This window comes from Ruegeria sp. YTSA219 (genome assembly GCF_059609985.1).
Genome location: NZ_JBXWMT010000006.1, coordinates 1 through 54,751, shown reverse-complemented (window position 1 = coordinate 54,751; position 54,751 = coordinate 1). Strand labels below are relative to the sequence as shown.

General features: G+C 57.5%; 58 protein-coding genes and 3 tRNA genes (1 of these 61 cut by a window edge). 37 read left to right on the top strand and 24 right to left on the bottom strand.

Annotated features, from left to right (window positions below):
- Window positions 1-365 carry the 5' end (the start) of a LysR family transcriptional regulator ArgP gene (locus AC2FFB_RS10385; RefSeq protein ID WP_496677723.1) on the bottom strand. 520 nt of this gene lie to the left of the window's left edge, so the window shows 365 of its 885 coding nt (coding positions 1-365); the start codon lies at window positions 363-365; its stop codon lies beyond the left edge, outside the window.
- A gap of 86 nt (window positions 366-451) precedes the next feature.
- On the opposite strand from AC2FFB_RS10385, the gene AC2FFB_RS10380 reads away from it, so the two are divergent.
- From AC2FFB_RS10380 to AC2FFB_RS10355, 6 genes are all read left to right on the top strand, one after another.
- Window positions 452-1,051 carry a LysE/ArgO family amino acid transporter gene (locus tag AC2FFB_RS10380; RefSeq protein WP_271949439.1) on the top strand — a complete coding sequence of 200 codons (600 nt, stop codon included), beginning with the start codon at window positions 452-454 and terminating at the stop codon, window positions 1,049-1,051.
- 40 nt (window positions 1,052-1,091) lie between these two features.
- Entirely contained in the window at window positions 1,092-2,000 is a 909-nt protein-coding gene (locus tag AC2FFB_RS10375; protein WP_496874885.1) for a DMT family transporter, read from the top strand.
- 87 nt (window positions 2,001-2,087) lie between these two features.
- Window positions 2,088-2,660: a choline-binding transcriptional repressor BetI gene (gene betI, locus AC2FFB_RS10370; RefSeq protein ID WP_271949443.1), complete on the top strand. Its 573-nt coding sequence runs from the start codon at window positions 2,088-2,090 to the stop codon at window positions 2,658-2,660.
- Window positions 2,657-4,165 (top strand): choline-sulfatase, encoded by a 1,509-nt coding sequence (gene betC / locus AC2FFB_RS10365; protein WP_142636786.1) that lies wholly within the window; start codon window positions 2,657-2,659, stop codon window positions 4,163-4,165. Before betI ends, betC begins: the two co-directional genes overlap by 4 nt.
- Window positions 4,166-4,251: 86 nt before the next feature.
- Window positions 4,252-5,910, top strand: coding sequence for a choline dehydrogenase (gene betA / locus AC2FFB_RS10360; RefSeq protein WP_496702021.1), 1,659 nt, complete (start codon window positions 4,252-4,254; stop codon window positions 5,908-5,910).
- Window positions 5,911-5,988: 78 nt separating this feature from the next.
- Window positions 5,989-6,228 carry an HP1242/YdcH family protein gene (locus AC2FFB_RS10355; RefSeq protein WP_142636790.1) on the top strand — a complete coding sequence of 80 codons (240 nt, stop codon included), beginning with the start codon at window positions 5,989-5,991 and terminating at the stop codon, window positions 6,226-6,228.
- A gap of 59 nt (window positions 6,229-6,287) precedes the next feature.
- Here the strand turns inward: AC2FFB_RS10355 and AC2FFB_RS10350 are convergent, their stop codons facing one another.
- Window positions 6,288-7,688: a helix-turn-helix domain-containing protein gene (locus AC2FFB_RS10350; RefSeq protein WP_271949447.1), complete on the bottom strand. Its 1,401-nt coding sequence runs from the start codon at window positions 7,686-7,688 to the stop codon at window positions 6,288-6,290.
- Window positions 7,689-7,753: 65 nt separating this feature from the next.
- The gene (locus AC2FFB_RS10345; RefSeq protein ID WP_142636794.1) at window positions 7,754-8,959 is read right to left on the bottom strand and encodes a multidrug effflux MFS transporter; all 1,206 of its coding nucleotides are present in this window, start codon (window positions 8,957-8,959) and stop codon (window positions 7,754-7,756) included.
- A 183-nt stretch (window positions 8,960-9,142) separates the two neighbouring features.
- On the opposite strand from AC2FFB_RS10345, the gene AC2FFB_RS10340 reads away from it, so the two are divergent.
- The 5 genes from AC2FFB_RS10340 to AC2FFB_RS10320 all read left to right on the top strand — a co-directional run bounded on the left by AC2FFB_RS10340 (window position 9,143) and on the right by AC2FFB_RS10320 (window position 14,755).
- Window positions 9,143-10,675: an acyl-CoA carboxylase subunit beta gene (locus AC2FFB_RS10340; protein WP_142636795.1), complete on the top strand. Its 1,533-nt coding sequence runs from the start codon at window positions 9,143-9,145 to the stop codon at window positions 10,673-10,675.
- Window positions 10,676-10,931: 256 nt separating this feature from the next.
- A complete protein-coding gene (locus AC2FFB_RS10335) occupies window positions 10,932-11,258 on the top strand; it encodes a DUF6497 family protein (RefSeq protein WP_496689677.1) in 327 nt (108 codons plus the stop codon).
- 73 nt (window positions 11,259-11,331) lie between these two features.
- Entirely contained in the window at window positions 11,332-11,685 is a 354-nt protein-coding gene (locus AC2FFB_RS10330; protein WP_142636799.1) for a hypothetical protein, read from the top strand.
- Between the two features lie 706 nt (window positions 11,686-12,391).
- Window positions 12,392-12,595 carry a hypothetical protein gene (locus AC2FFB_RS10325; RefSeq protein ID WP_142636801.1) on the top strand — a complete coding sequence of 68 codons (204 nt, stop codon included), beginning with the start codon at window positions 12,392-12,394 and terminating at the stop codon, window positions 12,593-12,595.
- A gap of 114 nt (window positions 12,596-12,709) precedes the next feature.
- A complete protein-coding gene (locus tag AC2FFB_RS10320; protein WP_496874884.1) occupies window positions 12,710-14,755 on the top strand; it encodes an ATP-binding protein in 2,046 nt (681 codons plus the stop codon).
- 76 nt (window positions 14,756-14,831) lie between these two features.
- On the opposite strand, the gene AC2FFB_RS10315 is transcribed toward AC2FFB_RS10320, so the two are convergent.
- Window positions 14,832-15,278, bottom strand: a complete 447-nt coding sequence (locus AC2FFB_RS10315; protein ID WP_271949456.1) for a DUF4174 domain-containing protein — start codon at window positions 15,276-15,278, stop codon at window positions 14,832-14,834.
- 168 nt (window positions 15,279-15,446) lie between these two features.
- Here AC2FFB_RS10315 and scpA point away from each other — a divergent pair, with 168 nt between their 5' ends.
- The 6 genes from scpA to AC2FFB_RS10285 all read left to right on the top strand — a co-directional run bounded on the left by scpA (window position 15,447) and on the right by AC2FFB_RS10285 (window position 20,913).
- Window positions 15,447-17,573, top strand: a complete 2,127-nt coding sequence (gene scpA / locus AC2FFB_RS10310; protein ID WP_496874883.1) for a methylmalonyl-CoA mutase — start codon at window positions 15,447-15,449, stop codon at window positions 17,571-17,573.
- 108 nt (window positions 17,574-17,681) lie between these two features.
- A complete protein-coding gene (locus AC2FFB_RS10305; RefSeq protein WP_281972738.1) occupies window positions 17,682-18,284 on the top strand; it encodes a VOC family protein in 603 nt (200 codons plus the stop codon).
- Window positions 18,281-18,769 carry a GNAT family N-acetyltransferase gene (locus AC2FFB_RS10300; protein WP_496874882.1) on the top strand — a complete coding sequence of 163 codons (489 nt, stop codon included), beginning with the start codon at window positions 18,281-18,283 and terminating at the stop codon, window positions 18,767-18,769. Before AC2FFB_RS10305 ends, AC2FFB_RS10300 begins: the two co-directional genes overlap by 4 nt.
- A gap of 45 nt (window positions 18,770-18,814) precedes the next feature.
- Window positions 18,815-19,495, top strand: a complete 681-nt coding sequence (locus AC2FFB_RS10295) for a molecular chaperone DjiA (RefSeq protein ID WP_142636813.1) — start codon at window positions 18,815-18,817, stop codon at window positions 19,493-19,495.
- Between the two features lie 4 nt (window positions 19,496-19,499).
- On the top strand, window positions 19,500-20,504 hold the full coding sequence (locus tag AC2FFB_RS10290; protein ID WP_496874881.1) for an endonuclease/exonuclease/phosphatase family protein: 1,005 nt from the start codon (window positions 19,500-19,502) through the stop codon (window positions 20,502-20,504).
- A 37-nt stretch (window positions 20,505-20,541) separates the two neighbouring features.
- Window positions 20,542-20,913: a hypothetical protein gene (locus AC2FFB_RS10285; RefSeq protein WP_496693827.1), complete on the top strand. Its 372-nt coding sequence runs from the start codon at window positions 20,542-20,544 to the stop codon at window positions 20,911-20,913.
- 3 nt (window positions 20,914-20,916) lie between these two features.
- Here the strand turns inward: AC2FFB_RS10285 and AC2FFB_RS10280 are convergent, their stop codons facing one another.
- The 5 genes from AC2FFB_RS10280 to AC2FFB_RS10260 all read right to left on the bottom strand — a co-directional run bounded on the left by AC2FFB_RS10280 (window position 20,917) and on the right by AC2FFB_RS10260 (window position 26,704).
- Window positions 20,917-22,461 carry a Ppx/GppA family phosphatase gene (locus AC2FFB_RS10280; protein WP_496874880.1) on the bottom strand — a complete coding sequence of 515 codons (1,545 nt, stop codon included), beginning with the start codon at window positions 22,459-22,461 and terminating at the stop codon, window positions 20,917-20,919.
- A gap of 49 nt (window positions 22,462-22,510) precedes the next feature.
- Window positions 22,511-23,200: a P-loop NTPase family protein gene (locus AC2FFB_RS10275; RefSeq protein WP_271949468.1), complete on the bottom strand. Its 690-nt coding sequence runs from the start codon at window positions 23,198-23,200 to the stop codon at window positions 22,511-22,513.
- On the bottom strand, window positions 23,201-24,274 hold the full coding sequence (locus AC2FFB_RS10270) for an AI-2E family transporter (protein WP_496874879.1): 1,074 nt from the start codon (window positions 24,272-24,274) through the stop codon (window positions 23,201-23,203).
- 91 nt (window positions 24,275-24,365) lie between these two features.
- Complete coding sequence (locus tag AC2FFB_RS10265) at window positions 24,366-25,340, bottom strand: isopenicillin N synthase family dioxygenase (protein WP_496712818.1); 975 nt, start codon at window positions 25,338-25,340, stop codon at window positions 24,366-24,368.
- On the bottom strand, window positions 25,340-26,704 hold the full coding sequence (locus AC2FFB_RS10260) for an FAD-dependent oxidoreductase (protein WP_496874878.1): 1,365 nt from the start codon (window positions 26,702-26,704) through the stop codon (window positions 25,340-25,342). Before AC2FFB_RS10260 ends, AC2FFB_RS10265 begins: the two co-directional genes overlap by 1 nt.
- Window positions 26,705-26,871: 167 nt before the next feature.
- Between AC2FFB_RS10260 and proS the strand changes: the two genes are divergently transcribed.
- Window positions 26,872-28,212, top strand: a complete 1,341-nt coding sequence (proS, locus tag AC2FFB_RS10255; RefSeq protein ID WP_496732007.1) for a proline--tRNA ligase — start codon at window positions 26,872-26,874, stop codon at window positions 28,210-28,212.
- Window positions 28,196-29,086 (top strand): glycosyltransferase family 2 protein, encoded by an 891-nt coding sequence (locus AC2FFB_RS10250; RefSeq protein ID WP_496874877.1) that lies wholly within the window; start codon window positions 28,196-28,198, stop codon window positions 29,084-29,086. The genes proS and AC2FFB_RS10250 overlap by 17 nt, the downstream gene beginning before the upstream one ends.
- Here AC2FFB_RS10250 and AC2FFB_RS10245 read toward each other — a convergent pair.
- A complete protein-coding gene (locus AC2FFB_RS10245) occupies window positions 29,083-29,442 on the bottom strand; it encodes a hypothetical protein (protein WP_281994920.1) in 360 nt (119 codons plus the stop codon). The genes AC2FFB_RS10250 and AC2FFB_RS10245 overlap by 4 nt on opposite strands.
- 247 nt (window positions 29,443-29,689) lie before the next feature.
- On the opposite strand from AC2FFB_RS10245, the gene AC2FFB_RS10240 reads away from it, so the two are divergent.
- From AC2FFB_RS10240 to AC2FFB_RS10230, 3 genes are all read left to right on the top strand, one after another.
- Window positions 29,690-30,772, top strand: coding sequence for a DUF6492 family protein (locus tag AC2FFB_RS10240; RefSeq protein WP_496874876.1), 1,083 nt, complete (start codon window positions 29,690-29,692; stop codon window positions 30,770-30,772).
- A gap of 63 nt (window positions 30,773-30,835) precedes the next feature.
- Window positions 30,836-32,131 carry a lipoprotein-releasing ABC transporter permease subunit gene (locus AC2FFB_RS10235; RefSeq protein ID WP_496874875.1) on the top strand — a complete coding sequence of 432 codons (1,296 nt, stop codon included), beginning with the start codon at window positions 30,836-30,838 and terminating at the stop codon, window positions 32,129-32,131.
- On the top strand, window positions 32,124-32,810 hold the full coding sequence (locus tag AC2FFB_RS10230) for an ABC transporter ATP-binding protein (protein ID WP_496874874.1): 687 nt from the start codon (window positions 32,124-32,126) through the stop codon (window positions 32,808-32,810). The genes AC2FFB_RS10235 and AC2FFB_RS10230 overlap by 8 nt, the downstream gene beginning before the upstream one ends.
- On the opposite strand, the gene AC2FFB_RS10225 is transcribed toward AC2FFB_RS10230, so the two are convergent.
- Window positions 32,794-33,231 carry a DMT family transporter gene (locus tag AC2FFB_RS10225; RefSeq protein ID WP_271949483.1) on the bottom strand — a complete coding sequence of 146 codons (438 nt, stop codon included), beginning with the start codon at window positions 33,229-33,231 and terminating at the stop codon, window positions 32,794-32,796. The two genes, AC2FFB_RS10230 and AC2FFB_RS10225, sit on opposite strands and share 17 nt — an antisense overlap.
- Window positions 33,232-33,322: 91 nt before the next feature.
- Between AC2FFB_RS10225 and AC2FFB_RS10220 the strand changes: the two genes are divergently transcribed.
- On the top strand, window positions 33,323-33,727 hold the full coding sequence (locus AC2FFB_RS10220; protein ID WP_496874873.1) for a c-type cytochrome: 405 nt from the start codon (window positions 33,323-33,325) through the stop codon (window positions 33,725-33,727).
- A gap of 3 nt (window positions 33,728-33,730) precedes the next feature.
- Here the strand turns inward: AC2FFB_RS10220 and AC2FFB_RS10215 are convergent, their stop codons facing one another.
- Window positions 33,731-34,417, bottom strand: a complete 687-nt coding sequence (locus tag AC2FFB_RS10215) for a hypothetical protein (RefSeq protein ID WP_271949488.1) — start codon at window positions 34,415-34,417, stop codon at window positions 33,731-33,733.
- A gap of 44 nt (window positions 34,418-34,461) precedes the next feature.
- The gene (locus AC2FFB_RS10210) at window positions 34,462-35,124 is read right to left on the bottom strand and encodes a DNA-3-methyladenine glycosylase I (RefSeq protein WP_496874872.1); all 663 of its coding nucleotides are present in this window, start codon (window positions 35,122-35,124) and stop codon (window positions 34,462-34,464) included.
- 386 nt (window positions 35,125-35,510) lie between these two features.
- Between AC2FFB_RS10210 and AC2FFB_RS10205 the strand changes: the two genes are divergently transcribed.
- From AC2FFB_RS10205 to AC2FFB_RS10185, 5 genes are all read left to right on the top strand, one after another.
- Window positions 35,511-36,461 (top strand): ABC transporter substrate-binding protein, encoded by a 951-nt coding sequence (locus tag AC2FFB_RS10205; RefSeq protein WP_142636848.1) that lies wholly within the window; start codon window positions 35,511-35,513, stop codon window positions 36,459-36,461.
- Window positions 36,462-36,471: 10 nt separating this feature from the next.
- A complete protein-coding gene (locus AC2FFB_RS10200) occupies window positions 36,472-37,521 on the top strand; it encodes a quaternary amine ABC transporter ATP-binding protein (protein ID WP_496712832.1) in 1,050 nt (349 codons plus the stop codon).
- Window positions 37,518-39,581, top strand: coding sequence for an ABC transporter permease (locus AC2FFB_RS10195; protein ID WP_496874871.1), 2,064 nt, complete (start codon window positions 37,518-37,520; stop codon window positions 39,579-39,581). The genes AC2FFB_RS10200 and AC2FFB_RS10195 overlap by 4 nt, the downstream gene beginning before the upstream one ends.
- 103 nt (window positions 39,582-39,684) lie before the next feature.
- Window positions 39,685-40,350: an NnrU family protein gene (locus AC2FFB_RS10190; protein ID WP_496874870.1), complete on the top strand. Its 666-nt coding sequence runs from the start codon at window positions 39,685-39,687 to the stop codon at window positions 40,348-40,350.
- Between the two features lie 70 nt (window positions 40,351-40,420).
- The gene (locus AC2FFB_RS10185) at window positions 40,421-40,942 is read left to right on the top strand and encodes a DUF2478 domain-containing protein (protein WP_271949499.1); all 522 of its coding nucleotides are present in this window, start codon (window positions 40,421-40,423) and stop codon (window positions 40,940-40,942) included.
- Window positions 40,943-41,052: 110 nt separating this feature from the next.
- On the opposite strand, the gene AC2FFB_RS10180 is transcribed toward AC2FFB_RS10185, so the two are convergent.
- Window positions 41,053-41,136: transfer RNA gene (locus AC2FFB_RS10180), tRNA-Tyr, on the bottom strand.
- 116 nt (window positions 41,137-41,252) lie between these two features.
- On the opposite strand from AC2FFB_RS10180, the gene rlmB reads away from it, so the two are divergent.
- The 4 genes from rlmB to AC2FFB_RS10160 all read left to right on the top strand — a co-directional run bounded on the left by rlmB (window position 41,253) and on the right by AC2FFB_RS10160 (window position 43,546).
- Complete coding sequence (rlmB, locus tag AC2FFB_RS10175; RefSeq protein ID WP_142636858.1) at window positions 41,253-42,026, top strand: 23S rRNA (guanosine(2251)-2'-O)-methyltransferase RlmB; 774 nt, start codon at window positions 41,253-41,255, stop codon at window positions 42,024-42,026.
- A 15-nt stretch (window positions 42,027-42,041) separates the two neighbouring features.
- Complete coding sequence (locus tag AC2FFB_RS10170) at window positions 42,042-42,320, top strand: hypothetical protein (protein ID WP_496689706.1); 279 nt, start codon at window positions 42,042-42,044, stop codon at window positions 42,318-42,320.
- A 108-nt stretch (window positions 42,321-42,428) separates the two neighbouring features.
- A complete protein-coding gene (locus AC2FFB_RS10165; RefSeq protein WP_271949503.1) occupies window positions 42,429-42,875 on the top strand; it encodes a YHS domain-containing (seleno)protein in 447 nt (148 codons plus the stop codon).
- A gap of 200 nt (window positions 42,876-43,075) precedes the next feature.
- Complete coding sequence (locus AC2FFB_RS10160; RefSeq protein ID WP_496693813.1) at window positions 43,076-43,546, top strand: CoA-binding protein; 471 nt, start codon at window positions 43,076-43,078, stop codon at window positions 43,544-43,546.
- A gap of 4 nt (window positions 43,547-43,550) precedes the next feature.
- On the opposite strand, the gene AC2FFB_RS10155 is transcribed toward AC2FFB_RS10160, so the two are convergent.
- From AC2FFB_RS10155 to hisF, 3 genes are all read right to left on the bottom strand, one after another.
- Window positions 43,551-44,117 (bottom strand): hypothetical protein, encoded by a 567-nt coding sequence (locus AC2FFB_RS10155; RefSeq protein WP_142636866.1) that lies wholly within the window; start codon window positions 44,115-44,117, stop codon window positions 43,551-43,553.
- Between the two features lie 61 nt (window positions 44,118-44,178).
- The gene (locus AC2FFB_RS10150; RefSeq protein ID WP_142636868.1) at window positions 44,179-44,496 is read right to left on the bottom strand and encodes a phosphoribosyl-ATP diphosphatase; all 318 of its coding nucleotides are present in this window, start codon (window positions 44,494-44,496) and stop codon (window positions 44,179-44,181) included.
- On the bottom strand, window positions 44,493-45,254 hold the full coding sequence (gene hisF / locus AC2FFB_RS10145) for an imidazole glycerol phosphate synthase subunit HisF (RefSeq protein WP_496702060.1): 762 nt from the start codon (window positions 45,252-45,254) through the stop codon (window positions 44,493-44,495). Before hisF ends, AC2FFB_RS10150 begins: the two co-directional genes overlap by 4 nt.
- 170 nt (window positions 45,255-45,424) lie before the next feature.
- Between hisF and AC2FFB_RS10140 the strand changes: the two genes are divergently transcribed.
- Window positions 45,425-45,817, top strand: coding sequence for a DUF302 domain-containing protein (locus tag AC2FFB_RS10140; protein ID WP_496690916.1), 393 nt, complete (start codon window positions 45,425-45,427; stop codon window positions 45,815-45,817).
- Window position 45,818: 1 nt separating this feature from the next.
- On the opposite strand, the gene hisA is transcribed toward AC2FFB_RS10140, so the two are convergent.
- The gene (gene hisA, locus AC2FFB_RS10135) at window positions 45,819-46,538 is read right to left on the bottom strand and encodes a 1-(5-phosphoribosyl)-5-[(5-phosphoribosylamino)methylideneamino]imidazole-4-carboxamide isomerase (protein WP_496874869.1); all 720 of its coding nucleotides are present in this window, start codon (window positions 46,536-46,538) and stop codon (window positions 45,819-45,821) included.
- Window positions 46,539-46,672: 134 nt separating this feature from the next.
- Here hisA and AC2FFB_RS10130 point away from each other — a divergent pair, with 134 nt between their 5' ends.
- The gene (locus AC2FFB_RS10130) at window positions 46,673-47,080 is read left to right on the top strand and encodes a DUF2147 domain-containing protein (protein ID WP_142636876.1); all 408 of its coding nucleotides are present in this window, start codon (window positions 46,673-46,675) and stop codon (window positions 47,078-47,080) included.
- A gap of 4 nt (window positions 47,081-47,084) precedes the next feature.
- On the opposite strand, the gene hisH is transcribed toward AC2FFB_RS10130, so the two are convergent.
- Both hisH and hisB read right to left on the bottom strand, forming a co-directional pair.
- Window positions 47,085-47,723: an imidazole glycerol phosphate synthase subunit HisH gene (gene hisH / locus AC2FFB_RS10125; protein ID WP_496690913.1), complete on the bottom strand. Its 639-nt coding sequence runs from the start codon at window positions 47,721-47,723 to the stop codon at window positions 47,085-47,087.
- Window positions 47,724-48,311, bottom strand: a complete 588-nt coding sequence (gene hisB / locus AC2FFB_RS10120) for an imidazoleglycerol-phosphate dehydratase HisB (RefSeq protein WP_496793243.1) — start codon at window positions 48,309-48,311, stop codon at window positions 47,724-47,726.
- Window positions 48,312-48,465: 154 nt separating this feature from the next.
- On the opposite strand from hisB, the gene AC2FFB_RS10115 reads away from it, so the two are divergent.
- Window positions 48,466-48,705, top strand: a complete 240-nt coding sequence (locus AC2FFB_RS10115; RefSeq protein WP_142636899.1) for an Lrp/AsnC family transcriptional regulator — start codon at window positions 48,466-48,468, stop codon at window positions 48,703-48,705.
- Here the strand turns inward: AC2FFB_RS10115 and AC2FFB_RS10110 are convergent.
- The 3 genes from AC2FFB_RS10110 to AC2FFB_RS10100 form a co-directional block, all read right to left on the bottom strand.
- A complete protein-coding gene (locus tag AC2FFB_RS10110; protein ID WP_496793241.1) occupies window positions 48,702-48,857 on the bottom strand; it encodes a hypothetical protein in 156 nt (51 codons plus the stop codon). The genes AC2FFB_RS10115 and AC2FFB_RS10110 overlap by 4 nt on opposite strands.
- Before the next feature lie 56 nt (window positions 48,858-48,913).
- A tRNA-Gly gene (locus AC2FFB_RS10105) sits at window positions 48,914-48,988 on the bottom strand.
- A 33-nt stretch (window positions 48,989-49,021) separates the two neighbouring features.
- A tRNA-Gly gene (locus AC2FFB_RS10100) sits at window positions 49,022-49,096 on the bottom strand.
- Window positions 49,097-49,297: 201 nt separating this feature from the next.
- Here AC2FFB_RS10100 and AC2FFB_RS10095 point away from each other — a divergent pair.
- Both AC2FFB_RS10095 and AC2FFB_RS10090 read left to right on the top strand, forming a co-directional pair.
- Entirely contained in the window at window positions 49,298-49,681 is a 384-nt protein-coding gene (locus tag AC2FFB_RS10095; protein ID WP_142636882.1) for an MAPEG family protein, read from the top strand.
- A 134-nt stretch (window positions 49,682-49,815) separates the two neighbouring features.
- Window positions 49,816-50,745, top strand: a complete 930-nt coding sequence (locus AC2FFB_RS10090; RefSeq protein WP_496874868.1) for a hypothetical protein — start codon at window positions 49,816-49,818, stop codon at window positions 50,743-50,745.
- Window positions 50,746-50,798: 53 nt separating this feature from the next.
- On the opposite strand, the gene AC2FFB_RS10085 is transcribed toward AC2FFB_RS10090, so the two are convergent.
- A complete protein-coding gene (locus AC2FFB_RS10085) occupies window positions 50,799-54,236 on the bottom strand; it encodes a pyruvate carboxylase (protein ID WP_142636886.1) in 3,438 nt (1,145 codons plus the stop codon).
- Window positions 54,237-54,751 lie beyond the last annotated feature (515 nt).

The following is a 54,751-nucleotide window of genomic DNA, read 5'->3' as shown; positions in this document are numbered from 1 at the left end:
ACCAGATCGAACAGCAACTCATCTGTTTGGGCCATCGCAGCGATGAACCATGTGGCCAAACTGTCTGCAGGAATTGCAATGCGCACCTGGGTGGGGCCAGAGGTTCCCTCCAACGCAAGTTCACGGGCCAGCTGTGCCTCAAGCAGCCCGATATCCTCGGCGTATCTGGCAATGCGCAAGCCGGCGGGTGTCGCTGTGCAGGGCGCACCACGAGTGATCAGAGCGGCGCCTATCCGATCCTCTAATGACTTGATCCGCTGCGATATCGCCGAAGGCGTCACCGACAGCTCTGTGGCGGCGGCGTCAAAGCTTCCGTGGCGTAGAATGGCCGAAAGTGCGGCAAGGTGATTGGGATCCAGCAACATTAGCAGAGCTTAACCAGGTGTAACTTCTTTAATTTGATAAATCGACTGACTGGCTCTAGTCAATCAAATCGAACACAGGAGGTTTCATGTCCGCATCTCTGATTTCCGGATTCGCTCTAGGCTTTAGTCTGATTTTGGCCATTGGTGCGCAGAACGCCTTTGTCCTGCGTCAAGGGCTGCGCCGCGAACATGTTTTTGCCCTATGCCTGACCTGCGCCGTATCGGATGCCATTCTGATTGCGGCAGGGGTTGCCGGGTTCGGAACGCTTGCTCAGACTGCTCCTTGGTTCGAGCCGGTCATGCGCTATGGCGGGGCTGTGTTTCTGACCTGGTACGGGTTGCGCAGCCTGCTATCGGCCTGGCACGGCGGGTCTTCCATGGATGTCAGTGAAGGGACACGTTCAAGTCTGAGGTCTGTCCTGCTGACCGTGCTGGCATTCACCTGGTTGAATCCGCATGTCTATCTGGACACGGTGGTTCTGATCGGGTCGATATCTGCACAATATGATGACCGGTTGGCCTTTGCTATTGGAGCGATGCTGTCCAGCTTTGTCTTCTTCTTCTCGTTGGGCTACGGGGCAAGGATTCTGTCGCCGGTCTTTGCCCGCCCAAGGGCATGGCAGGTGCTGGATGTTGTTATCGGTTTTGTCATGCTGGCGATTGCGGCCAAGCTGGTGGCGATCTGAGGTCTTGTTCCCGCCTGTGTTTCGGTGTTGAACCGTTAACATGACAACTCAACCTAACACCTATCGGCCATTGGCGGGAATGTTCTGGATGTTTTCCGCCGGTCTGTCCTTTGTTGTCATGACTGCGCTCGTCAAATCTCTGGGCACCTCCATGGACCCGATACAGGCCGCATTTCTGCGCTTTGTCTTTGGGTTGGTGTTCCTACTGCCAGCGTTACAGCTGATCGTTACGACACCTCTGACACGTAGGCATTTGACACTGTTCGGCATCCGCGGGGTGGTTCACGCCATTGCCGTGATGCTGTGGTTCTTTTCCATGACCCGAATTCCGTTGGCCGAAGTCACGGCCATGAACTACATGACGCCGGTCTATGTCACATTGGGTGCTGTGCTGTTTCTAGGCGAGAAGCTAGCCTTCCGCCGGATTGCCGCCATTGGTGTTGCATTGATCGGTGTAGCAATTATTCTCCGACCTGGGTTTCGGGATATCTCGGTTGGTCACGTGACCATGTTGGGCACTTCGTTGACGCTTGGTGCATCCTACCTGCTGGCCAAGATGCTGGTGCGAGATCTGCCGCCCTCGGTCGTGGTTGCACATATGTCCATATGGGTGACGATGGCGCTGATACCTTTCGCCATTGCCGTGTGGTCCCCTCCAAGTCTCCATGATTTGGGTGTGCTGTTTCTGGTTGCCTGTTTTGCCACACTTGGACACTATCTGATGACCTTGGCCCTGCAGGCCGCCCCCGTTGCAGTGACGCAGCCCGTCACATTCTTACAGCTGATCTGGGCCACGCTGGTTGGGGCGTTGGTTTTCCACGAAAGCGTAGATTTGTGGGTGGTCGCGGGGGGCACGCTGATTCTGTTGGCAGTCAGTTTTATTGCCTGGCGCGAGGCCGTGTTGAACCGCAGCAGCCTGACGACCCCCAGTATTGCACCTAAACTTTAGCCGGTTTCTGCCGAAAAAACGTTATTAATTGACGAGTCAATAAAAATCTCCTAGCGTTTTTCTATCAAAAGCAGTTGAGGGGTACGGATGCCGAAACTCGGAATGGAGCCAATCCGCCGTGATGCGATCGTTAAGGCAACGATTGCTGAGCTCGGGTCGAAAAAATCCCTCGATGTAACCGTCAGCCAGATCGCTAAGCGGGCTGGCATGTCCAGCGCGCTGGCACATCACTATTTCGGCGGTAAAGATCAGATTTTTCTGGCAGCGATGCGCCGCATCCTGTCGGATTTCGGGGCAGAGGTCCGGTCAGAACTGAAAGCAGCCACGCCAAGTGGACGCGCGCAGGCGATCATCCGGGCATGCTTTGCCCCATCCTGTTTCACGCCGGATGTGACGGCAGCGTGGATGACATTCTACGTTCTTGCGCAGACCAATGACGACGCCCTGCGATTGTGGCAGATTTATCAGGCCCGTATCCGGTCGAACCTGGTTTATGCGCTTCGCCCGCATTTGGCCGATCCGGTTGAGGCGGCCGGGAACATGATCGCCTTGATCGACGGACTTTATATCCACGCCGCGCTGAGCGCCCCGGAAGAACCGCAACTGGCTGTAAACCACGCGATGCGCGTGCTCAGCACCTTGCTCGAGGCTGAGAAATGACAAAACCTAATATTCTGATCCTGATGGTGGATCAGTTGAACGGGACCCTTTTTCCTGACGGTCCTGTCGATTGGCTGCATGCGCCAAACCTGAAAAAGCTGGCCGAACGATCCACGCGATTTGCGAATGCCTATACGGCGTCGCCCCTGTGCGCGCCGGGTCGGGCCAGTTTTATGTCCGGTCAGTTGCCGTCGCGCACTGGTGTCTATGACAATGCCGCCGAGTTTGGCAGTGATATTCCGACATATGCCCACCATCTGCGCCGTGCAGGGTACTATACCTGTCTGTCGGGCAAGATGCATTTCGTCGGGCCCGATCAGTTGCACGGGTTTGAAGATCGCCTAACCACCGACATCTACCCCGCCGATTTCGGCTGGACCCCGGACTACCGTAAACCAGGCGAGCGGATTGACTGGTGGTATCACAATATGGGTTCGGTCACGGGCGCAGGTGTAGCCGAGATTTCCAACCAAATGGAATATGATGACGAGGTGGCCTATAACGCCAAGTCCAAGCTATACGATCTGGCCCGTGGCAAGGACGACCGTCCATGGTGCCTGACTGTAAGCTTTACCCACCCGCATGATCCCTATGTTGCACGTCGCAAATACTGGGACCTGTACGAAGATTGCGAGCACCTTCTGCCCGAGATTGCCGACCTTGGTTATGATAATCAGGACCCGCATTCGAAACGGATTTTTGACGCCAATGACTGGCGCAGCTTTGACATCACTCAAGAAGATACCCGCAAATCACGCCGCGCCTATTTCGCCAATATCTCTTATCTGGACGACAAGGTCGGAGAAATCCTCGAGGTGTTAGAGACCACGCGGCAAGAGGCGATCATCCTGTTCGTTTCGGATCATGGCGATATGCTTGGTGAACGCGGATTGTGGTTCAAGATGACCTTCTATGAAGGGTCATCCCGCGTCCCGCTGATGATCTGTGCGCCCGATCTGCCAGCGGGCCGGATCGACGCTCCGGTTTCGACCATAGATGTGACGCCGACCTTGGGTGCTCTTGCCGGTGTCGATATGGCAGAGATCGCGCCGTGGACAGATGGCGAAAACCTTGTGCCGCTGGCCATGGGGCACGAGCGCAGTGCGCCGGTCGCGATGGAATATGCAGCCGAGGCCTCTTATGCGCCACTGGTGTCCTTGCGCTATGGCAAATGGAAATACAACCGATGTGCGCTAGACCCTGATCAACTGTTCGACCTCGAGGCGGACCCTTCCGAGTTGGAGAACCTTGCAGACAGGCCAGAGCATGCAGGAACGTTACAGACCTTGCGTGCCAAGTCCGATGCTCGCTGGGATCTGGATCGGTTCGACGCCGAAGTTCGCGCCAGCCAGGCGCGTCGCTGGGTCGTGTACGAGGCGTTGCGCCAGGGCGGGTATTATCCGTGGGACTACCAGCCCCTGCAGAAAGCATCTGAGCGGTACATGCGTAACCACATGGATCTGAATATCGTCGAGGAAAGCCAACGCTTTCCACGCGGAGAGTAACAACCCGAATTAACAAGACCCTCTCCGGTCAGGCAGAGATTTTTCGATGAAAAATCTTGGCTCCGGTTGAGAATGGAGACCCGAAAATGGAAGCAGATTTCGTCATCGTCGGCGCAGGTTCCGCAGGCTGCGCGATGGCATATCGTTTGAGTGAGGCCGGTGCCTCGGTTCTGGTGATCGAGCATGGCGGTACCGACATGGGCCCGTTTATCCAGATGCCCGCCGCGCTAAGCTATCCGATGAACATGTCGCGCTATGACTGGGGCTATCAATCCGAGCCTGAGCCGCATCTGAACAACCGCCGCCTGGCCTGCCCGCGAGGGAAGGTGATCGGCGGATCCTCTTCGATCAACGGAATGGTTTATGTGCGCGGCCACGCCCGGGACTTCGATACCTGGGCCGAGATGGGCGCGGATGGCTGGTCTTATGCGGATGTGCTGCCGTATTACAAACGGATGGAGACCTGGCATGACGGCGGTCATGGTGGTGATTCCGCGTGGCGGGGCACTGACGGGCCGCTGCATGTGTCGCGGGGCCCGCGTGCGAACCCGCTGTTCCAGGCCTTTGTCGATGCGGGCCAGCAAGCCGGGTATGAAATCACGGGCGACTATAACGGTGAAAAGCAAGAAGGCTTCGGCCCGATGGAGCAGACCGTCTGGAAAGGGCGGCGCTGGTCGGCGGCAAATGCTTATCTGCGGCCTGCGCTCAAGCGCGAGAACTGCGATATCGTGCGCGGTCTTGCGACCCGGATTGTTCTGGAAAACGGAAGTGCTGTTGGTGTTGAACTGATCCGTGGCGGCAAGACAGAGGTGATCCGCGCCCGCCGCGAAGTGGTCATCGCAGCCTCGTCCATCAACTCGCCGAAGCTGTTGATGCTGTCTGGAATCGGCCCGGCTGCGCATTTGGCTGAGCAGGGGATCGGAGTTGTTGCAGACCGTCCGGGAGTTGGCGCAAATCTACAGGACCATTTGGAGCTGTATATCCAGCAAGCGTCGCTTCAGCCGATCACGCTCTACAAACACTGGAACCTGGTCAGCAAAGGCCTGATCGGGGCGCAATGGCTGTTCACCAAGACCGGCCTTGGTGCCTCGAACCAGTTCGAAAGCGCGGCCTTCATCCGATCAAGGCCGGGTGTCGAATACCCCGACATCCAGTACCACTTCCTGCCGATGGCGGTGCGCTATGACGGGCAGGCTGCGGCCGAGGGGCACGGGTTCCAAGCACATGTGGGTCCGATGCGATCGGAATCACGGGGTGCTGTGACATTGCGCTCAGCTCGACCCGAGGACGCACCTGTCATCCGGTTCAATTACATGAGCCAGGAAAAAGATTGGGAGGAGTTCCGCACCTGTATCCGCCTGACGCGAGAGATTTTCGGGCAAGAGGCGTTCAGACCCTTTGCCGGGAAAGAGATTCAGCCCGGTGCTGCGGTACAAACAGATGAAGAGTTGAACGCCTTTATCGCTGAGCATGCCGAAAGTGCCTATCATCCCTGCGGCACCTGCAGGATGGGACGGGCGGATGACCAGAACGCGGTTGTCGACTCCGAAGGCCGGGTGATCGGCGTGGATCGGCTGCGTGTGGCGGACAGTTCGATCTTTCCGCAAATCACCAACGGCAACCTTAATGCGCCGTCGATCATGGTGGGCGAGAAAGTCTCGGATCATCTGCTGGGCAAAGATCCGTTGCCCAAAGCCAATGATCAGCCTTGGATTCATCCGCAATGGGCCTCGGCGCAGCGCTGATTTGATCCGCGTCAAAGCGGGGGGAGTGGGACCAATATAGACCTGAATCGCAACGCATTTTCTAAGGAGCGAACAGGAATGTCCCACACCCCGCACGAATTGGCCGAAGAGTTTCCCGACAAGGTCGAATTGATCAGTCAGCTTAAACAGTCCGATGCGCATTTTTCTCGGCTGGCCGAAGAGTATCATGAGGTCAATCGTATCGTGCACCGCGCGGAAACCAACGTCGAGCCGATGGAGGATCTTGCCGAAGGCGAGCTGCGCAAGAAACGCGCCGCACTGAAGGATGAGATCTGGGCGATTTTGTCGAACGCTTAAGGGTTGGGCGGGGGCATTGCCCCCGTTTCGGCTGGCCGCGGTTTTAGGCCGGGTAAAGCTCAGGTGACTTCATAGGGTAAGGTTCCGCGGGTATGAGTGTCGATGGACAGGCGACGTTCCAGCGGAGGAACTGACCGTTGGTGGCAGTTCTGGCGTTCGCAGATCCGGCACGAGATACCTATGGGCTCGTAGGCACTGGCGTTTGAGATATCCAGATTGTCCGCATAAACCAACGCTTCAGCGTGGCGGACCTCGCATCCCAGCGCAATCGCATAGCGCCGGACAGGCGCTCCGTACGAACCGCCCGATTTCGAAACATCCCGCGCCAGCGAGATATAGCGGACCCCGTCCGGGGTTTCGGCAAGCTGCCGCAGGAAGTGACCCGGAGTTTCAAAGGCGCGGTGCACATTCCACAACGGGCACGCACCGCCAAAGCGCGCAAATTGCAGGCGCGTGGCGGAGTGGCGTTTTGTGATCGTTCCAGCCTGATCCACCCGAACAAAGAAGAATGGTATCCCCTTTGCACCGGGGCGTTGCAGCGTAGAAAGCCTGTGGGCCACCTGTTCGATGGATGCTCCAAAACGATTGCTGAGCAATTCCAAATCATGGCGATACAGCTGGGCTGCGCTGAGAAATTCGCCATAGGGCATCAGAGAGGCGCCAGCAAAATAATTCGCCAGGCCGATCTTCGCAATCGCGCGCGCCTCATCACTGTGAAATTTGGCGAAATCCAGTGTCGCTTCAAGCAGCTTGTCCTGATTGATTAGGGATACCTGCAAGAGCAGCTGAAACACTTGTGTTTGCGGTGCAATCCGTGATGACAGCAGCAATGTTTTGCTATCCGCATCGTATTTCCGGGTTTCTTCGATATCCGGGAACTGAACGCGAATACCGTTTTCTCCCAAGCTTTCGATTGCGGCGGCGCGAATTCCGCCTTTGTCCTGGGCGCGGCCTGCAAATCGTTCTGCGGCTCGGTCAACCGCGTCTATGTAGTTGTCGCAATAATGGAAAAAGTCTCGCACTTCTTCCCAGGGGCTGGCCTGAATCTGTGCGTCTTCACGTCCCAGGGCTTCGTCCAGCGAGGCCAGCCTTTCATGCGTCTGGCGATACGTGCGGTGCAGGGCGATAAACGCTCGGGCCATTGCCGGGGCGTTTGAAGCTGTCAGGCGCAGATCAGCGAGCGGTGGCATGGCGTCATCAAACACGGGGTCTGCCAGCGCTTCGCGCAGGTCTGAGACCAGACGTTCGCTGTCACCAGTGCTAAGTTCGGTCACGTCCATGCCGAATTCCTGCGCCAGAGCCAGAACAACCGTGGTCGAGATCGGGCGGTTGTTATTCTCCATCTGGTTCAGATAGGGAAGAGAAACCCCCAGTTTGGCTGCGAATTCCTTTTGTGTCAGCGTCAGGCGCGTGCGCATTTCACGCAGTTTTGCACCAGCATAGAGCTTTTGGGTCGCCATGGCGTGCCTTTGCAACTTTTCTAATCTTGAACGCTAGCTTTGCAAACCGTCCTGCGCAAGGCGTGTTACAGGCCCAAATACCGTTCGCGCCGGATCACGATGGCAATAGCAACGATGGCAAATGTTGCTGAGGCCAACATCAGCCACAGCAGCGGCATCGCGCCTGTTTCATGGGTTAGTATTGCGCCCGTGAGCGCGCTCAGGCCAGCTCCGCCGCCCAGCATGATGGCCCCGCTCAGCCCAGATGCTGTCGCGGCCAGGTGCGGGCGGACGGACAGTGCGCCTGATGTTGCGTTTGGAATGGTCATACCATTGCCCACACCAACAATGGTCATGAACCCAAAGAAGCTGAGAACTGAGCCGAAGCCCGTAAGGAACACGATCGTCGACAGTGCAACGCCGGTTGCGTTCATCCAGCACCCCCAAAGAACCATCCGGTTCACGCCAAAGCGGACAGAGAACCTGCCGCTGAAGAAGTTGCCGAAGAAATAACCCACCGCGGGGGCGCCGAAGTAAATGCCCAGTTCTGACGCTGTTAGGCCGAACAGTTCAGTCCCGACGAAAGGCGCGCCGCCCAGATAGGCGAAAAAAGCGCCCGACGACAGGGCTGAGGCCATGGAATAGCCCCAGAACCGAGGGGATCTGAGCAATTCCGGGTATTCACGAAACTGCTGCAGCAAGGTCAGCCCGCTTTTGCGGGATGTTTCTCCGAAGTCGGAATAGGTCAGCATTAGCGCCAGTAGACCCAGCCCGAAAGGAAGCCAGAAATTTGCCTTCCAGCCAAAGCTCTCTTCCAGAAAGCCGCCGATGGCAGGGCCAATCATTGGAACAATGGCCATTCCCATGGTGACATAGCCGATCATCGAAGCGGCCTGATCTGCTTCGTAAAGGTCTCGCACCGCTGCACGGCTAAGGACCATTCCAACTGCGACGACCGCTTGAAACATCCTGAAGGCCAGAAATACTTCGGCGTTCGGGGAGTAGATGCAACCCAGTGTCGCAATCAGAAACAGAACCAATCCCCAGAGAATAACTGGCCTGCGGCCAACCTTATCTGCGATGGGGCCGATCAGAATTTGGATTACTGCGCTGATCATCAGATACAGAGCGATCGACAGCTGCATGACTTTGTAGTCTGCGTCAAAATACGCGGCCATATTGGGCAGGCTGGGAAGGAAAAGATTCAAGCTCAGCGCTGACAGCCCGGATAGCATCACAAGTGTGGCAATGGTTGGGGGCGAACGACGCGCTGGCGAAGAAGTAAACTGCATGGTTCACATGTATAGTGACGGTTTTTGGGATTGCCATCCGTGACCGTGTCTCAGTGCGAAACTTTGCATGTTTACAATTACCCGAAACTGTATTTTCAAAGATTTGCAAATTTGCCGAATGAGGCTTTGGTCTGAACGAAACTAAGTATAGTGTCGCGCCAAATTTCAAAGGGGATCATCGTTATGAAAGACATCCTTTCCGAGCTTGAAGGCCGCCGCAACGATGCACGGCTGGGAGGTGGGCAAAAACGTATTGATGCGCAGCATGCGCGGGGCAAGCTCACCGCACGCGAACGCATAGAGCTGTTGGTGGATGAAGGCAGTTTCGAAGAATTCGACATGTTTGTCAGCCATCGTTGCACGGATTTCGGGATGGAAAATCAAAAGCCTGCAGGCGATGGTGTCGTCACCGGATGGGGCACAATCAATGGTCGTATGGTCTATGTCTTCAGCCAGGACTTCACCGTTTTCGGCGGGTCTCTGTCGGAAACCCACGCGCAGAAAATCTGCAAGATCATGGACATGGCAATCCAGAATGGTGCTCCGGTGATCGGCATCAACGATTCGGGTGGTGCGCGAATCCAGGAAGGTGTGGCCTCGCTTGCGGGTTATGCCGAGGTGTTCCAGCGTAACATCATGGCCTCGGGCGTGGTTCCGCAGATCAGTGTGATCATGGGGCCCTGCGCCGGTGGCGCCGTCTACAGTCCGGCGATGACCGACTTTATCTTTATGGTCAAAGACACCTCGTACATGTTTGTGACGGGCCCCGATGTCGTCAAGACAGTCACCAATGAGGTTGTAACCGCCGAAGAGCTGGGTGGTGCATCGACCCATACCAAGAAATCTTCGGTTGCCGACGGTGCATTCGAAAATGATGTCGAAGCACTGGCCGAAGTGCGCCGTCTTGTCGATTTCCTACCGTTGAACAACAAGGAAAAACCGCCCGTTCGTCCCTTCTTTGACGAACCGGGCCGGATTGAGGCTTCGCTGGATACGTTGATCCCGGACAACCCGAACACGCCTTATGACATGAAAGAACTCATTGCCAAAGTGGCGGACGAGGGTGATTTTTACGAAATTCAAGAAGATTACGCCAAGAACATCATCACGGGCTTTATCCGTCTGGAAGGTCAGACCGTAGGTGTTGTAGCCAACCAGCCGATGGTGCTGGCCGGCTGTCTGGATATCGACAGCAGCCGCAAAGCCGCGCGCTTCGTCCGGTTCTGTGATTGCTTTGAAATTCCGATTTTGACACTGGTTGATGTGCCGGGCTTTTTGCCGGGAACCTCGCAGGAATATGGCGGCGTGATCAAACATGGCGCAAAACTGCTGTTTGCCTATGGCGAGGCGACCGTTCCGAAGGTCACAGTGATCACCCGAAAGGCCTATGGCGGTGCCTATGACGTGATGGCATCCAAACATCTGCGTGGCGATTTCAACTATGCTTGGCCAACCGCCGAGATCGCGGTGATGGGGGCCAAGGGCGCGACCGAAATCATCCACCGTGCGGATCTGGGCGATGCCGAGAAAATCGCACAGCACGCTCAGGACTATGAGGACCGGTTTGCCAACCCGTTTGTGGCTGCGGAACGTGGATTCATTGATGAGGTGATCATGCCGCATTCGACCCGCCGCCGCGTATCGCGAGCTTTTGCCAGCTTGCGTAACAAGCAACTGAAAAACCCCTGGAAAAAGCACGATAACATTCCGCTGTAAGCTGACGGTCGCGGGGCAGGCGCTCTGGTTTGCCTGCCTCTGGGCACGTTGGTGAAAGACCCCCAAACGGCGAATTTGACTTTGAGAGCAAAGCTGCTAAATGAAATGCCTTATTGGACATAGAAAAGCGCGGGCCAGTAGGCATGCGCGCGCGATCCCGGAGAGAGGAGCTCGCCTTTGGTGGGTCTGGGATCGCGCCTTATGTCTGGCAATTCTCTGTCTTGGTTCGCCTACATTCGCAGAAGCATTGGTGCCGGTGCCCTCTGGGCAGCCTGTACATCTGAACGATGTCCTGCTGGACAACAATCCGGGCGAGTTATGGCTGCGCTTTCGCTTCATCGCGCCAAAGATAGGCTCGGATGTGGGACGCATTGGATATGATGTCGCCACGATCGACATGGAGCACCTGTGTCAGACGCTGGCCGTGGCCTATGTCGCGCACCACAAGCTGGAACCAGCCAGGGTTGTGATTTCCCTTTCGAACAAGCCGATAGATTTTGGCCATACCGCGCCGGATGCCACGCAGTTCTTCGAAGCGTATCTTCTGCAGGATTCCCAATGTATCTGGGACGGAGGGATTTGAGAATGGTTGTCAATTACCACAATTTCTGTGCATTCCCCTTCGCCTCAAAGGACCTTAGCGAAGAGGCGCTGAAATGTTGAAACATCGCGGATTTCCCGGCCGTCTGACCGGGACGGATTATCAATTCACTATCAGACGGGCCAACCCAAAGGGTGTTACCCCACTGACAACGCGTGAACGGTTCCGGGATCGTAAACCTGCTGATCGTCGCGCGGATGCAGCCTTTATCGAGGCCCTGTGGGAGCATTTCGGCGACCAGCCATTCGAACGTGGCAATCTGGATGCCGGTCGCCTGAGCTGGTTTTTCGGGCGTGAGGTCATTCCGGCGGAGGATCCGTTTGACCCCGCCAGCTATGATGCCTTGCTGGTCATTGATCCGAGCGTGGCCAGAGCCTCGTTTCCGGACATTTTCGGCGGGGATAGCTGAAGGTGATCGACGTCGTCGCACATAAACGCCTTGGAAATTCCAACAGGGTTTCTTTGCCCCGGTTGGGTCAAGAAGGATATGTGCGCTGTGCAGATCGGGCGCGTGACAATCGCGCAAAATACCTGAGGGAAAGGGCGCAAACCACTGATTCTATGGCCTGTATAACCCGTGGCTTGGTGGCGGGAAAACCATCAAGGCTTGGGCAGGAAAAAGGCCGGTCGGCGGGGGTTGGCCGCGGCGACTTAGGATCGAATTCTTCAGGTCATGTGATCTCAGGTAGTGTTGATAAAACAATGGTTTGCGTGACTTTCGGGGTGCGAATTTCGCCCTGCCCAACCAAAGTTCACGCAAGCGGAATCGGCGCGTTTCTGCGCGATATTTCGCTGAATGGGCAGATTCTGGCCGGAAATTTCACCACTGGCCAATCCCGGTTTGCAGGTGCAACCGGGCCGTGCATGGTGAGCGGGTCGTGCGGCTCTACTTTGCCTGCGTCGCACGCGCACCTACTATTCCGTACCCCTTCCTTCCGCGGGCAGGCTTGTGGTTTTCACAATGTCCTGCCCGCGTTTTTCTTTGTGCAAACTTCAGTCATTGGATGGCATAAAACTGCGCAAATGGGCATTTCGGTACGCTCGTTATTGAATAACAGTGGCGATTTCCCGCATCTGGCTCTGAAATTGTTAAAAAACCAAAAAGGGCAGACATCATGCGAATCTCGAAAGTCATTCTTGCAATGGCGACCTGTGCAGGGCTCGCGGCGTGCGGAGACTCGACCGGCGAGCAGGCGTTGCTTGGCGGTGGAGCCGGCGCCGTTGGCGCGGCAGTCGTCAGTGCCGACCCGCTGTTGGGTGCCGTGGTCGGCGCGGCAGGCAACGTGCTTTACTGCAAGACCCAGAACAACTGTAGATAACGAAATCTTCGGGGCCCCCGTCGCCCCGACCGTCATCGCGCGACACGCCGTCGTGGGGCCATTGCCCCGCGGCGGCGTTTTGCGTTTCCAGAACTTCAAGACAGAGGACGTTCCATGTTCAACAAGATCCTGATCGCCAACCGGGGCGAGATCGCCTGCCGGGTTATCAAAACCGCCCGCAAGATGGGTATCGGCACGGTCGCCATCTATTCGGACGCGGACAAGAACGCCCTGCATGTGTCGATGGCAGATGAGGCCGTGCATATCGGCCCGCCACCTGCGAACCAGTCCTATATCGTGATCGACAAGGTCATGGATGCGATCCGCCAAAGCGGCGCGCAGGCGGTTCATCCGGGATATGGCTTTCTGTCTGAAAACTCGAAATTCGCCGAGGCGTTGAATGCCGAGGGCGTGGCTTTTGTCGGTCCGCCGGTGGGCGCGATTGAAAGCATGGGCGACAAGATCACCTCGAAAAAGATCGCGCAAGAGGCCGGAGTTTCCACGGTTCCGGGCTATATGGGCCTGATTGAAGACGCGGAAGACGCGGTGAAGATCTCGAATGAGGTTGGCTATCCGGTCATGATCAAAGCCAGCGCCGGTGGCGGTGGTAAAGGCATGCGGATCGCGTGGAATGACGACGAGGCGCGCGAAGGGTTCCAGTCGTCCAAGAACGAGGCCGCGAATTCCTTTGGCGATGACCGGATTTTCATCGAGAAATTCGTGACCCAGCCCCGCCACATCGAGATTCAGGTTCTGTGCGACAGCCACGGCAACGGGGTTTATCTGGGCGAACGCGAATGCTCGATCCAGCGTCGGAACCAGAAGGTGGTCGAAGAGGCACCATCGCCTTTCCTGGATGAGGCGACCCGCAAGGCGATGGGCGAGCAGGCGGTGGCCCTGGCCAAGGCTGTGGATTATGCCAGCGCTGGCACGGTCGAGTTTATCGTTGATGGTGACAAGAACTTCTACTTTCTAGAAATGAACACACGCCTGCAGGTGGAACACCCGGTGACCGAACTGATCACCGGTGTCGATCTGGTCGAACAGATGATCCGCGTCGCGGCTGGTGAGAAACTGTCGATCTCCCAGGACGATGTCACACTGACCGGCTGGGCGATTGAAAACCGTTTGTATGCCGAAGATCCGTATCGTGGCTTCTTGCCGTCCATTGGTCGTTTGACGCGCTACCGCCCGCCTCAGGAAACTGCCGCTGGTCCGCTGTTGGTAAATGACAAATGGCAGGGTGAGGCCCCCAGCGGAGAGGCCGCCGTTCGCAATGATACCGGCGTCTTTGAGGGCGGCGAGATCAGTATGTATTACGATCCGATGATCGCCAAATTGTGCACCTGGGCCCCGACCCGTGATCAAGCGATTGAGACTATGCGAGTGGCGCTGGACAGTTTCGAGGTCGAAGGCATCGGGCACAATCTGCCGTTCCTGTCGGCAGTGATGGATCATCCGATCTTCATCAAGGGCGAGATGACTACCGCGTTCATCGAAGAACAGTACCCCGATGGGTTCCAGGGCGTAGAGCTGCCCGAGGCTGACCTGCGCCAGATCGCAGCTTCCTGCGCCGCCATGCACCGGGTGGCCGAGATTCGCCGCACCCGTGTATCGGGCCGGATGGACAACCATGAACGCAAGGTCGGCAAACGCTGGGTCGTGACTCTGCAGGGCCAGGAATACGCAGTTCAGGTGAATGCCGACAAAGAGGGCGCGACGGTCAAATTCGAAGACGGCGCGACATTGCGCGTGGCCTCGGAGTGGACGCCGGGCGATCAACTGGCGGTGCTGGACGTAGACGGTAGCCCGCTGGTACTGAAGGCCGACAAAATCTCGGGCGGGTTCCGGATCCGCAACCGGGGCGCGGATATGAAGGTGCATGTGCGCCGTCCGCGTCAGGCGGAACTGGCCAAGCTGATGCCCGAGAAACTGCCGCCTGATACCTCGAAGCTGCTGCTCTGCCCGATGCCTGGCCTGATCGTAAAGGTCGATGTCGAAGTGGGCCAAGAAGTGCAGGAAGGTCAGGCGCTGTGCACCATCGAGGCGATGAAGATGGAAAACATCCTGCGCGCCGAGAAAAAAGGCACCGTTGCCAAGATCAACGCAGGCCCCGGCGACAGCCTCGCCGTGGATGATGTGATCATCGAGTTTGAATGATCATGACCGTGCGTTTGTCATATCCTGCAAGGGAACCGGCGGTCGCCGCCGGGGCCGTCGGGTATGGGAAACGCGTTCAGCCGCCCTCGCGCCGTTCACGGATTTCGCGTTGGCGCAGGGGGGTCTTGTCGATGGAGCGACCGATTTCACGCACGCTCCAAGGGGAGGGTTTGCGCAGTTTGACCACGCCGTCCTTGTCGACAAACACCATCTGGAACCCACGCGGGCGCAGTTTTGACCGGATGGGCGAGCGGGCGTCAGGGTCAGTGTCGATCAGAACGACCACATCGCGGTCGCGCATGACGTCCTCCCCTTCCAAAAGCATGTCGACCTGCTGCTGGAATCGCGGGTCAGCAGGTGTATCGGCAAAGACAACAATGGGCCGCTTGATCCACAGATATTCGCTGAGCTCGCTATCCCCCACAGGGCGGACAAATTCATCGTCAACCGGGGCTACCCCGTCAGCTGCAAGGGCCGCCAGTGGAAATAGCGCCGAAAAAACAAAGGCTAGCGTTCGTGTCATTGGGCCTCCTGTTGGATTGAATATAGTCCCTGTGCGCACGAATGCGACCAGCGAAATGCACGCAGCCCATAAAATATTGCGTCCCATCCAATTCGAATGGGCGCAACCACGGATGATAACGCGCGGGCCACGCCCTTGCGCGACCCGAATTGAGAAAAGGATATCGCAATGACCAATAGGAAAGACTGGCAGGCGCTGGCCGAGAAAGAGCTGCGCGGTCGCCCGTTGGACGACCTGACCAAAGAGACGCTGGAAGGCATCGCCGTCAAGCCACTCTATACGCAGGAAGATACGGCTGAACTGCCGCATATGGGCTCCATGCCCGGGTTTGGGCCGTTCACGCGCGGGGTAAAGGCGACAATGTATGCCGGTCGTCCCTGGACGATCCGCCAATATGCGGGGTTTTCCACCGCCGAGGAATCGAATGCCTTCTACCGTCGCAATCTGGCGGCGGGTCAGCAGGGGGTCTCGGTTGCTTTCGATCTGGCCACGCACCGCGGATATGACAGCGACCACCCACGCGTTGTCGGCGATGTGGGCAAGGCCGGTGTGGCCATCGACAGCGTAGAGGACATGAAGATTCTGTTCGACGGCATCCCGTTGGACAAGGTCTCGGTCTCGATGACCATGAACGGTGCCGTGGTTCCTATCCTGGCAAGTTTCATTGTAGCGGGTGAGGAACAGGGCCACGACAAATCCGTCCTGTCCGGCACTATTCAGAATGACATTCTGAAAGAATTCATGGTGCGTAACACCTATATCTACCCGCCTGAGCCTTCGATGAAGATCATCTCGGACATCATCGAATATACGTCGAATGATATGCCCAAATTCAACTCGATCTCAATCTCGGGCTATCACATGCAAGAGGCCGGCGCGAACCTGGTGCAGGAGCTGGCCTATACGCTTGCTGACGGGCGCGAATACGTTCGTGCAGCGACGCAGGCCGGAATGGATGTCGACAAATTCGCTGGTCGCTTGTCGTTCTTTTTTGCCATTGGCATGAATTTCTTCATGGAAATTGCCAAGCTGCGTGCGGCCCGTACCCTTTGGCATCGGGTGATGACCGATTTCGGCGCGAAATCCGAGCGCTCTAAGATGCTGCGGACCCATTGCCAGACCTCAGGCGTGTCGCTGCAAGAACAAGACCCCTATAACAACGTGATCCGCACCGCCTATGAGGCGATGAGCGCGGTTCTGGGCGGCACCCAATCGCTGCATACTAACGCCTTGGACGAGGCGATTGCGCTGCCCACCGATTTCTCTGCTCGCATTGCACGGAACACTCAGTTGGTGCTGCAAGAGGAAACCGGGGTGACCGATGTGGTCGATCCGCTGGCCGGGTCTTACTATATCGAAAGCCTGACCAATGAGCTGGTCGAAAAAGCCTGGGCTCTTATGGAAGAGGTCGAGGAAATGGGCGGCATGACCAAGGCCGTTGCATCCGGCATGCCAAAGCTTCGGATAGAAGAAAGCGCCGCCCGACGGCAGGCGATGATCGACCGGGGTGACGAGGTAATCGTCGGCGTCAACAAGTACCGCAAGGAACGGGAAGACCCGATAGACATTCTGGATGTCGACAACGTGGCTGTCCGCGAGGCGCAGGTGGCACGTCTGGAACGCATCCGTGCCACGCGCGATGAGGCTGCCTGCCAAAAGGCGCTGGACACCCTGACGACCACCGCCCGCGATGGCGGCAACCTGCTGGCCGCTGCTGTCGAAGCCGCCCGTGCCCGCGCATCCGTAGGAGAGATCAGCATGGCAATGGAAAAGGAATTTGGTCGCCACCGCGCCGAGGTCAAAACGCTGGCCGGTGTTTATGGGGCCGCCTATGAGGGCGACGAAGGCTTTGCCGCCATCCAGAAGTCCATTGAGGATTTTGCTGAGGCCGAAGGCCGTCGCCCGCGCCTGCTGGTCGTCAAGATGGGGCAGGACGGGCATGACCGGGGAGCCAAGGTGATCGCCACAGCCTTTGCCGATATCGGCTTTGACGTGGACGTTGGCCCGCTGTTCCAAACGCCGGCCGAGGCAGCACAAGACGCGGTGGACAATGACGTCCATGTCGTCGGCATTTCGTCTCAGGCAGCCGGGCACAAGACGCTGGCCCCGCAGCTGGTCGAAGAACTGAAAAAGGCCGGGGCTGAGGATATCATCGTCATCTGCGGAGGTGTCATCCCACAACAGGATTATAAGTTCCTCTATGATCACGGGGTTAAGGCGATCTTTGGTCCGGGTACGAACATCCCAGAGGCGGCACAAGATATCCTGAGTTTGATCGGCGAAGCCAAAGATTGACCCGGCGCAGAGGTTTTTCGTCGAAAAATCTTGTGATCCAGCGCCTTTGAGGAAAACATACGGCCAGACCCTTGCGGTCTGGCCGTTTGTCATCTGGGGGGCTCATCCGTGTTACTTGATCACTTGGCGGTAGCTGGCGAAACGCTTGAACAGGCTTCGGCTCATGTCGAACAGGCGCTGGGCGTACCCTTGCAGGACGGCGGCAAGCACGAGAAATTCGGAACTCATAACCGGTTGTTGGGCCTGCGGGACGGTTTGTATCTGGAAGCCATCGCGATTGACCCCGATGCACCCAATCCGCAAATAACCCGCTGGTTCGATCTAGATCGGTTTCAGGGCGCTCCCCGCCTGACCAACTGGATTTGCCAGGTTCCGGATATCGAGACCTCACTGATGGTCTTTCCTGACGGAGTCGGCCAACCGATCGACCTAAACCGTGGCGCGCTGCGTTGGCGCATGGCGGTGCCTCCCAATGGGCGCCTGCCGTTTGATAATCTTTTCCCGGCGCTCATCCAGTGGCAGGGTGACCTTCACCCGGCAAACATGCTGAACGACAGTGGCTGCCAGCTGCGCCGCCTAGTCGTCTATCACCCTGATGCGCTGGATCTCGCCAAAGCGGTTGGGCCGTTGGGGCAAGTTGAGTTCGACAGCGGTCCGGCGGCGTTGCGCGCGGAAATTGACACGCCGCACGGGGTGCGGGTGCTGGAATGAATATCCGGCAAGCCAGTTCAGACGACGCGCCCGCCGTTGCGGCGATCTGGAATGCGATCATCCGCGACACGCTGGTGACCTTCACCACCGAATTGCGCAGCGATGACGCCGTTGCATTGGATATCAAATCCAGAGGGGCGGCGTTTCTGGTGGCCAAGCGTGACGGCGTTGTTCTGGGCTTCGCAACCTATGGTGCGTTTCGGTCAGGGCCGGGCTATGCCCATACGCGTGAACATTCGATCCTGTTGGCACCGCAGGCGCGGGGTCAGGGGATAGGCCGCGCATTGTTGCAGGCCTTGGAAGCCCGCGCACAGATGGACAATGTTCATGTTCTGATTGCGGGCATTTCCTCGGCCAATCCTCCGGCCATCGCTTTCCATACAGCTGCCGGATTTACACAAGTGGGCCTGATGCCCGAGGTGGGGTTTAAATGCGGTCAGTGGTTGGATCTTGTGCTGATGCAGAAAATTCTTGCCCCGCAGTGATCTGTCGCACCTGACAGTCGCGAAGGAGCGGGTTAGGGTGCACTCATGTCGATTTGGACCCGTATATCCGATGCGCTAAGCGCGCTTGCACAGGGCGAAAGCCTGACGGCCGTGTTCGAGAAACTGCGCACGCCGCCGGAACGCTCGGTCGCCTTTGCGATTGCGGTCATCGCCCTGGGGGCCAAGATGGCCAAGGCCGACGGGCAGGTCACGCGAGACGAGGTTACTGCCTTTCGGGATGTATTTCAGATCGCACGCGAAGATGAGGCCGGTGCAGCTCGAGTCTTTGACATGGCGCGCACCGATGTCGCCGGGTATCAGGAATATGCCAGCAAAATTGCCTATATGTTCGCAGAAGACAGCACCACCTTGTGCGACCTGATGGAGGGGCTGTTTCATATCGCAATGGCCGACGGGTTTTATCATCCCAACGAAAATAAGTTTCTGGAAGATGTCAGCCGGATATTCGGTCAGACCGATGCTCAGTTTCTGGCCTTACGCGCACGGTTTGTACCGGATGCACCAAAGGATCCTTATACGGTGCTGGGTGTGCCGCGGAATATGCCTCTGCCCGACATTCGTAAGGTCTGGCGGCAACTTGTACGCGACACTCATCCCGACGCCATGATGTCACGAGGCGTTCCGGAAGAGGCCATTCGTCTGGCCGAAAAAAAGATGATCGACATCAATCGCGCCTGGGATGAAATCAAAGGCGCGCAGGCCTGAACCGATGCGATTGGCAACCTACAATATTGAATGGTTCGCCAATCTCTTCGACCGGCAAGACCGTTTGATCGTAGATGACAGCTGGTCCGGCAGATACAATGTCACCAAAGCTGAACAGATCGAGGCCATCGCAAAAGTGCTGACGGCAATCGACGCGGATGCCGTACTGATTGTTGAAGCTCCGAATACTGGTAAGACGCAGAACACCGTGCGTGCGCTGCAAGGGTTTGCCGAAGCGTTCGATCTCCGCATAGGAAACGCGATCATGGGGTTTCCGAACGATACCCATCAGGAACTTGCGTTTCTTTTCGATCCTCAGATCCTGTCATTGCGCCATGATCCCAAAGGAAACAAGGAGGGAAAAGGGGCTGCCCCTCGTTTTGATGGCGTGTTCAAGATCGACCTGGATATAGATGCAACCGAGGATCATGTGCGCTTTTCCAAGCCGCCAATGGAGTTGTCAGCGCAAACGTCAGGCGGGGCGACGTTTCGACTGATCGGAGCGCATCTGAAATCCAAAGCCCCGCATGGGGCAGAAAGCCGCGATGAGGCGATCCGGATATCCATCGCCAATCGACGCAAACAGCTTGCACAGGCTGTCTGGTTGGGGCGGCGAGTACAGGCACATATTGCGGCTGACGAGCATGTCATCCTTTTGGGCGATCTCAACGACGGGCCGGGCTTGGATGAGTTTGAAAACCTGTTCGGACGCTCATCTGTCGAAATCCTGTTGCAGACCGGTCTGTTCGATCCGCATGCGGTGATGGCAAACGAGGCTGAACCCGAAATCTTACCCTCGTCCGCGCGCTTTGTTCGCCGCGACAGTGCTGATCATCTTGAGGCGCTGTTGGACTATGTCATGATCAGCGAAGGGCTGCGTGTTAAGCGCCCGAAATGGCGCATATGGCATCCTTTCCAGGACCCTGCATGCTATGCTTCGCGGGACCTGCACGAGGCGCTGCTGACAGCCTCGGATCATTTCCCTGTCACGCTGGATATTGATCTGTGACCTTTCATCGCCGGCGTGGGCGACTTATATCTGAAGCATGAAAAAGTTCATTTCAATATGCGTGGTCACAGCGGCCATGGGCGTTCCGGCACAGGCAGAGGACGACACAGGCAAATCCTTGATGGAACAAGGGGCTGAGTTGTTCTTTGAAGGGCTGCGTCAGGAAATGGAACCCGCGCTTGAAGATTTGTTGGGGCTGGCAGATCAATTCGGCCCCGCGATGCAGTCGTTTTTTGAGGAAATGGGACCGGCCCTGGCGGAACTGGCCGCCGAAGTACAGGACTGGAGTGTTTATGAGGCTCCGGAATTCCTGCCGAACGGGGATATTATTATCCGCAAAAAGCCGCCCGAGCCCGAGGTTGAGCCGGAAAAACCCGAAAATGAGCCCGAAGGCGAGATTGATATCTGAGGGTCAGCCTTTGATGATCAAGCGGGGTTCGGATTTCAGCGTGCTTGCCAATGAGTTCAGTCGTGCTTCGGCCACTTCGCTAAAGAGAGGGGCTGCGGCTTCTGGCAAAATCAGCTCTAGCTGACGTTTTTTAGGGTACAGCCGAAGCGTGCCCATCGTGGCTTCGTTCTGCATCCACAGCATTGCACCAAAGCGCATGGCTTTGCCCAGAATCTCGGCCTGTTCCTGATCTTTTTCGCCCAACAAGTCATAGAGAGGGGTAAACCGGTTGCCCTCACGCTTGTTGCGATACCTGTGCTGCAGGGCCAGCCCGATATAGACCCGTTCGGAATGCTTTAATCCGCCCAAGTTGGCGCGAGTTACGTAATCAAAGCAGGTTTCAGCCCGGTAATCCGGATGGGCGCGCCAACTGACATCGTGCAAAAGACACGCAGCCTTGATCAGCCTGACCCGCGCGGCCGGCGCGGATTTGAACAGAGGCATGACGAATTCGAACAGATGTTTGCCAAACCCGGGCAGGCGGGCATCTTTGGCTTCGGAAAAATAGCTGGCTTCGATCAGAGGGTCACGATCGCGCAGGATTTGTGGCATCTGTTCGTAAAGCAGGCCTTCGCGGATGCCATAGCTGGAAACGGCAATGTCCTTGGGTTTGAACGTTCGCACCAGTCGCGCAAGCACATCCATCGCATAAGGAATCAGCGCCATCCGAGAACCCGAGACGCCTGCCAGACTGCGCAGTTTTTCCGGGTCACCCTTTTCGATGAATTTGATGGTTTGATGCACCTGCTTCGTCGTCATCCGATATTCATGCAGCACGTTCAGGGGATATCCCCGGCGCAGCATGTCGAGCCTTGCAAAGGCCCGCCAGCTTCCGCCCACCAGAAACAGACGATCGCGCTGAGGGCCCATCTGGTCGCGCAGGTTTTCCATCGTCTCCTTGATTTGCGCCTTGCGCGCGCGACGACCGCCCTTGATATCCCGCAGCTTCAGCGGACCTAGGGCCGACGACAGGCGACGACCAACGTCTCCGCCACCGATCTCGGCCAGCTCCATCGAGGACCCGCCGATATCACAGATCAGACCATATGCACCGGGCCAGCCCAGTAAAACGCCCTGAGCGGACAGGCGTGCCTCTTCCCCGCCGTCGATGACCGAGACCGTCAACCCGGTTAGCGCTTGAACTTCGGCGCAAAAATCCGGGCCATCCTTGGCCTCTCGCACGGCGGCGGTGGCCAAGACGTGCAGCCCCGGCAGACCCAGATCGTCTGACAGCCGGGAAAAACGCTTCAACGCAGCCAGGGCACGTATCCTGCCAAGCGGGTTCAGGCGGCCGGTCTCGGACAGGCCCGCGCCAAGCTCGCACATGACTTTTTCATTGTAGAAATAGGCAGGCGATCGCGCCGCACCATCAAAGATCACCATCCTGACCGAGTTCGACCCTACATCAACAACGCCGACGCGCGACAGGGCGCGGGCCTCGGGGTTGTCAAACAACGGCTTTCCGAAAGGTCCCCAGTCGGGAATGTTGGTATCTACGGCTTGATCCATATCTCTTCCAGATATTCCAGGCTTAAGATGCGAAATCACCGGGGACGGGTCAATCGCTGGTTTCGGCATCTTCCAGTTCCGCACTCAGTACCCGTACGGCCAGAGCCCGCGTGATGTCTCGTTTCTCAGACAGCGCCAGTTGATCCAGCAGCGCCACAGCGCTGGCGGCGGTTTCGAAACGGCGATCCATATGTTTGACGAGGTAAGCGATGACCTCGGGTCCGGGGTTCAGCTGTCGGTCTACGAACAGTTTGGCCAGCACGGCGCCCAGTAGCGCGTCATCGGGCGGGTCCAGCGCAACGTGATGTGCGCCTTCGATCCTGCTTTGCAGGTCAGGCAAGGGCAACTGCCAGAAATTTGGCGCCAGGCGCCCGGTCATCAACAGGGCGTGGCCTTCTGCCAACACAAGATTGTGCAAATGGAATAGGGTTTTCTGCTGGTCGATATCGCCAGCAATCATGGGGACATCTTCCACTGCGATCGGTGTTTGGGCGAGGTCAGGAACCTCGTCGTGCTTAATCTGCGAGGCTTGCACAATGCGACCACCGGTCTCGGCCGCCCACACATGGGCCAGATGTGTCTTGCCCGCGCCTGCAGGACCGCTGAGCACCAGTTTATTCCCCGGCCATGAGGTAGCCGAGATCATGGCCACGGCCAGCGCATTTGCGGGCGAGACGAAAAAATCCTCGCGCCCCAGCGCAGTCTTGGCCGGTAGATCAAAGCTCAGCTGTAGGGCCATTCAATCGTCTTCCTGGTCCAAACCCACAAGGCCAGTATACAGACGGCTATCCAAATAGATCGACGTGGCAAAGCGCGCCAGAACGCCAAGTGCTGCGGCGACCGGGACGGCGATCAGCATCCCGACAAATCCGAACAGGGCGCCAAAGACCGACAATGCCAGCAACAGCCAGACCGGGTGCAACCCGACCGAGCTGCCGACGAGCTTTGGCGTCAGAAAATTGCCCTCGGCCACCTGACCCAATGCAAAGACCGCTGCGACCAGCCCAATTTGCGTCCAGTCTCCCCAGAACTGGAAAAGTGCCAAACCAATGGCCAGTGAGCCCCCGATCAGGGCGCCCAGATAAGGGATAAACGTGACCAAGCCGGCGATGAACCCAACGACCAGCCCGAACTGCAGTCCGACGGCCATCAGCGCGACGGCGTAATAGGTGCCCAGGATCAGGCAGACCGTGCCCATTCCACGTACAAATGAGGCCAGAACGCTGTCAATCTCACCAGCCAGCCGCTTGATGGTGGGGGCGTGGTCGCGGGGCAAAAGCTCTGCGATACGAGCAATCATGCGGTCCCAGTCCAACAGCATGTAGACGGTGACCACTGGGACAATCACCAGCAGAACCACCACGTTGATGGCTGATCCAAGCGACGCAGCGACAGATTGCAGGACATCACCAGTTTTGGACTGAAGCGTCTCTCCCAAGGACACCAGAAACTGGTGCGTGTTGGATTCGCGGTCCAAAAGCGACGGGAATTGCTGTTCGATAAACCCTCTTAGCTGCTTAAGAAGGCTGGGCATAACCTCGACCAGGTCGATCAACTGGGTGATCAGCGCCGGAACGACCATCAGGATAAGCAGTACGAAACCCAAAACGCCGACAACCGTGATTACCCCGGTAGCGGCCATGCGGGACAGGCCCAGCTTTTCAAGCCTATCCGCAACAGGATCAAGGAAATAGGCAATCGCGCCACCGATTACAAAGGGCAGCAATACATCGCCAAGTGCCCACAACAGCAGTACAATAACCACTGAGGCGATGCCCCAGTACCTGAGTTGATCTCTTACCGGCAAAGCCATGGCTGTCCCCTTGTTTCGGCACGTGCAAATGTTCTTGGCGTATGCGGCCCCACGATGCAAGCGCTTCATGACCCGCCAGAATCGCGCGGGGCTAGTCGCTTAACGTGCCCAGTTCAGGGGTGGCGTCATGCGCTGTTTCATCGGGCCAGTTGGTGCGCCAGATTTCAGCCGACCAATGGCCGCAATGCACGGATGGCCTGTCAAAGCCGGGCAGGGGCGGTAAAAGCGGTTCGACAACCACATCATGACGCGGCACCGCGAAATACGGGAAGGAATAGCGTTCTTTTCCCGACCGGTTGACCACCCGGTGCGGCGTGGATTTCAAGCGCCCACCTGACCAAAGCTCCAGCATGTCACCGATATTGACGACGAACCCACCCGGCGGGCAGTCGGGGGTTATCCAGCCTCCGTCACGGGTCTGAACCTCAAGCCCGCCGACCGGGTCCGGGGCGATGATGGTCAGCGCATCCGTGTCTTTATGCGGGTGGATGCCGTACCCGGCCTCGTCCGGGGCCTGAGGGGGGTAGTGCAACAAGGTCATATTGGTCATGGGGTCGCGGAACGCAGCGCGCAGCTGGTTCGCAGGTAGCTTCAATCCCATCTCCAGCGCGCCCAGCAGCATATGCGCGACACCGTCCAGCTTTGACCAGTAATCCAGAATCACTGCCTGTGCCCGTGGAACATGGCGGGGCCAGATATTGGGGCCATAGAGGGCACAATCTCGGCGGATGGGCGCATCCAGGTCCACCTGATAATGCAGCTTGTAGCCTTCGTATTTATCCGCTTTGCCCGACCCGTCATTCGGGGTGAAAAACCCCATCGGGATAAAACCGCGATAATTCTCGCGTGTGATCGCCTGATCCCATTTCGCATCATCGTCGATGTCGAAAATCGCCCGGACGCAAGTGCGCATGTTGTTGACGGTGTCCCGCGAAACGCCGGTGCCGGTAATCGACAGGAACCCAATCCGGGTGCAGGCATCCATGACTGCCTGAACGGTTGCGTTGAAATCGGTGTGGCTGGCATCACCCAGCGGAGCAATGTCGATTGTTGGGATTTGGTCCATCAGCGTATCCTCACGCCTTGCCGTGCCAGTTCTTTATGCACCGGGGCAAGGTTCAATTTATCGAGGTCTTGGTTGCTTTTGAGTGAAAGCGCCGCAGCAATCCCCGCGCCCTGACCCATGACCGCACAGCAAGCCATGTTGCGCGTCGCCGCATGGGCAACCCGGTCCGCCCCATGTGACCGGCCCGCGACCAGCAGGCCCTTGATCCCTTTGGGCAGCATCGACCGATAGGGGATATGCATGTACCGACCAGTCGTGGGCAGGATCAAAATGCCATAGCCGTCGATGAATTCGGGATAGATGCCGATGGTGTCTTCGAACCGGCCCTGATGGCGGGCATCATCCTCGGTCATGTTGTACACCGCGTCGATCTTGCGGGTGTCGCGAATGCCGATGGTCATCCCGAAATTCCGCAGCCGGGCGTTCTCACACCCGGGCATGAACCGGCGCAGCGCCTCGATGGCGAGCATTGACTGACGCCGCCCTTCGATCTCACCGCGGGTCATGCTGTCGGGATCGGTGCCATCGATCCCGGCCAGATGAATCAGGTTCATATAGGTCAGCTCACCGGTGTCATGCATCGCACCCCAAGTGCCCGCGATGGTGTTCAGATGTGCCGGGATCAGCCCCTGATCAATCGCCTGCTGGAACGGTTTGTGCACAAAGGGCGAGTACATGTCGTCCTCTTTACCGCTGGTCTCAATGTTCCATTCGCCGCCACCGCCCCAATCCTTATAGGTCTGGGGGTCGGCCTTTACGCCTTCGATAAAGGCGCGCTTGTCGACGCCCGCCAGATGGAACATGACCGAGGCCGCCATCATGTCTTCTCGTGCGGTCTTGTGCGTGGGCGCACCGGCGCGATGGGCGACATCTGCGTCTCCGGTAGCGTCAATGACAACCTTCGCCAGTATCGCCTCGCGGCCGGCTTTGGATTCGGTGATGATGCCGGTGATCCGGTCGCCGTCCATGATCGGAGCCACGAATTGCCGGTGCAGCATCGGATGCACACCGGCCTCTTCAATCAGTTTGTCGGCGACCAATTTGAACCCTTCGCTGTCCAGCTCATAACTCAGCGACTGGCTTTCTGGCACCGCCGCACCCATTTCTTTGGCGCGGGTTTCGAACTCCATGCCGATGCCGCCAGCCTCGACCGTTTGCTCGTGGCGATACCAGGCAAAGCCTTCAACGCCGACAGCAGTGATATTGCCGCCCATGCAGCCGAAGCGGTCGACCAGAGACACTTCGGCTCCGGCCCGTGCGGCCGCCAGCGCTGCGGCCAGACCTGCAGGCCCGGAGCCAACAACCAGAACGTCCGTGGAATGGACAACGGGGATCTGACGGGCGGGTTCTTGAATGGTCTGCATGGGCGCCTCGGTGACTTTACATTGCCGCCACATTTGACGCAGCTAACTGGCGGGTCAATCAAAAAACCGACAGGCCCGTGGTCGTAAAACCCCAATGCGTGATTGCCCCCGGCGGGGCTTTGGCATAATCACCTTTGAAGTCGAATTTTACCTCTAAAGGTCAAGCCATGCGCCTCAGCCGTTACTTTCTGCCCGTTCTCAAGGAAAACCCCTCCGAGGCTCAGATCGTCAGCCACCGGCTGATGCTGCGCGCGGGCATGATCAAGCAGGCCGCTGCTGGGATCTATTCCTGGCTCCCGCTGGGGTTCAAAGTTCTGCGCAAGCTGGAAAACATCGTGCACGAAGAACAGGCGCGGGCGGGTCACATCGCCATTCAGATGCCTGTCATGCAATCGGCAGATCTGTGGCGCGAATCCGGACGTTATGACGACTACGGCCAGGAAATGTTGCGCATGAAAGACCGGCATGACCGGGACATGCTTTTTACCCCGACTGCCGAGGAACTGGTGACCGACATTTTTCGGGGTCATGTCAGTAGCTACAAGGACCTGCCGCTGACGCTCTATCAGATCCAGTGGAAATTCCGCGATGAAATCCGTCCGCGTTTCGGCGTGATGCGGGGCCGCGAGTTCTATATGAAGGACGGTTATAATTTCGACTTGACCAAAGAGGATGCGCTGCACGCCTATAACCGCCACCTGGTTACATATCTGCGCACCTATGAGCGCATGGGCTTGCAGGCGATCCCGATGCGCGCCGATTCCGGCCCAATCGGTGGCGACGATACGCATGAATTCCTGGTTTTGGCTGAAACCGGCGAGTCTGAGGTATTCTATGACAGCGCCGTCACCGACCTGACTTTTGGCGACCGTCAGATTGACTATGACGACCGTGGTCAATGTCAGTCCATTCTGGAAGAGTTCACTTCAAAATACGCCCGCACCGACGAGACGCATGACGAGGCGCTGTTCAATCAGGTGCCGGAAGATCGGCGCCGTGTGGCGCGCGGGATCGAAGTTGGCCAGATCTTCTATTTCGGCACAAAATATTCCGAACCCCTTGGGGCAACCGTTCAAGGCCCCGATGGCAAACCGGTTCCGGTCCATATGGGTAGCCACGGCATCGGTGTCAGCCGCTTGGTTGGCGCGATCATTGAAGCCAGCCATGACGACAAGGGCATCATCTGGCCCGAGGGCGTGACCCCGTTCCATTGCGGTATCGTGAACCTGAAACAAGGCGATGACGAAGCGGACGCAGCCTGTGAAAAACTCTATGCCGCGCTGACCGTGCTGGGGCTTGATCCGCTCTATGATGACCGCAAGGAACGGGCCGGGGGCAAGTTCGCCACCATGGACCTGATCGGTCTGCCATGGCGCATCACCGTTGGCCCGCGCGGCCTGAAAAACGGCTTGGTCGAACTGACTTGCCGCCGCACAGGCGAAAGCGAAGAGTTGAGCCCCGAAGCCGCCGTCACCAAGATCGCCGAGATCTATGAGCGCATCGCCTGAAACCGTCACGCCGCTGATCTCGGTCATCACGGCGACATATAACCTACTGTCCCAAGGGCGGCAGGACAGTTTCCGCGAAGTCATAGCCTGTATGGCCCGGCAGAGTTGCGACCGGGCCGAACATATCATTCAGGATGGCGCATCGGATGACGGCACGGTGGCGTTTCTGGAAGAGCTGACGGCAGGTGCACCACGAACGCGCGTGATCAGCGCGCCTGATACTGGCCTGTATGATGCCATGAACAAAGGCGCCGAGGCTGCACAGGGTGATTATCTGCTGTTCCTGAACTCGGATGACTCGCTGGCATCGGATGGCATTTTGAACACCCTTGCCGACCGGCTTGCGGAATCTCGACCGGATTTCCTGTATGGCTCGACCCTGCGCAAATACGAGGACGGTTCGGAAAGTCGGGAAAAGCGCATGTCGCTCAAAGCGATCCTGCAGCGGATGCCGTTCTGCCATAATTCGGTGTTGCTGCGGCGGGATGTGTTTCAGGCGCTTGGCGGGCATGACACGCAGTTTCGGGTGGCTGCGGATTATGACCTGATGCTGAGGCTTGTCGCTGCCGGATATCAGGGAGAGCGCACGGATGAGCCTGTTTCCATGTTCTGGGGCAGGGGCGTAACCAGCAACATTGTCAAAACCGCCGAGGATTATGCCCGCGTCTGGGTTCAATTCTATTCAGGTTTCAATGCAGCGCGGACCCTGACCCAACAGGATTTCTTCCGGTTCTACCGCCGCGGACATATGCCCGCCAATCTGATGATCGAATTACTGCGGCGCCCAGATACTCCGGTCGGGATCAAACTGGCGGCACGCCATAGCCTATGGAAAACGGCCCGCCGATCCGTACAGTTTTGGCGGCGCTATTAGTGGCCTGTCGCAGTCGGTCGGACGGATAGCAGATCGCCATCAGCCTCGGATCCGCGTGGAACAACGATCGGACGGCCCAAGCGATTGACCAGGTCCTTAAATTCGAACCCCAGAAAGCGTATTCCGCAAACACGGTCGCCAGTCATGCGATCGGTGATACATAACCGCCCCTGTCGAAACGCCAAATGGTACCCTTTATCTTTCAGGATATCCGTCAGATTGCCCCAGCTTGCGGCACCGGAAAATATCGGGCGTATCGCCGCGCGCAGCAGTGCTGCGGTCTCGCAATCAATTTCTGTAGATAGTTTCCGGGCCGAAATTGCGCCCGGTTGTTCTGTTTCAGTACGAATATTCATGAGCGACCCCCGCTCTGGAAATGAATTCCCCCACAAAGTAGGGTGACAAAGTTTCTTTAAATAATCAAAAAGCGAAATAATATTGCGCCTAAAATGTTGCATTTTGAGTGCAGTTTCACCCTGAATGCTCACATTGACTTCATAGCTGAAACAATGCGGTGCTGTCTGTGAAGGGCTTCACAACCAAGGGTATAATGCGGCATGTGGAAATCATCCGTATTTTGAAAAACCCCGACCTGATTCGCCGATGGTTGAATTTCTTGCGGAATTGGATCACCTGGAATTTGCTGATACACGGGCCGAAAATCACAAAAGGATCCACGGTTTGCTGAGCTTCACAACCGTCGTCTATTCCAAAGACTTCCCCTTGCTTGAATTGCAGGCATTGTCTTTTGCCCGATTTGTTGACCCTGATCAGGTCGGCTCGATCCGGGTGATCATGAACGATGTGGACGAACCGGCACTGCGCGCGATGGTGGAACCGATTTTGGCTTCTTACGGTCCGTTGCGACCCAAAGTTGAAGTCCTGAGCGGCGATGACGTTTTGCTGTCTCCTGGGCAATGCGCGCGCCGGTCGATCTCGGACAGGATATTGATCGAAAACCGATACCGCATTCCGGGCGCGCGCAAGGGTGGATGGCGTGGCAACAACGGATACCGGACACAGCAGGTTTTGAAATTGGGATCTGCTCGGGCTGCCTCGACAGAAAACATTGTAATACTGGACACCAAGAACCTGTTTCTGCGCCCCTTTCAGGAAGCCGAGTTTTTCTCGGACAGTGGTGCGGCGCGGATTCCGTTTATCGGTGTGAACAGCGATTATCACAGACGCTGGCTGGAACAGAGCTTTGATGCGCTGGGCGCGTCGATCCCGGAAACGGACGGTATACAGACAACAAATTTCGCAACGCCTTATCCTGTGCGCCGGTCGCTGATCCTGGATCTGCTACAAGAGATAAATGCGCGCCACGGATCGGTTCAGTCGCTATTTGCCTCTCGCAGGCGCCCGTCTGAGTTTATGTTGTTGAATGCATTTTGTCTGAAATCCGAAGCCGGTTTTGCGCCTTGGTTCGAACCCTCGGGAAACACCAGCATAGGGCTGTGGCCATCCTTCTCGGCGCAGAAACTGACCGATGAGCTTTCCCGGCTGGACGATCCGGAAACTTTGACCCTAGGCTTGCATAACAGAGCGCTTTACAAGCTGCCCGCCGACATTCGAAACCGGGTGTTTCACGAGCTGGAAAGCCGCGGTATCTGCGATCGTTCCATCGCCGAGGCCGCCTTGAACAGAACCGCTGCTTTGACCGGGCAAGTCGAAGTGGGCGGATAACCGGCTTGACCCCCGGTCGAATTGCCGAGAGGGTCGCCACAAAACAAAACCAGCGGAGCAGACATGGCCAAGATACCACCGCCATTTGCGCTTTTTGAGTGGAAAATCGCTTGGCGATACCTGCGTGCGCGCCGTGCTGAAGGTGGCGTCAGCGTGATGACATGGATTTCGCTGATCGGGATTACCCTGGCAGTGTTTGCGCTGATCGCCACATTGGCCGTCAGATCCGGTTTCCGGTCCGAATTTGTCGGAACCATTCTGGGGGCTAACGCCCATGTGACCGTGTATTCATCGGGTGAGTTCACTGCGCAGGGGCAGGTAGATCGCACTATTGCGGATTATACGGACATGGCCGACCGGATCGCTCAGGTTCCAGGCGTTCAGCGTGCAGCACCTTTGGTGAAAGGTCAGGTTCTGATCACCAATCGCGACCGCAGCAGCGGGGTTGAGGTATTTGGCATCCAGCCCGAAGATTTGCTGGAGCTGCCCGGTGTCGCCGAAAGCGAACAGGCGGTTGGTGATCTGTCGATGTTTCAGAACGGCCAGGACGTCATTGCCATAGGTTCAGGCGTCGCGCGCAGAATCGGGGCGACGGTGGGCGATACCATCAAGCTGACCTCGCCCAATGGGGTGAAGACCGCGTTTGGCACCTCTCCCCGAGTGAATGCCTACCAGGTGGTTTATGTGTTTTCTGCTGGGCGTTATGACATCGACCGGACGCGGGTCTATATGCCCTTCGAACAGGCGCAGGGTTTTTTCAACCGCGAGGGCGTGGCTGATGAGATCGAAGTTATGGTTGACCGCCCTGAAGAGCTGACGCCGATCCTGATCCCGATCCTTGAAGCCGCAGGCGAGCGCAGCCAGATCTGGACATGGCAGGATGCCTCGGGCGGGTTCCTCCGCGCGCTTGAAGTGGAAGACAACGTCATGTTCATCATCCTGTCGATCCTGGTTCTGATCGCGGCGATGAACATCGTCTCGGGTCTGATCATGCTGGTGAAAAATAAGGGCCGAGACATCGGCATCTTACGCACCATCGGGCTGAGCGAAGGCTCGATCCTGCGCGTGTTCTTTATCTGCGGGGCATTTACGGGGATCATCGGCACTGCGTTGGGCGTGGTGCTGGGCTGTCTCTTTGCAATCTATATCGACCCAATCTTCAGTTTTGTAAACTTTGTGATGGGGGGCGGGGTTTGGGATCCATCCATCCGCGGCATTTATGCGCTGCCTGCCGAGCTGCATCTTTCGGATGTGCTCAAGGCCGTTGGCCTATCTCTGGGCTTGTCATTCCTGGTCACCTATTTCCCCGCCCGGCGCGCGGCGCGGCTGAACCCTGTTGAGGCGCTGCGCTATGAGTGATGTAATGATGCGATTGGCCGGTCTGACCAAGACTTATCTCAAAGGTAAGCCGGGTGAGGTTCAGGTATTGCGCGGTGTCGATTTGGACCTGCGTGCGGGCGAGGCCGTGGCTCTTGTGGCGCCCTCTGGTGCCGGTAAGTCGACGCTGTTGCATATTGCCGGATTGTTGGACACACCCGACACAGGATCGGTTGAGATTGCAGGCCAGAACGTGACCGGGAAAGGTGATCGCGCGCGAACTGCGTTGCGGCGGCAGGATGTCGGCTTTGTCTACCAGTTTCACCATCTGTTGCCAGAATTCACCGCGTTGGAGAATATTACCCTCCCGCAGCTGGCCAATGGCGTGTCCGAAAGGGCAGCCCAGGAACGGGCGATGTCCCTTCTGGATCATGTCGGCGTCGCCGCGCGCGCCGATCACCGGCCGGCCGCCCTGTCTGGCGGTGAGCAGCAACGCGTGGCCTTCTGCCGCGCATTGGCCAACAAACCTCGGGTTCTTCTTGCGGATGAGCCGACAGGCAATTTGGACCCTGAAACCTCGGATCAGGTTTTTGACGCATTGATGGCTTTGGTGCGGAACGAGGGGCTCTCGGCTCTGATCGCCACACATAACATGCAGCTTGCCGCCCGGATGGACCGAACACTGAGGCTGGACGGAGGCGCGCTTAGGCCAGTTGAGTGATGGCAACGCCTGCAGCCATCACTGCGATACCGCTTGCGCGAACCCATGTCAGCGGGGTGACCTGCGCGCCAAACAAGCCGAAGTGGTCGATGGCTGCAGTGCTTACGAGTTGCCCAAGAAGGACAAAGAACACCGCGTTGCCGACCCCAAAATGTGGCGCAACATGGGTGATTGACAGAACATAAAAGGCGACAAGCACACCGGCCAGAAGCAGGTGCTTGGGGGCATCGGCAATTTTTGAAAGGGCTCCAAAGCCGGGAAAAACCACCATCAACGCTGCACTTGATGCAAAGGCTATCGCAAACAGGACCACAGCCGCTGTTGTTGGCGACCCGATCAATTTGCCCAATGCGGCATTCAACGCGGCAAGGATCGGAACCCCAATTCCAGCCACAAGCATAATAGCAGCATATTGTGTCATTCGGTTTTCCTATTGCCTCGTTGATCTGGATCATTGCGCCAAGCCTAGGCACGGGCAAGCCTGAAAATGTCAAATCTGACAGGAGGATGTGATGATCAGACAGGCAATGGGGGCGCTATCGATAGCGGCGTTTGTGACGGCGTCTCAGGTCAGCGCGCAGGATACAGATACCGGCGCCGAGCTGTACCAGCTTTATTGTGCAACCTGCCACGGGATCGACGCGACGGGATATGGTCCAATGGCAGGCGTCCTTGTTATTCAGCCAACTGACCTGACGCGGCTTGCAAGCAGCGAAGGGGTATTCCCGACCGCTCGTGTTGTGGCGCGCATAGATGGACGAGACCCGCTGGTCAGCCATGGCAGCCCGATGCCAGTCTATGGACCGTATTTCGAAGGGCAGGATACGGCGATGAAAACACCAGATGGGCAGCCGATCCTGACCAGCCAGCCGATCGTGGATCTGGTGGCTTATCTGCAGACGCTGCAGGCCGACTGAACGTCACCGACAGATTCCTTCGATCTCGGCATCGGCCCAGGGGATGACCACTGCGCTTTCACGCTTGTCACCACGTAGCGGAGCCAGATCGAAATGTGCGCCCAGCATCTCGTGCAGACGTCTGGTGCGGGGTGCCGAAGGATCCAGCGCCCGGCAACAAATGTATTCCTCGACAATGGCGCCCTGCTGTTCGAACCCATAGGACAGGAAATCAGGCGAGCTCTCCAGATCGAATTGGTAGGGGTCGCTGTTGCCGCCATGCTCGGCTGCGGCGCGCAGCGGGTGATATCCGGTTTTCTTGCGGTTTTGCCATTGCCAGACATGGGTCAGTTCATGACCCAACAGCATCGCCGCGATCAGGCTCATCCGATCCGGGAATTCGGACATGTAGTCGTCCAGATACCAGTCCCGCGTGAAATAGACTTTGTTGAATAGGGCCACCGCTGCGGGTTTTGCGGTCACGATACCTTCCTGCGGGGCGGGCAAAATGCGTTCGCGGCAAGCAAGGCGTGACCGATCTTTACGATAGAAAGTTATTGGCGCAACTGGTGCGCCTTCGACCAACCGCACTTTGTTGAGTTTCAGCGTATCACCCTGAAGTGTGCGGGTAAAAGCAGCCTCCTGATCAGTCAGGGGGCGACCGCAAGCGGTGAATACCAAAAGGGACGTCATCAAAATGAGGCGCAACATGACAAAAAATCTATTCTGGCAGCACTCGTGTGCAAATGGTTTTTTTATAGGCTCATTGCCAGGACGCGGCTGATTTCCGTCAGAGATCGCCCGGACTGTTCCATCCATGTGTTGAATGCCGCTTGAACCGAGGCTATGGCCTTTTTCGATGTCGGCGGCTTATCGACCACGCCCTCGGCCACCAGCCGTGCGGTCACATCCTGTGACAGGATGAAACTGTCACGCCCCGCAAATCGCATTGCATATTGCGCCGATGCGCCACCCAGACGCGACCCTCGCTTGCTCAGCATGTTCAGCAAACCGACATAGTCATCCGAAGGCCACCCTCCCAGAATCTTTCCGACGCCACCTTCTTGGCGCAGTTCCAGCAAAAAGGCAGCATTGTCGCGGACCGTGGCGATCTTGGTGCCATTGCGCACGATTCGAGTGTCCTGCAGCAGAGCATCGAACTTTTCGTCATCCATAAAGGCGCAGCGTCCAATGTCGAACCCGTCAAAAGCGGTTTCGAACCCGTCCCATTTGTTTTCGATGACCTTCCAGTTAAACCCGGCCTGAAAGATGCATTTCGTGATAATCGACAGCCAGCGATCTTCGGGCATTTCAGCCAGTTCCGCAGGGCTTTTGGGTTTGGAAAGCTTGTTGCTCAGGGCATCTGTCCCGCCGTGACGGCTGGCGGCTATGGCGAAAATCTCGTCGAAATGGCGCATCTGCAGAATCCTCCAAACCTAGCGTCGCGTTTTGCGGTCGGTGTTGCAAGGTGGCCCGGGACACATGCCTGCCAAGGTAAAAAAACATCCCAAGCCCAAAAGAAATGCTCGACAAAGTGGGTGATTCTAGTTTGTGATTGACTCGTCAATCAATATCCGCACCGCAATGCTGGGGAAATGCAGTGGGCGCGGGCGCCTAGCATGATGCTGAAAGAGGGGAAACACTTGGGCAAAGGGGCGAGTTATTCCGTGCCGCGCCGAACTGTCTGCTTCCCTTCTTCGCCAGTTTTTGTGCATGTTGCGACATGGATTTGTCACATGACAAGCCGACTGGCGCGTAACAGCGCGCCGGACCGGGCAAAACGAATATTGCAGGGAGAAAATCAATGAAAAAACTGAGTGTAAGCCTGATGGCGCTGACCGTTGCAGGCTCTGCCTATGCCGCCGAGATGGGGGCCGTGGATCAGCCGATCAAACTGGCGATCAACGAATGGACTGGCCAGCACGTGACCACCCATGTCGCGGGTGAGATGCTGAAAGCTGCCGGATACAATGTGGAATATGTGACCGCAGGCATGATGAATCAGTTCCAGGCGCTGGCCGATGGTGACATCGACGCGACCCTGGAAATCTGGTCGTCCAACGTATCGGATGAATATGCCAAGAAGATTGACGAAGGCACCGTCGTTGAAATCGGCGATCTGGGCCTCGACGCCAAAGAAGGCATCGCCTATCCCGCGCATGTGGCTGATCTGTGTCCCGGCCTGCCCGCATGGGAAGCGCTGAAGGACTGCGCGCAGGTATTTGCGACGGCCGAAACGCTGCCCGGGGGCCGTCTGGTCGATTACCCGGCTGATTGGGGTACGCCCGGCGCTGACCGTATGGTGGGCCTGGATCTGCCGTTCAAAGCGGTTCCCGCAGGTTCCGAGGGGGCTTTGATAGCCGAGCTTCGGGCCTCGACCGAGCGCAACTCGCCGCTGCTGATCACCTTCTGGCAGCCGCATTGGGCCATGTCGGCCTATGATGTGCAATTCGTCGAACTGCCAGCCGGGGAAGACGCCTGTTTCACCGATCCCGCTTGGGGCCCGAACCCGAACGCTGTGAACGATTGCGATTTCTCGCCGTCGCGCATCTTCAAGGCGGGTTGGAGCGGCATGGAAGACAAATGGCCCGCAGCCTATGAAATCCTGACCAACTATCAGCTGGCGGTCGAAGATCAGCAGCCGATGATGGGTGCGATCGACGTTGATGGTGGTTCCGTCGAAGAGGTCGTCGCCGCTTGGATGGCTGAAAACGAAGGCAAATGGCGCCCTGTTGTCGACGCGGCAACGCAGTGAGCTGACATCAGTGACTGACGTAAATTCGCCAGCCATCGCCTGCCAGAATCTCTGGCAGGTGTTTGGCCCCGGCGCTGACAAAGCCCTGACCGACGCGCTGTCTCGGTCAGGGAATGACGCTAACAAAGCCGCTGCCGATCTGCGGGAAAACGGGTTCATCCCCGCCGTTCAGGATGCCAATTTCGAGGTCAAGGAGGGCGAGCTGTTTGTGATCATGGGCCTGTCCGGATCGGGCAAGTCCACTTTGATCCGCTGTATCTCGCAGCTTTTGCCGGGCACGGGTGGCGAAATCCGTGTGGATGGCGAGAACGTCATCGGCGCGTCAAAGAAAGCCATGACCGAGCTGCGCCGCAAAAAGCTGGGCATGGTATTTCAGCATTTCGGCCTGTTCCCGCATATGACCGTTGCCGAAAACGTCGCCTATCCGCTGCGTGTTCAGGGTGTTAGCCGCAAAGAGCGGCAGGCCCGTGCGCAGGAGGTGATCTCGTTGGTCGGTCTGGAGGGGCGCGAAGACAGCTTCCCGCGTCAGCTTTCGGGTGGTCAGCGGCAGCGTGTCGGGATTGCCCGGTCTCTGGCCGTGAACCCCGATATCTGGTTTTTGGACGAACCATTCTCGGCCCTCGATCCCTTGATCCGCCGTCAGTTGCAGGATGAATTCCTGCGCATTCAGGCGACGTTGCAGAAATCCATCGTCTTCATCACCCACGATATTCAAGAGGCGCTGAAACTGGCCGACCGGATTGCCATCATGCGCGACGGCAAGATAGTCCAGATCGGTACACCCACCGATATCGTACTGCGCCCGGTGGATGATTACGTGCGAGAGTTTTCAAAGGATGTCGCCAAGGGTCAGCATGCCAAGGTCGCATCGGTCATGCGCCAAGACGGAGAGCGGGGACCAGATGACCCTGGCCTGACAACCTCGATGACATTGGACGCTGCATTGGCGCATTGCATGGAGTTATATGAACCGGTGCCCGTCAGGGATGCCGATGGTAACATCGTCGGAACGGTTCATCCGTCCGATCTGGCCGCCGCCCTGCAGGTTGATGAAACATGACTGTAGCGACGGAAGTTTCTGTGCCGCAGGCGCGCCTGAGCATTGGCGCGCGCGCCGCACTGATCACAGTGATCGTCGGTGCATTGTGTCTGGCGCTGGAAGGCGTCGCGCCCTGGCTGGTCAAATGGCCCGCAGGCTGGGAACTGCCTGCAACGCAATGGGTCGGCACGTTTCTGGACTGGTTCCTGAACGGGATCAAACCGGTGGCGCGGCTGTTTTCCGATCTCATGGCCTATCCCATGAACTGGGCCAACTTTGTGCTCGGCAATACGCCATGGCCCATCCTGATCGGTCTGGTGACTGCGCTGGGTTGGTATCTGGGCGGCTTGCCGATGGCGGCGCTGGGCTTTGTGGGCCTTAGCTTTGTGTTGGCATCGGGCTATTGGGCCGAAAGTATGAACACCCTAGCGTTAGTGGCCGTTTCCGTGCCGGTTGCGCTGATCATGGGCGGAGCTATCGGTATCCTTGCCAACGAAGTTCCGCGCGTGAAGTCATTTGTGCAGGCCGTGCTGGACGTGATGCAGACCGTGCCGACATTCGCTTATCTGACGCCGCTGCTGCTGCTGTTTGGTTTCGGTCCTGTGGTTGGGCTGATCGCCTCGGCCATATATGCGGCCCCTCCGATGGCGCGCAACGTGATGTTGGGACTGGAGCGGGTCGAACCGGAAATCAAAGAGGCTGCCATCATGTCCGGCGGCACGCGGTTTCAACAGCTGTTTCAGGTCGAGATCCCGGCTGCAGCCACGCAGATCATGGTCGGTGTGAACCAGTGCCTAATGGCTGCGCTGTCGATGGTTATCATCGCAGCCGTCATTGGCGGCTTCAACGATATCGGTTGGGAGGTTCTTCTGACCATGCGCAAGGCACAGTTCGGCGAAGCCTTGATGGCCGGTCTGGTGATCGTGGTCTTTGCCGTCGTCATCGACCGGATGAGCGGGACGCTGGCGACCGAACGTAAACGCTATGACCAGCGTGTCGCCTGGGCAGTAATTGGCGTTGCCGTGCTGTTCACCGCTGTCTTCTGGACCAGGCTGCCGAACCCGTCCGAACTGACCATTCTCGACCCGCTGGCCGGGGTGATTGACGGCGGGCTGACGGCGTTTACCCAGGCTAATGGGCCGTGGCTTGACGCGCTCAAGAACAACTCTTTGTTCTATGTGCTGCTGCCGCTTCGGATTGGTTTGGACCAGGCCGTGCTGCCGTTCACATGGGGTTTTCAGTGGACGCCCGTGATGAGCTATGGCCTGTTCGCCGCCGCCGCAGCGATTGCTGTGATAATGGCATGGCGCGGACACCTGACCGGCGGGCTGGTGATGCTGATCCTGATCGGGATGCTGGAAACCGGCATTGCCAATCTGCCCTGGCCTTTCGTTCTGACTGCCGCCGCCGCGTTGGGTTGGGTGGCAGGGGGCTGGCGATTGGCGGCGCTTTCGGTCGGATTGCTCTGTACCATTCTTGTCTCGGGCCTGTGGGAACGCGCGCTGTTATCGCTGTATCTGAGCGGTGCTGCGGTGTTTTCTTGTGCCGTAGTCGGTGGTGTGATTGGTCTTGCCAGTGCAGTCTGGTTGCCTGTTTGGAAGGTGGTCCGCCCCGTCTGTGACATGTTGCAGACGATCCCGCTGTTCGTGTTCCTGATTCCTGTGCTGATGGTGTTTCAGATCGGCGAGTTTTCGGCCTTTCTGGCAATCTGCGCCTATGCCGTTGTTCCGATGATCCGCTACACACGGCACGGGCTGGTCAACACACCGGATGAGATGATGGAGGCCGCCATCTCTAGTGGCGCGACCGAGTGGCAGATCATGCGTGACGTGCGCGCGCCTTATGCTGCCCCGACTATCTTACTGGGTCTGAACCAGACCATCCTTTACGCCTTTGCCATGCTGGTGATCGCTGCGCTGATCGGAACCACCGGTCTGGGCCAGTCGATCTATCTGGCGCTGGGGCAGGCGGATGTGGGATTGGGGATTTCAGCAGGGGCGGCGATGGCTATCCTTGCGCTGATAGCTGACCGCGTCGTGCAGGGCTTTGCCGAGGAACGTCGCAAGGCGCTGGGCCTGTAAACATCGGCAGAAAGGCGGAAACCGCCTCTCTGCCTCATTTGATTTCGGGCAAGGACGTTCCGGCGCCGATGATTAAACCTGGCGCAAATGATCGGAGACTACCATGGCAGGCTGGCCCCTATTCTTTGCTGCACTGATAGCGTTTCTGGCGACCCATGCGATACCAGCGCGCCCCGCTGTGCGCGATCGCCTGATCACTACGTTCGGACGGCGCGGGTATTTCGTGGCTTATTCCATCTTGTCTCTGCTGGTTCTGGGTTGGTTGATCATCGCTGCAGCGCAAGCCCCGTATGTCGAGGTGATCCCACCCATTTGGATATTCCGCTGGATTCCCGTTCTGATGATGCCCGTTGTGTGCTGGCTCGCGGTTGCGGGCTTGACGATCCAGAACCCGTTTTCATTTGGTGGCCTGGGCCAGCGCCCGTTCGATCCGGAAAAGCCCGGCATTCTGCGCACCACGCGCCACCCGGTTTTGGTGGCGCTGTTGGTGTGGGCTGTCGCTCATCTGCTGGCCAATGGCAGCCTGTCCCACGTGATTTTGTTCGGTTTGTTTGCGGCATTTGCTGCGATGGGGCTGCCGCTGATTGATCGACGCAAGTCCCGTCAGATGGGTGCTGAATGGGGTCGGCTATCGCGCAACACTGCAAGGTTTTCTTTGCGTGCGCCACGCCCTTGGCCGCCTGTTTGGATCGGGTTTGTAGCGCTGGCGGCATTTGCAATCCTGCTTCACCTACACGAACCGGTGATCGGATTGTCTCCGCTGCCATAAGCTGAGTGGTGGTCGGGGCGGGTCGTGCGTGCTATTTGATGTTTCGAATTGTTGCGACAAGGGGATTTGCATGTACCTCGCCTATGTTACGACCACCGACCGCGGTGCAACCGACCGTCTGCTGAGCGCGGCTGCGGATCGCCTTTTGGCGGTAGATGCGCAGTTGGCGGGTGTGGTGCAAACCAACACCGAATGCGCCGACAGCAGCAAGTGCGACATGGACGTCCGTGTCCTGCCCGAGGGCGAGACCATCCGGATTTCGCAGTCTTTGGGTACTCAGTCGCGCGGCTGCCGTCTCGACCCTGCGGCACTTGAGCGGGCAGTTGGATATGTGACGGCATCGCTGGCAGAGAATCCCCATTTGCTGATCGTTAACAAGTTCGGCAAGCACGAGGCGGATGGGCGCGGTTTTCGCCCGGTCATCGCTGAAGCACTGGCGCAGGACATTCCGGTTCTTGTCGGGGTGAACGGTTTGAACACGGCCAAATTCGAAGAATTTACGGGCGGCGGTGCCGAGCAGATTGAGCCCGACCTTGAGGCGATCTTGGCCTGGTTTGACCGGGTCACTGCGCAACGTGAAGCTGCCGCCTGACAGAACGGTCATAAGGCGGGGCCATTGGTCCTGCCAATTTCTAAATGGTGCGGTGTGATCAGCCATCCATCACCCGCGCTGGCAAAGCTTGATGGATGTCTGGAAGAAAATGGTGGGCGACCCTGGAATCGAACCAGGCGTGCGTCTCCGCGAGGGAGTTACAGTCCCCTGCCACACCTTGCGGCCTGTCGCCCACTGTCAGGCGTTGCACCTGACGTGGAGGCGTGATTACTAGCGCTCTAAAGGAGCGTCAACAGGAAAATACTGCTTTGACGCAGGAAACCGAATTCGCGGCCCGGAGGCCAAAGAAATGAAGAAACCCAAGTGGGTCGTCGAAAAAGAACAGGCGCGCAAAGCTGCCGCATCCGAAACTGTTTGGCTGTTTGGTCTGCATGCAGTGCGGGATGCGCTGATGAACCCAAACCGCACAAAATTGCACCTGATTGTGACACGGAATGCGCGGGACAAGCTGGTGGAAGCCATTGAATTTGCAGGTATTGAGCCCGAGATGGTTGATCCACGCAAATTTACCGCTCCGATCGACCCGGGGTCGGTTCATCAGGGCGCGGCCCTTGAGGTTAAGCCTTTGGAATGGGGTGGTCTGGCGGAAAACTGCATCGGGCGCGAACACCCGCGCGTCATTTTGTTAGACCGCGTAACCGACCCCCATAATGTCGGAGCGATTCTACGATCAGCTGAGGTTCTTGGAGCCAGCGCTGTAGTCGGTATGCGCCATCACGCGGCGCCGGAAACTGGCGCGCTGGCCAAGACCGCCAGCGGCGCACTGGAACGTCAACCCTATCTGCGGGTGCGTAACCTGGCTGATGCCATTGTCGAGTTGCAGGGAATGGGGTTTCTGGTCCTAGGACTGGACGGCGAGGCGGACGACACGATCGAGGCCGCCTTGGGAGGTAACCCGGACCAGCCAGTGGCATTGGTGTTAGGCGCAGAGGGACCGGGCCTGAGGCAAAAAACCAAAGAAACCGTCGACAAGTTGGTCAAAATTGACGCTGTGGGCGGGTTTGGTTCCCTCAATGTCTCAAATGCGGCGGCGATTGCCCTATATGCTTCTAGGCAAAGATAACGACAGGAGAACGCCATTTCCACGCCATCCAAAATTGCGACCTGCTGTTACTGTGGGACCCGGGCAGCGCTTGTTCTAAAAGGCACGCAGCGCCAAGAGCTCAGTTGTTCAAGCTGCGGTGCCCCGCTGCATAACCTCAAGATGATGCCAAAGCGCAAACTGGAAGATGCCAAGGCGAACCGTCAAACAGCCAAGCAGGATCGTCCCTACAAGAGCAAAAAGAAGAAGAAAAAAGGCGTTTTCTCACGGGTGCTGGATGAAGCCTGGGATGTGATCGAGGACATTTTCGACTAAAGGCTGGCGTTGACGGTTCGAATGTTCACAAGCGCGTTAAAAGGGGTTTCAGTTGCGATAATAAATTGCATCTTGATACCCTGAGTTTCTATTTGTGATCCGATGACCATGAACAGACGTTTCCTTTTTGGCGCGATTGCCGCCTGTGTGATTGCTCTTCCTGCGTTTGCGCAGGATCTGCCCGTCTTCTATCGGACGGACGGTGCAGCTATGGCCGGATATGATGCGGTGTCCTATTTCAATGGCGAAACGCCTGTTCGGGGTCAGCCTGAATATGCGGTTATGTGGAAAGGCGCTGAATGGCACTTTGCCACCGCTGAGAATCGGGATGCGTTTGAGATGAATCCGCGTGCCTATGCACCTCAGTTCGGCGGGTACTGCGCCTTTGCAATGGCGCAAGGAGAGCTTGTCAGCACCGATCCGACTATTTGGCAGGTGATTGACGGTCGGCTATATCTAACCCACTCGCCAGAAATCGAGCGCATCTGGCAACGCGATACCGCAGCTTATATCCGCGAGGCCGAAGCGCATTGGCCAAGCGTTCTGTATGAATAACAGGGCGGCGGCCGTTTTTTCTGATCTGTCATCACAAAATTGCGCGCTACCTCTTTTTTTCTCTGAACTCATGCTTAAATGTCACAGTGACCGCGGAACGGAACTGCCGCGGGTCATTTCACTGTCCCTCGTTCCAACAACTGGCGCTCAGGTATTCCTGGGCGCTTTTTTCTTTTGGAAAGGGCGACTAGGGTGCGCAAATGACTGAATATTCCGATGAATTCCTGACCCGGATTCTAAAGCGTACCAAAACCATTGCGGTGGCGGGCGTGTCGATGAATCCGGTGCGACCCAGCTATTATGTGGCGCGGTATTTGTCGCTTAAGGGATACAAAGTGATCCCTGTTAACCCCGGCCATGCGGGCAAGATGCTGTTTGGCCAGACAATCCGTGCGTCGCTATCCGAGATTTCCGAACCGGTAGACATGGTCGATATCTTTCGCCGATCCGAAGCTGTACCACCCATAGTGGACGCGGCGCTGGAGGCGTTTCCCAATCTGCGCACAATCTGGATGCAGATTGGAATAGAACATGCCCCGGCTGCGGCTACAGCGCAGGTGCGCGGGGTGGATGTCGTGATGAACCGCTGCCCGAAGATCGAATATCAGCGTTTGTTTGGCGAATTGCGCATGGGTGGTTTTGCCACCGGAATGATTTCGTCGAAACTCTGAGCGGTTATTCACCGAGATATGGTTGCAGTTCGCCGAATTGTTCCAAACGCCGCTTTTCCAGAACCACTTCGCGCGGAACCCAGTCATAGCGCGTGTCTTGTGGTAAGGGCGTCCAGTACAGCACGCCGCCATAGCGCCAGGGGTCCAGCACAACACCGTCATACATTGTCTCGCCTTTGCGACTGATGATTGCCGTGCTGTGGTCGATCCGGAACGGGTTGTCGGCATTAGCGATGGCGCGGTGCATTTCCAGCGTCTGGAAGTTTTCCTGATCCAGCCGCCGTTCGATATCCTCGGCCCAGTGCCAACACAGTCCGCGCGGCTTCAGGCCCTTGTTGACTTTGGCATTGTGGATCAGTGGCGGGTCGGTGATCTGATATTCCTGAGCCAGTTGATCGGTGTAGGCATAGGCAATGCGCGCGGCGCGGTTGGCCTCTTCAGGGTCGATGTCAGGCCCGAGGTTGCGGATTTCAGACGCCAGGCGCTGAACTTCATCACTGGTGGACGGCGGGGCAATTGCGCAGGACCCCAGAACGGCTAGCGCCAGCCCAAATACCAAAGCTCTGATCATCTGCGCGCCCTTTGACCTGCGAACCTGTCAGGATCAGAATAATGGATCGACAACACCTGCGTCACCCCTTGGGTCGCGCGGCCTTTTCCGCGATGCCGCTGGTGCCCTGACGCCGGGCCAGTTCGGCCAGCACATCATCCAGCGCCACATCGCGCGCGGCCAGCATGACCAGCAGGTGATACAGTACATCCGCCGCCTCTGAGGTCAGCTTGGCCTGATCGCCCTTGACCGCCTCGATGATGGCCTCAACCGCCTCTTCGCCGAATTTCTCGGCGCATTTCTCGGGGCCTTTGGCCAACAGCTTGGCGGTCCAGCTGCCTTCAGGATCCGTCCCTTTGCGGGCCTCAATCGTTTGGGCCAGCTCGTGCAGAATGCTCATGTCAGCCTCATCGGGATGCCAGCGGCGGCCATGTGTTCCTTGGCCTCGCGGATGGTGAATTCGCCGAAGTGAAAGATCGATGCGGCAAGGACAGCGCTGGCACCGCCTTCGGTGACGCCTTCGACCAGATGATCCAGAGTTCCAACCCCGCCCGAGGCGATCACTGGTACATTCACAGCATCCGAAATGGCGCGTGTCAGCGGCAAGTTGAACCCGGCTTTGGTACCATCGCGATCCATCGAAGTCAGCAGAATCTCACCCGCGCCCTTGGCGACGACGGTTTTGGCGAACTCAACCGCGTCGATGCCAGTGGGCTTGCGTCCGCCATGAGTAAAAATTTCCCACTTGCCGGGGCTGACGGTCTTGGCGTCGATGGCACAGACGATGCACTGGCTGCCGAATTGATCGGCGGCTTGGGAGATCACATCCGGGTTTGCCACAGCCGCCGAGTTGAAGCTGACCTTGTCTGCACCGGCCAGCAACAGAGCGCGCACGTCTTCCTTGGTCCGCACGCCGCCGCCAACGGTTAGGGGTACAAAGCACTGTTCCGCTGTGCGCTGCACCACATCGAACATGGTCCCGCGGTTTTCATGGGTGGCATGGATGTCCAGAAAGCAAATCTCGTCAGCGCCTGCCGCGTCATAGGCCTTGGCGGATTCCACCGGGTCACCCGCATCGCGCAGGCCAACAAAGTTAACACCTTTGACAACGCGGCCATCGGCGACATCCAGACAGGGTATGATACGGGTTTTCAGCATCTCTCGTCCTTTGTTGGCGCACCTCTAACGGCAAAGCCCCGCCGATGCCAGACTTGTGATTGTCACAACTCTGGAACCTGTGAAAACTGTCCCCAATTCATCAGGAGATCAATGAGATGCGTAGACTCTTTTTAGCAACCACTTTCATTTTCGCAGGAGCAGCTGCCGCAATGGCTGACGATATCATCAAGATGAAGACCGACAAATCGGTGACCCAGGCGCTGGACGCGCTTGAGACGGCGATTGGCAACGCGGGTGCAACGGTTTTTGCGCGGATCGACCACGCCGCCGGAGCTGAAAAGGTCGGAACGCCGATCCCGCCCAATCAGGTGCTGATTTTCGGCAATCCTGCGCTGGGTACGCCTGCAATGCAGATCGACCCCCGTGCCGGACTGTTCCTGCCGCTCAAGGTGCAAGCGTATGAAGATGCCGACGGTCAGGTTTGGCTGATCTATGAAGATCCAAAAGAGACGATGGATGAGTTCGACGCGGTTGAAAACTCTCCGATCATCGAGAAAATGCGCGGGGCGCTGGCAAAGCTGACTGCGGCTGCCGCGCAGTAAATCAGGTCAGGGCGCGAATGGCCTCTGCCAGGTCAAGCGCGCCGTCATACAGCGCCCGGCCGGAAATCGCGCCGTTCAGTTCCACACCGCAATCACGCAGAGCAATCAGATCATCCAATGAGCTGACGCCGCCTGACGCGATCACCGGGATCGATACGGCACGGGCCAAGTCCGCGGTGGCCTCAATGTTAGGGCCCTGCATCGCGCCATCGCGGTTGATATCAGTATAGATGATTGCAGCAACGCCGGCATCCTCGAAGCTGCGCGCCAGATCAGTGACCTGCACATTCGTCTCTTCAGCCCAGCCTTTGGTCGCGACCATGCCGTTGCGGGCATCAATGCCAACGGCAACTTTGCCGGGAAAGGCTTTGGCCGCCTTGCGCACCAGATCCGGGTTCTCGACCGCGATTGTGCCCAGAATCACTCGGGCCAGACCTTTGTCGATCCAGGTTTCAATGGTGGCCATGTCGCGGATACCGCCGCCAAGCTGGGCGGGAACGTTGCATTCCTTCAGAATTGCCTCGACTGGGGCGGCGTTGACCGGCTCACCGGCAAAGGCACCGTTCAGGTCAACCAGATGTAGCCATTCGCACCCCGCGTCGACAAAGGCACGGGCCTGGGCGGCGGGGTCTTCATTGAACACGGTCGCTTTGTCCATTTCTCCGCGCAGCAGGCGCACGGCCTGTCCGTCTTTGAGGTCGATGGCAGGATAGAGGATCATGTTGTCAGGCCTTGAATCGCTGTTTTCCCGGCGGGATATCGCACAGGCAGGGCAGGGGATGCAACGCGACGCAAAGTCAATCTTGCCCCACGTCCACCAGCGCGCCAGACTGCTGGTCAAATAGGGAGGATTTTATGAAGAAAACAACTTTTGCAGCAGCCTTGGGGCTGGCATCTCTGATTTCGGGAGCGGCGATGGCCGACCCGGTTGACGGTCTTTGGAAAACCCAGCCCGGAGACACCGGCGGATATCTGCATGTTTCGATCGCCGAATGCGGCAGCGCGATTTGCGGTACCATCGATACCGCTTTTGACAAAGACGGGAATGAACAGCTTGAATATGAAAACCTCGGCAAACAGATCATCTGGGATATGGTGCCCGATGGCGACGGCACCTATGGCGGGGGCAAGATCTGGGCTCCGGACAGAGACAAGACCTACAGCTCGAAAATGACCCTGGACAGCCAGAACAAGCTGACCGTCAAAGGTTGTGTTGCGGGTGGATTGGTGTGTCGCGGGCAGGACTGGACACGGGTTCAGTAACCACTCAGGGCGTCCAGGTCAGGAAATTCCCGATCATGCGCAGGCCCACATCCTGGCTTTTCTCAGGATGGAACTGCATCCCGACCATAGTGTCACGGCCAATTACGGCCGTGACGTCCTGACCGTAATCCACATAGGCCAGACGCTGTGCCGGATCGCTGACCCGGAAATGGTATGAGTGGACGAAATAGGCGTGATCGCCTGATGTGACCCCGGCAAAGACAGGGTGTTCGCTTTCCAACACCAGATCGTTCCAACCCATATGCGGCACTTTCAGCGACCGGTCTGACGGCGCAATCTGCACCACATCCCCGGCAATCCAGTCCAACCCATCGGTGTCAGTGTACTCATGACCTTTCGAGGCCATCAGCTGCATACCCACGCAGATACCCAAAAATGGGCGGGCTTTCTGCTCGACCGCTTCGACCATCGCGTCATAGATACCCTTGTGCCCGCGCAGCTCAGCCGCGCAGGCAGGGAAAGCGCCGTCGCCGGGCAGCACCAGCCGGTCGGCGCGTGCAACGACATCCGCGTCTGAAGTTACTACGACCTCGCCGGCGTCCAGTTCCCGCGCCATGCGCTGAAACGCCTTTTCAGCGGAATGCAGATTGCCGCTTTCATAGTCGATAATGGCGGTGAGCATTTACAACGCGCCCTTGGTCGACGGAATCGCATCTGCTTTGCGCGCATCGGTCTCAACCGCGTCGCGCAATGCGCGCGCGACAGCTTTGAACGCCGCTTCTGCGATGTGGTGGCTGTTGAACCCGTGCAACTGGTCGATATGCAGCGTGATGCCGCCATGAGTGGCCAGCGCCTGAAAGAACTCGCGCACCAGTTCAGTGTCGAAGGCGCCAATCTTGGGTGTCGGCAGGTCTACGTTCCAGATCAGAAACGGTCGCCCTGACAGATCCAACGCACAGCGCACCTGTGCATCGTCCATCGGCAGGTGACATTCGCCATACCGCCGGATGCCCTTTTTGTCGCCCAAGGCCTGTGTCAACGCTTGCCCCAGTGCGATTCCGGTATCCTCGACCGTGTGGTGGTCGTCGATGTGGTAATCGCCCTTGGCGCGGATCGTCATGTCGATCAGAGAATGGCGCGCTAACTGATCCAGCATGTGGTCAAAGAAACCGACGCCGGTCTGATTGTCATACTGGCCGGTCCCATCCAGATTGACCTTGACCGTGATCTCGGTTTCGGCGGTCTGACGGCTGATCTTTGCGCTGCGCATGGGCGAATTCCTTTTACTACAGGCGTGCTTATAGACGGGGTAGGGCGGGTTGATCCAGACCATCCGTCGCAATCGCCGCAAACTGTTGCAGGGGATTGCGCCCGGGCGCAGCCCATGTCAGCCTGCGGCCAACTCAACCAACAAGGCTCGGCCCATGTCCACTTGTGTTTTCATCCAGATCCGCTGCAAACCTGGCACCACTTACAAGGTGGCTGAAGAGATCGCGTTGCGCGAAATCCACTCGGAGCTCTACTCTACCAGCGGCGAATATGACCTGCTGCTGAAGCTTTACATCCCCGAGGCCGAGGATGTGGGACATTTCATCAATGAAAATCTGCTGGTGATCTCGGGTATAGAACGCTCGCTGACCACAATGACGTTCAAGGCCTTCTAGCCCTGCTCAAACGTGGTCACGCGGAAGATTCGGTCCGGGTCGTGATTGGAGTGCTTCGGCGCGGTGTCAAAGACGTTCTTACGCGCCGCCCGCGCGGCCAATGTGACGGCGGCTTTGTTCGGTTGCGGCATATGAACATATACGCGGGTCATGCTTTTTCAGCAGGCCGCGCCATAAGAAAACAGCGTTGAGTGAGAGGGTTTGTATCTGGAGCGGGCGAGGCGATTCGAACGCCCGACCCTAACCTTGGCAAGGTTATGCTCTACCCCTGAGCTACGCCCGCATCAGATACATATTTGGTCCGGAGACCTCTCAATGGAGCGGGCGAGGCGATTCGAACGCCCGACCCTAACCTTGGCAAGGTTATGCTCTACCCCTGAGCTACGCCCGCGCCGTTGAGTGAGGCGTGAAGTATTAATTCTGGCGGAAAGCTGCAAGGGGAAAAACGCGACTTTTGCAAAAAATCTTCTCGTGCGGAGGAAATCCAGACAGACTTGACCTCGCGTAGCAGCAGCCCGGTTCAACTGGACCGGTCGAGATTCCGCGTTAAGCTTCGCCCAGAGCTTAGGAATATTAATAGACGGAGCCACCCATGCTGACAATTACACCTGTTTATGCGGCATTGGCCGCCTTTTTGTATCTGGCGCTGAGCCTTCGGGTCATTGGCCACCGACGGGGCGAAAAGGTCTCATACGGGGATGGTGGCAAGGGTCAAATGATCAAGGCGATCCGAACTCATGGCAATTTCGCGGAATACGCGCCGTTTGCGCTGTTATTGATGGCGATGGTTGAATTGCAGGGCGCCAGCGGGTTGCTGTTGAACCTGTTGGGATTGGCCTTGCTGGGTGGTCGCCTGCTTCATGCATATGGGTTTGGCAGGTCTCCGCAGATCGTTATCCTCAGGCAAATCGGAATGCTGCTGACATTTGGTTCAATCTTCGTAGCTGCAATAGCCAATATTGTGCTGGCGGTGTGAGCGCGGTGAGTCGCACACGCCGAAAAAAGCCACCATTTTACCCAAATTCAATTATTAACTAACTGTCAACGTTAACTCAGGTGCTTGATTTTGTGGTATCTGCTGCCACTGCTCAAGAAGGACAGGTGAATAATATGAAACGGTTCTTGTTACTTTCGCGTGTAGTTGCGACCTCATTTCTGCTGCTTGGCGCTGTAAGCTTTGTGGCAGTTGTTGCCGTACCTGATATGGCCATCGCCAAAAATGGTGGCGGCAAAGGTAATGGCGGTGGCAAAGGCAATGGTGGTGGAAATGGGAACGGCGCGGATAAGTCTGGCGACAAGTCCTCACAGGTGAAAGGTGGCAAGTCCTTGGGTAAAAAGGGGACTGGCAAAGGGTTGCTCGCCAGTCTTGGCCTGAAAAAGCAAAAAACTGCCAAAACGGGCGCTACGACTCAAAAGAAAAACGGGCTGGTCGCTTCGATTGGTAATCTGGTCAGGGGCAATAAGAAACCTGCCAAGATGACCAAAGTTACCACTGCTGTCGTTGATGAGGAGCCGGTTCACCCCAACAAGCACGGCAAAATTGCATCGGAGCTTAAAGGTCTGAACGCAGCCCATGCCAGCCAAACGGCTCTTATGAATGCGTCTCCGAACAGTATGCCAGGAAAACTGTACTCTTATCAGCAGAGCATTCTTGGTCATACCGATGCGGCGACAGATCTGCAGGATAAGAACGACGAACTGGAAGACCTGCAGGAACTGACCGCAGAAGAGATCGAAGAGGCCTATGAGCCGACCGAAGACGAGCTTGCCGAGGGCATCACCGCTCAGGACAAGTACGACGACGCGGTCGAAGAGGCTGCGCTGGCTGTAGAGGAGGCCGAGACAAACCTGGCCGGATCTTCTGACCCGCAAGAGGCTCTGGATACTCTGACCGGCGGTCGCGAGTTGTCTGACGACGCCCTGAACGAGCTGCACGACCTGCTGGGTCTGCCGGCGCTTGCGGATTATGATGTTTCTGGTGATGAAACAGAAAAGGCATTGGTCGAAGATGAGGTTGAAGGAGAAACCGTAGACGGCTGAACCTTAACCCAATGAAATGGAAAAGGCGCGCCCCAGAGGCGCGCCTTTTTTTGCTATTCCAGCTCGATCAGCAGGTCCTTGGCGTCAATTTGGCCGCCTGGCTGAACGTGGATGGCTTTGACTACGGCGTCCCTTTCGGCGTGAATGCCAGTCTCCATCTTCATGGCCTCGATGGTCAAAAGCATATCGCCTTCTTTGACCTCTTGTCCCGCAGTAACCGCAACGGTTGCCACGACACCCGGCATCGGTGCGCCGATATGTGCGAGATTGCCGATTTCCGCTTTGGGTCGGGCCTGCGTGGTTGACGTCACCAGACGGTTTGGCACCCGGATCACACGGGGCTGACCGTTCAGTTCAAAGAACACTTTGACCTCACCATTTTCATCGGTTTCACCGATGGCCTGACAGCGAATCTCAAGAGTCTTGCCGGGATCGATTTCCGCGGCGATCTCTTCGCCGGGCTCCATTCCATAGAAGAATGTGCGCGTGGGCAGGGTGCGGACGGGGCCATAGATCCGATGGCGACCCATGTAATCAAGGAACACCTTGGGATACATCAGGTATCCGTTCAGATCCTCGTCGTCGACCTCTTTGCCGTCCAGTTGTTTGGATAGCTCGGCGCGCGTTTCCTCCAGATCGACCGGGGGTACGTCTTTGCCGGGGCGGTCAGTGTTGGGGCTTTCGCCCTTAAGCGCCTTGCTGATGATCGCATCAGGGAACCCGCCCGGAGGCTGCCCCAGATTGCCGCGCATCATGTCGATGACCGAATCCGGGAAGGCCACGTCCGAGTCCGGGTTTTCGACATCGGCGCGCGTCAGCCCTTGGCTGACCATCATCAGCGCCATGTCGCCAACCACTTTTGACGAAGGCGTGACTTTGACGATATCGCCGAACATCTGGTTCACGTCCGCATACATCTGCGCCACTTCATGCCAACGCTCTTCCAGGCCAAGGCTGCGCGCCTGAGCCTTGAGGTTAGTGAACTGGCCACCGGGCATCTCGTGCAGATATACCTCGGATGCAGGGGCCTGCAGGCTGGATTCAAAGGCCGCATACTGGCCTCGGACCACCTCGAAATAGTCGCTGATTTCGCGGATGGCTTTGATGTCCAGACCGGTGTCGCGTTCCGTATGGCGCAGCGCTTCGACCACAGTGCCCAATGTCGCCTGAGAAGTGTTGCCACTGAAGCTGTCCATCGCGCAATCCACTGCGTCCACACCCGCCTCGGAGGCGGCCAGAATGGTGGCGCTGGCGATACCGGCAGTGTCGTGCGTGTGGAAGTGGATTGGCAACCCGACCTCTTCTTTCAGCGCACGGATCAAAATCTTGGCCGAGGCTGGTTTCAGCAGGCCGGCCATGTCTTTCAGGCCCAGAATATGAGCCCCGGCATCGCGCAACTCTTTCGCCATGCCAACATAGTATTTTAGGTCATATTTGGCACGGTTCGGGTCCAGAATATCGCCAGTATAGCAAACGGTGCCTTCACAGATTTTACCGTTCTCGACCACCGCATCCATCGCGACACGCATATTTTCGACCCAGTTGAGAGAGTCGAAGACGCGAAACACGTCGATATTTTCTGACGCCTGACGAACGAATTCCTGCACCACGTTGTCGGGGTAATTGGTGTATCCAACCCCGTTTGCACCGCGCAAAAGCATCTGGGTCATCAGGTTCGGCATCACCTCGCGCAGGTCACGCAGACGTTGCCACGGACATTCCTGCAAGAACCGATAAGCCACATCGAAAGTGGCGCCGCCCCAGCATTCGACGCTGAACAGCTGCGGCAGGTTGGCCGCATAGCTCGGGGCCACTTTGATCATGTCGATCGACCGCATCCGCGTCGCCAGCAGCGACTGGTGCCCGTCGCGCATCGTGGTGTCGGTGATCAGCAACTGGCGCTGAGCCTTCATCCAATCGGCCACCGCCTGCGGGCCCTTTTGTTCTAGCAGATTGCGGGTGCCCATCTGCGGTTCACTTTTCAGAGCCGGGGCCTTGGCCTCTTTCAGATCGGTACGCGGTTCGGGACGATCCTTGGTTTCGGGATGCCCATTCACGGTGATATCCGCAATATAGGTCAGAACCTTGGTGCCCCTGTCACGGCGTCGTTTAAAGGTGAACAGCTCGGGCGTCGTGTCGATGAACTTGGTGGTGTATTCATTCGACAGGAAGGTCGGGTGTTTCAGCAGGTTGATGACAAAGTCGATATTGGTGCTGACGCCACGAATACGGAACTCGCGCAGCGCTCGGTCCATTCGCGAAATCGCGGCCTGTGGCGTCGGGGCCCAGGCCGTGACCTTGGTCAGCAGCGAGTCGTAGTACCGCGTGATTACACCACCCGCATAGGCCGTGCCGCCATCTAGGCGAATACCCATGCCAGTAGCCGAGCGGTATGCGGTGATGCGACCGTAGTCGGGAATAAAGTTGTTCTGTGGGTCTTCGGTTGTGATCCGGGTCTGAAGGGCATGACCGTTCAGGTGCACATCCGCTTGGCTGGCGGCGCCGGTGGCTTCGGCCAACGATTTGCCCTCGGCGATCAGAATCTGTGCCTGCACAATGTCGATACCTGTGACTTCCTCGGTGACGGTATGTTCCACCTGAACGCGCGGGTTCACCTCGATGAAGTAGAACTTGCTGGTTTCCATATCCATCAGGAACTCGACGGTGCCTGCGCATTCATAATTTACATGGGCGCAAATCTTGCGGCCCAGTTCGCAGATTTCCGCGCGTTGTTCTTCACTGAGATACGGGGCAGGCGCGCGTTCCACGACTTTCTGATTACGGCGCTGGACCGAGCAGTCGCGCTCATACAGGTGGTAAATTTCGCCATGTTTGTCGCCCAGAATCTGCACCTCGACATGGCGGGCGCGGATAATCATCTTTTCCAGATAGCCCTCGCCATTGCCAAAGGCAGCCTCGGCTTCGCGGCGGCCTTCCAGGACTTTTTCTTCCATTTCGTCCTCGGATTCGATTGGGCGCATGCCGCGGCCACCTCCGCCCCAGGATGCTTTGAGCATCAGGGGATATCCGATCTCTTTGGCTTGTGACCGGATCGCGTCCATATCGTCGCCCAGCACTTCGGTCGCTGGGATCACCGGAACTCCGGCGGCGATGGCCACGCGGCGGGCGCTGGCCTTGTCGCCCAAGGCGCGCATGGTTTCGGCCTTTGGTCCAATGAAGGTGATCCCGTTCTGGACGCAGGCATCCACGAAATCTGGGTTTTCCGACAACAAGCCATAGCCCGGGTGGATGGCATCCGCACCACATTCCTTGGCCACGCGAATAATCTCGTCAATGCTGAGGTAAGCGGCAACCGGCCCCATCCCCTCGCCGATGCGATAGGCCTCGTCCGCCTTGAAACGGTGCAAGCCAAGCTTGTCCTCTTCCGCATATACGGCGACTGTGCGTTTGCCCATCTCATTCGCTGCGCGCATCACGCGAATGGCAATCTCGCCGCGGTTGGCGATCAGGATCTTGTCGAAATGTGTCATATCAGGTCCCGGTCCTGTTTGTTTGGCGAACTTCTAGGCGAACAATACGCGCAGGTATATCGGTGATTTGGGTAGAACCGGCATGTTAACGCTCGCAAACGCCTCCTGTTGGTGAATGCTTGATAGCCTTGCTGCGCTGCGGCATCAAGACTGGTGAATTGCGGCGTGGTTTGGTGTGTTCATTAAGGACTTTTTGACCACGGTCGGCAGGTGCTTTGCCGAGTTTCGACACATTAGGCAAGTTGCGCGCATGGTCGTGCCGGGTGCCGAGCCGATTGACTTCAAGAACGTTGGGAATGAAAGGCCTGACCGTGTCCGGTTATCGTGGATGTGTAGCCCCGAGAGGTTTTGGGCAGATCGTTTGCGTGCTGCTTGCCTCAAATCATTGCGTTACTTCTTTATCCGATCCTCTGAAAGATCACCGACCGTTTAAGAGTCTAGGCTCCAGACTCATTGATTTACAGCCAGAATAGGACTGTAGCAGCGAGAGCGATGGCCGAGAGGAATACCTTTGG

Excerpts from the sequence above, each read along its gene's own strand:
- AC2FFB_RS10380 (WP_271949439.1), top strand. The coding sequence starts at position 452 with ATGTCCGCATCTCTGATTTCCGGATTCGCTCTAGGCTTTAGTCTGATT.
- AC2FFB_RS10375 (WP_496874885.1), top strand. The coding sequence starts at position 1,092 with ATGACAACTCAACCTAACACCTATCGGCCATTGGCGGGAATGTTCTGG.
- betI (WP_271949443.1), top strand. The coding sequence starts at position 2,088 with ATGCCGAAACTCGGAATGGAGCCAATCCGCCGTGATGCGATCGTTAAG.
- betC (WP_142636786.1), top strand. The coding sequence starts at position 2,657 with ATGACAAAACCTAATATTCTGATCCTGATGGTGGATCAGTTGAACGGG.
- betA (WP_496702021.1), top strand. The coding sequence starts at position 4,252 with ATGGAAGCAGATTTCGTCATCGTCGGCGCAGGTTCCGCAGGCTGCGCG.
- AC2FFB_RS10355 (WP_142636790.1), top strand. The coding sequence starts at position 5,989 with ATGTCCCACACCCCGCACGAATTGGCCGAAGAGTTTCCCGACAAGGTC.
- AC2FFB_RS10350 (WP_271949447.1), bottom strand. The coding sequence starts at position 7,688 with ATGGCGACCCAAAAGCTCTATGCTGGTGCAAAACTGCGTGAAATGCGC.
- AC2FFB_RS10345 (WP_142636794.1), bottom strand. The coding sequence starts at position 8,959 with ATGCAGTTTACTTCTTCGCCAGCGCGTCGTTCGCCCCCAACCATTGCC.
- AC2FFB_RS10340 (WP_142636795.1), top strand. The coding sequence starts at position 9,143 with ATGAAAGACATCCTTTCCGAGCTTGAAGGCCGCCGCAACGATGCACGG.
- AC2FFB_RS10330 (WP_142636799.1), top strand. The coding sequence starts at position 11,332 with ATGTTGAAACATCGCGGATTTCCCGGCCGTCTGACCGGGACGGATTAT.
- AC2FFB_RS10325 (WP_142636801.1), top strand. The coding sequence starts at position 12,392 with ATGCGAATCTCGAAAGTCATTCTTGCAATGGCGACCTGTGCAGGGCTC.
- AC2FFB_RS10320 (WP_496874884.1), top strand. The coding sequence starts at position 12,710 with ATGTTCAACAAGATCCTGATCGCCAACCGGGGCGAGATCGCCTGCCGG.
- AC2FFB_RS10315 (WP_271949456.1), bottom strand. The coding sequence starts at position 15,278 with ATGACACGAACGCTAGCCTTTGTTTTTTCGGCGCTATTTCCACTGGCG.
- scpA (WP_496874883.1), top strand. The coding sequence starts at position 15,447 with ATGACCAATAGGAAAGACTGGCAGGCGCTGGCCGAGAAAGAGCTGCGC.
- AC2FFB_RS10300 (WP_496874882.1), top strand. The coding sequence starts at position 18,281 with ATGAATATCCGGCAAGCCAGTTCAGACGACGCGCCCGCCGTTGCGGCG.
- AC2FFB_RS10295 (WP_142636813.1), top strand. The coding sequence starts at position 18,815 with ATGTCGATTTGGACCCGTATATCCGATGCGCTAAGCGCGCTTGCACAG.
- AC2FFB_RS10290 (WP_496874881.1), top strand. The coding sequence starts at position 19,500 with ATGCGATTGGCAACCTACAATATTGAATGGTTCGCCAATCTCTTCGAC.
- AC2FFB_RS10285 (WP_496693827.1), top strand. The coding sequence starts at position 20,542 with ATGAAAAAGTTCATTTCAATATGCGTGGTCACAGCGGCCATGGGCGTT.
- AC2FFB_RS10280 (WP_496874880.1), bottom strand. The coding sequence starts at position 22,461 with ATGGATCAAGCCGTAGATACCAACATTCCCGACTGGGGACCTTTCGGA.
- AC2FFB_RS10275 (WP_271949468.1), bottom strand. The coding sequence starts at position 23,200 with ATGGCCCTACAGCTGAGCTTTGATCTACCGGCCAAGACTGCGCTGGGG.
- AC2FFB_RS10270 (WP_496874879.1), bottom strand. The coding sequence starts at position 24,274 with ATGGCTTTGCCGGTAAGAGATCAACTCAGGTACTGGGGCATCGCCTCA.
- AC2FFB_RS10265 (WP_496712818.1), bottom strand. The coding sequence starts at position 25,340 with ATGGACCAAATCCCAACAATCGACATTGCTCCGCTGGGTGATGCCAGC.
- AC2FFB_RS10260 (WP_496874878.1), bottom strand. The coding sequence starts at position 26,704 with ATGCAGACCATTCAAGAACCCGCCCGTCAGATCCCCGTTGTCCATTCC.
- proS (WP_496732007.1), top strand. The coding sequence starts at position 26,872 with ATGCGCCTCAGCCGTTACTTTCTGCCCGTTCTCAAGGAAAACCCCTCC.
- AC2FFB_RS10250 (WP_496874877.1), top strand. The coding sequence starts at position 28,196 with ATGAGCGCATCGCCTGAAACCGTCACGCCGCTGATCTCGGTCATCACG.
- AC2FFB_RS10245 (WP_281994920.1), bottom strand. The coding sequence starts at position 29,442 with ATGAATATTCGTACTGAAACAGAACAACCGGGCGCAATTTCGGCCCGG.
- AC2FFB_RS10240 (WP_496874876.1), top strand. The coding sequence starts at position 29,690 with ATGGTTGAATTTCTTGCGGAATTGGATCACCTGGAATTTGCTGATACA.
- AC2FFB_RS10235 (WP_496874875.1), top strand. The coding sequence starts at position 30,836 with ATGGCCAAGATACCACCGCCATTTGCGCTTTTTGAGTGGAAAATCGCT.
- AC2FFB_RS10230 (WP_496874874.1), top strand. The coding sequence starts at position 32,124 with ATGAGTGATGTAATGATGCGATTGGCCGGTCTGACCAAGACTTATCTC.
- AC2FFB_RS10225 (WP_271949483.1), bottom strand. The coding sequence starts at position 33,231 with ATGACACAATATGCTGCTATTATGCTTGTGGCTGGAATTGGGGTTCCG.
- AC2FFB_RS10220 (WP_496874873.1), top strand. The coding sequence starts at position 33,323 with ATGATCAGACAGGCAATGGGGGCGCTATCGATAGCGGCGTTTGTGACG.
- AC2FFB_RS10215 (WP_271949488.1), bottom strand. The coding sequence starts at position 34,417 with ATGTTGCGCCTCATTTTGATGACGTCCCTTTTGGTATTCACCGCTTGC.
- AC2FFB_RS10210 (WP_496874872.1), bottom strand. The coding sequence starts at position 35,124 with ATGCGCCATTTCGACGAGATTTTCGCCATAGCCGCCAGCCGTCACGGC.
- AC2FFB_RS10205 (WP_142636848.1), top strand. The coding sequence starts at position 35,511 with ATGAAAAAACTGAGTGTAAGCCTGATGGCGCTGACCGTTGCAGGCTCT.
- AC2FFB_RS10195 (WP_496874871.1), top strand. The coding sequence starts at position 37,518 with ATGACTGTAGCGACGGAAGTTTCTGTGCCGCAGGCGCGCCTGAGCATT.
- AC2FFB_RS10190 (WP_496874870.1), top strand. The coding sequence starts at position 39,685 with ATGGCAGGCTGGCCCCTATTCTTTGCTGCACTGATAGCGTTTCTGGCG.
- AC2FFB_RS10185 (WP_271949499.1), top strand. The coding sequence starts at position 40,421 with ATGTACCTCGCCTATGTTACGACCACCGACCGCGGTGCAACCGACCGT.
- rlmB (WP_142636858.1), top strand. The coding sequence starts at position 41,253 with ATGAAGAAACCCAAGTGGGTCGTCGAAAAAGAACAGGCGCGCAAAGCT.
- AC2FFB_RS10165 (WP_271949503.1), top strand. The coding sequence starts at position 42,429 with ATGAACAGACGTTTCCTTTTTGGCGCGATTGCCGCCTGTGTGATTGCT.
- AC2FFB_RS10160 (WP_496693813.1), top strand. The coding sequence starts at position 43,076 with ATGACTGAATATTCCGATGAATTCCTGACCCGGATTCTAAAGCGTACC.
- AC2FFB_RS10155 (WP_142636866.1), bottom strand. The coding sequence starts at position 44,117 with ATGATCAGAGCTTTGGTATTTGGGCTGGCGCTAGCCGTTCTGGGGTCC.
- AC2FFB_RS10150 (WP_142636868.1), bottom strand. The coding sequence starts at position 44,496 with ATGAGCATTCTGCACGAGCTGGCCCAAACGATTGAGGCCCGCAAAGGG.
- hisF (WP_496702060.1), bottom strand. The coding sequence starts at position 45,254 with ATGCTGAAAACCCGTATCATACCCTGTCTGGATGTCGCCGATGGCCGC.
- AC2FFB_RS10140 (WP_496690916.1), top strand. The coding sequence starts at position 45,425 with ATGGCTGACGATATCATCAAGATGAAGACCGACAAATCGGTGACCCAG.
- hisA (WP_496874869.1), bottom strand. The coding sequence starts at position 46,538 with ATGATCCTCTATCCTGCCATCGACCTCAAAGACGGACAGGCCGTGCGC.
- AC2FFB_RS10130 (WP_142636876.1), top strand. The coding sequence starts at position 46,673 with ATGAAGAAAACAACTTTTGCAGCAGCCTTGGGGCTGGCATCTCTGATT.
- hisH (WP_496690913.1), bottom strand. The coding sequence starts at position 47,723 with ATGCTCACCGCCATTATCGACTATGAAAGCGGCAATCTGCATTCCGCT.
- hisB (WP_496793243.1), bottom strand. The coding sequence starts at position 48,311 with ATGCGCAGCGCAAAGATCAGCCGTCAGACCGCCGAAACCGAGATCACG.
- AC2FFB_RS10115 (WP_142636899.1), top strand. The coding sequence starts at position 48,466 with ATGTCCACTTGTGTTTTCATCCAGATCCGCTGCAAACCTGGCACCACT.
- AC2FFB_RS10110 (WP_496793241.1), bottom strand. The coding sequence starts at position 48,857 with ATGACCCGCGTATATGTTCATATGCCGCAACCGAACAAAGCCGCCGTC.
- AC2FFB_RS10095 (WP_142636882.1), top strand. The coding sequence starts at position 49,298 with ATGCTGACAATTACACCTGTTTATGCGGCATTGGCCGCCTTTTTGTAT.
- AC2FFB_RS10090 (WP_496874868.1), top strand. The coding sequence starts at position 49,816 with ATGAAACGGTTCTTGTTACTTTCGCGTGTAGTTGCGACCTCATTTCTG.
- AC2FFB_RS10085 (WP_142636886.1), bottom strand. The coding sequence starts at position 54,236 with ATGACACATTTCGACAAGATCCTGATCGCCAACCGCGGCGAGATTGCC.